This window comes from Microbulbifer mixtoriginis (SeqCode) (genome assembly GCF_052466765.1).
In genome coordinates, this window is the sequence record NZ_CP174289.1 from 2,175,686 (window position 1) to 2,233,356 (window position 57,671).

Consider the following 57,671-nt stretch of genomic DNA (forward strand, 5'->3'; position numbering starts at 1 on the left):
CCGGCAGATGGGATATTGGCAACCATACGCATGGAGGTGGTCAACTCCTCCATTTGTAACCAGGGCTTCAGGTAGGCAACAGCACTGTAGCACCCGGGTTGACCTGGAATTTCCTTCACTTCAACTCGAGCTTCTGAAAGCGGATACTTTGCCTTCATCTCTGGGCTTGCGTCCGGATTTGAGTTGGTGTATTGAGTAATCCACTTATTCAACCAACGTTCACAATCACTAGCCTCCATAAAGGAGCCTACTTTGTCACGCGCCATTACTTTCAGGTAATGGGCAATTCTAGAAGTAGCCATCAGATAGGGAAGACGTGCAGAAATCGCTGCATTCGCGGTAGCATCCGGGTCGTCATAGGCTTTTGGTTTTTGCGCACTTTGAGCACCAAAAAATACAGAGTAATCGGTATTCTTGTAGTGACATAACGGCAAGAATCCTTGAGCGCTCAATTCGGCTTCACGGCGATCAGTAATACCGATCTCTGTTGGACATTTCTGGTCCATATCGCCGTCATCACTCTTGAATATATGTGAGGGCAGACCTTCCACTTTACCACCACCCTCGGCACCACGAATGGCTGTACACCAGGAATTCTCAGCAAAGGCCTTGGTCATGGTGGTGCCCATTACATAAGAGGCATTCATCCAGCAGTACTGGTCGTGGTCCGCAGGGCGTGAAACTCCAGATTCATCAACTTCAAACTCTTCAAAGTCAAAAGCTTCGATTGGCTTGGTATTTGCGCCATAGGGAGTTCTGGCCAGAGTCCGTGGCATAACCAGAGTAACGAAACGAGAATCTTCACTATCTCGGAAACTACGCCACTTAATATATTCAGCTGACTCAAAGATTCCACCGAGGTCACGGGGTTTCGACAGTTCGGTAAAGTTATCAAATCCAAACATACCTGAACCGGCTGCAGCAATAAACGGACAGAAACCCGCTGCCGCAACATTGGACATTTTACTCAGAAGCTCGATATCTTCAGGGTGACTGGTGAATTCGAAATCACCTATCATGCACCCGTATGGCTCACCACCTGCAATACCAAATTCTTCTTCATAAATCTTTTTGAAGGTCTGGCTCTGATCAAATTCAACCGCTTTATCCAGGTCTCGGAACAATTCGCGCTTGCTCAAATTGAGCATGCGAATCTTCATGGTTGCACCGGTTTCAGAATTCATCACCAGATGATTCAGTCCGCGCCAGGAACCTTCAAGCTTCTGGAATTTTTCATCGTGCAGAATAGCGGCCATTTGCTTAGACATAGCCTGATCAATTGCACTGACTGCTTTTTTGATTGTCTGGGTAAGGTTACGATCCCAGGTTACGGTTCCTTTTAAAACCTGCTCTGTCAGGTTTGCGATCAGATCCTGGGCTTCCTGCGGTTCTGTTTGTTTGGTCGCGGCAATAGCCTGCTCCAGTAGGTTGACCGATTGTTCCTCAGCTTCACCTTCCGCAACATTTTCTACTTCTGTGCTCATTCTGAGTCCTCTCCTTTATCCTTGTTCAACCCCAACTGCTCGGAAATAGCACCGACATTTTCCGTACTTTTCAGGATGTCTTCTAAAACTTTTTCTAGTTCTTCAGAGCGGTCTGCCTTACTGAGAAGGTCACGTAATTTACTGCGTGCTTCCAAGAGTTGTTTCAGCGGCTCAACCTGATCGACGATTTTCTCTGGAGAAAAATCATCCATATGATTGAAATCGAGATCAATACCAATTTTGCTGCCATCACCAGATAAGGTATTTTCCACCTGAAGATTCAGTTTTGGATTAACCTTGGTCATTACATCGTTAAAATTATCGCGATCAATTTGAACAAACTTACGATCTTTCAATGCTTTGCGATTTTCGGTGTTATCCCCTGAGTAGTCGCCCATTACACCAGCAACAAAGGGAAGTTCCTTTTTAACTTCCGCACCATTGGTTTCAACATCATAAGTTATATGTACACGTGGTTTGCGCACACGCTTAAGTTTATTGTGGATACTCTCAGACATCTCAGGTCTCCTTCCTAGATTTAGGGACTGCTGTTCTTAATTAATTACCAACCCGAGCTGGCTTCTTCTTGTGCTTGCCCACCCCAGCTATCCTCAGCTGCAGATGCAGCTTCAGTGGCTGTTGATGCTGGCTCAGATGCAGCTGGAATTGGTGATGGGGTATTACTCGTTACCGGCGGAGCTACATAACGTTGGGTATCCGTTCCATCGAGACGAACACCTGTCAACTGGGAATATAGGGCTCGGGACTGCTCATCTGGTAGTAACTCAGTCATCAATTCAGAGACTGTCATACGACCCCAGCCTATTAATCGTTCCAACCCTGGAGCCAAAGGAGTATGTGGCTCGTAGGTACGGAAATATTTCGCGGCCTGTTCTAGTAATTTAAGAGCATCCTCTCGGGAGCTAACCGGTCCGGTGGGTGCAGCAATAGCATTCGCAACTATTGTTGATACCACATTGGGAACAGCTTCCTCTATGGGGGACTCACTCTGTGTGTCTTCAGCTACTTCCGGTGCCTCACTCTGTGCTAGCGCATCAAGCTGACTCTTATAAATGAATCTCGCTGTACGCAATACTTCATCCAGTAGAGAGGAAATATTAGTTGATGGCGGTGCATCGTGACCGCAACTAGAGCGCAAAGTATCATTGATATTTTTATAGCTGCTAATAGTAGCTTCTATAGTTTCTATCAGATTCTTAGCCCATTCATTAGTCGCGCTGTTCACACATTGATCTACATCTTCCAGGCTATATCCCAGAGTCTCAATGCGGGCCGCTTTAGCATCTTCATCTGCGATACGATCTGCATCCCGAGCTTGCTGATGCTGGAAAAAAGAGAAATCTCCGTAATCCCCCTCCGGGGTTACTGGTGCACTACGGATCGGCATCATTAGCGTACCGTCACCGCCATCACCATTAAGGCCCGTCAGTGGTGCAACCGTAGTTTCAATACCATCCTCATCAGGAACTGGGTATAGGCCATCCCAAAAATTGGTAACCAGATGCTCAATTAATAGAAAGCCATCTCTGAGACCACTAAAACCATGGAGACGAATTAGGGCCTCTGTATACCAGCTAGCCACTTCCAGATCTTTACTTTTCTTTGTCAGAATCTTTTCTGCGGCCTTTGCCACATCACGCCAAGGGGCCAGTAGATCAGAATCTGTGTCATCAAACATGGCCGAGCGCTCTGCGGCCCTAGCACTATTTCGTGCATCTTTGATGGAGTAGTAATCAGAGGTCGGTGATCGATCCTCCCGAATATCCTCACCGACAGGGCTCTCTGAAGAAACAGGAGCCGTGAGTTCTTCGATATTTATTGTATTTGGGAATGCCATGAAAAAAGTCCCTTCTACCCAATCAATTCCTTCAAGAAGATTTCCGAGAAGAGTACACGTTGTAAAGATCTAATCAAGGCAAATGACACAATGTAATCGCAATACCTTAAAAAAAGTGCACAGCGCACAATATTAAACAAATAATTTTTGTTATTTTTTTAGATTTTACAGCCGCTGACAAGCCAATTACACAGCAATTACAGCTGAGGCCTTACTTTCTGCGGTAGTCTCACTTTCCGGAAAGCATTGAAAACTAGCCACTACCTGAATAAATTCTGTTTTTGCTTGTGCAAAGCTTTGCAAAGAGGTCCATAGAAAAAGGGTATAGAAATTCTCTTTACCGCGAAAAAAAACAACCATATATTGAACCGAATCTTTGCCGACATTAGCACTCATCTCGTACAACAAACCCATTTGCCAATCGCGCTCTAGCACTTGTGGGCCACTTAGAAGGTTGCCATTAGATACTTTGCTCAAACACTGCTGCATCTGAGCCTCGGCATAGTCCGTGAGGCTTAGCTCTTCGGGAAGTTCAGTTCGCTTTTGCTCCAATACAATCAGGTATCGGTTTAATTCGGTATCACCAGCCTGAATTTCAGCGTTTGGATTCAAATTATTACAAACTACCCAATTACGCGGTGCGCACAGTTGCAGCTGCGAGCCTTCACAGTGGAGCTTTCTCATAACCACAGGTAAATGAGAAGCACCACGCTCAACGGATTCTTTAGTAGAGTGCAACAAGTCAGAGCCCAAAAATAATTTGGAGTGCCAACCGGCCATCCATAATTCCTGAACAAAACGACAGGCTTCTGCACGATCTGTAGTCTTTCTAAGCTGTGAGCGGCTGCTAGCCATAAGCGCTTTAATTTGTGTAAAACTAAATCCAAACTCGCTACCCAGGGCTGATATTGCCTTTCGCCGCTCAAAAAGTGCTCTAATCTCCCCAGTAAATACCACGATATATGACATACCTTAACCCTTGCTTCCTGCAGTTATAGATAGGTTGGCGGATATTTGGACAACCAAAGAGCCCTGTACACTGGTAGCTTTTTCCTAAATAGGCTACTCAATTAATTTCACTTATGCCATGAGCTTTAATGCACCTGGAGTAAGTTGCCATTGCTTCACCAAGCTCAAATGCTTTAAAAACAATAGGGTTTTTATTGTTTAGCCTTAACCCTCTAGTGAAGTAGCCTCACTTGATACTTTTTGAATAGCCGGCTTAAATTTGTTGACTGATGCAAAGACAGCATATGAGCGTATATTGGAGCTAAATAGCCACGCTCTTTTAAGCGTAAGAAGTCATTATCATCCAATGCATTCATACGCTCTGAAGTAACACAAAATACACCGGTTAATCGATGTTTGGTATTACCAGGTAAATCGACTACCACTACCTGCTCCTGAAAGAGTTCCATCTCAGTGAGGCAACGAATAAACTCTTTATTATTTGATTTCTGCTGATGAATTCCATTCAGTAAGTTTCTGGCCTGCAATAATGCATTTGTCGCTTGCCCCTCATCATCGAATAGCCTACTTCTATTTCCATCTAAGCTACCAAGTGAGAGAGAGGATGAATCCACACAAATTATTGGATTTGTTTCCAGTTGATCTTTGTAATGCAAGTAAAATGGATAAGCTCTCAATGTTGCCGGGATATAACCACCCAACCATTTATCCTGCTGAATAAAAAGATTCTGCCCCGGTTTTATACCTAATAAAGCACAACTTTCCAGGGCATTCTCTTCTTGAGACTTTAAAAATATGATCGGACATTCTCCAGCCAGAGCCGTGAACTCGGGTAGGTACACTTGACAGATATGTCGAGTTTCACTGTGTGAAATATCACCGGTTAACACACTATGCCGCCGATGCTTATTACTATTTAAAGCCACTATTATTTGCTTCACACTAGATATCCTTTACCTATTTATTCACTGTCTTTGCTGACTGGCACCCAACATAGAGCAGTAAAATTCAGGGCTGGGTAAAGAGGGGCAAAGCACGCTGGTTGGGGCTAGATGCTGTGATCCTTCGCAAGACCACAGACTGTAACTGGCGAACTGCTTACGACATACCTGTCCGAGCAACCCCGCGTAGCGCTTTTCGTTACCCGAGGCATCATTACTCGCGACAAAGAACTCACTCTGTGCTGCAGCTGTAGCCAGCTGCCCCAGTTCTACAGGCACCTCACTAAAGGCCTCGAACAACTGATCTGCATGGAGCATATTTTGCAGTGCGCTGACAGCCAATTCTGTAAGTTCCCGATACCACCTATCTGCATCTGGCATAAAGTTAATTATGTCCATAGAAGAAGGTAACGGTGCGGCGATAGTCAAAGGAAAATAACGCCCCACACTATCCACACTAGGCACTAGAACCCCTACCCAGGGGTTCTCATCAATGATTCCTTTACTGTGGGCAAAGCGCCAGACCGGACTGGTCAAATAATAGTCCAGCCAGTTTTCACCCATTATTTCTCGGGAGCCATGCACTGCACGCTGCAGCCATTCATCCCACACCCTGACGAAACTCGCTGGAAGCTGACGCTGGATAAAATCCCCATGCCCAGGAAGCTTGCCAAAAATACCTATGCTGCTTTGCAAGTTACTCACTCCCTACTACAGAGTCTCCGGGCACCGATAACCACGCAGTAAACTACGATCGAAAGGATTATTTACATTCGAAGCCACTAGTTTGAATTGTGCTTTCCGCCCTTCTTCAGAGAAGGTCACCAAACGCTCAGCATTGCTTCGCCCTGTCTCAAGATCTGAGCTTGCAAGAAGTCGATACCAAGCCCAATCTCCTTCGAAATGTTTACGGTGTACGGTTTCATTGAGATCTTCAAAGATAATCCGCACCCGATTACTCTCACCACCGCGCCATGTAAGTTTTTTACTGGTCTTGGGGCCATGCGAATAGGGAACACGCTGATCTCCCAGCTCAAGTTCAAACAGGCGCACACTGGAATCCAGCTTGGTTGGCTCTATACGGAAAGAATAAGCTGCGCTTTCTCCCGATTTAAAGAAGGTCTTACGAATCTTCTCCGCTCTACGCAGCTGGGACAGCGTTTCAGTTGAAAGGCTCATACCCTGCCCTTCCACATACTTCACTTTCCAATTTCTTGTATCGACGAAAGGCTTTAAGTATTCAGTAACAAACTTTTGCTCAATCCCCCCAGGCTTGAAGTATTGATTAAATTCAATAACTGGTACTTCCTGGTCCCGGTCACTGCGCAGCGGATAGCGATTTGCCAGGCTGCTGGCGTAGCTTTGATAAACTTGCTCACGCCATACCCGGTTTAGATGCCCCTTGGCTTTCGACATAACCAGAGCCCAAGTGCTGTCAGCAATTTCGGTCAGCCATTTATCAAAAGGCGCCGGCGCATTGGCCGCTTTGACTCTTAGCTGCTTAATCGCATCGCCGCCCCCAGCAAAACGGGCTTTGGCACTAGCGAACGCCGCTTCATTGGAGTCTGGAGCACTGTCAATTTCAGTCAGATATTCCTGAATCTTATTGATAGTCTGGAGATACTCCTGAACCCGTGCGGGTCTGCCTTTCTCGCTTTGTGTAATGCGCTGTATTTCCTCAAAGCGCACATCGACAATATTAGGCTTGTAGCGGTCCTTCAACGCCCCTGCCGCGCTATCCAGTGCCGCACCACCGAGTCGGCGAGTTGTACTGGATACCGGTAATGGCACCCCCTTGGCATCCACCGACAGCTCCGGTCGCAATGTCAGGCGTGTGTTATCCGAAGTAATTTCCGTGATTGCCAGTAATGGGGAATAAATGGGGTCTGACAGGGTTGAGAGAACCTCAAGCGCCTGGGAAGTGCTGTTGAATCTGCGAATGCTGAAACCGCCAAGGAAGGATTGCCAGTGCTGAAGATACTCCCCCAGATAAATACGCTTTACATCCTCGCCAAGTTTCGTCCGGTCAGCTTCGGTAAAGTCCTCACCACTGAGTTCCCCACCGTAGATCCAGCGCTCATCCGCCATAGTGGTCATCAACTGGGAATCTGCACCAAAGTCCACGTCCTTATAACCCGCCTTGGTATATAGGAAGGGGATACTAAAGCGTGAATCGCCAGCTCTCACACCAAACACCTGTTGGGTATCACCGCCGATTTCCTGATACAAGTCGACAGAGGTCTGCCCAAGATCGCTATTTTGTAATTGCGCAAACAGCCTTTGCGGCACAGGGATGCGTCGCAGCTGTTGGCGGGCGCGAGCCACTACACGCTCATTTTGTTGAACACTTTCAGGTATTGGGCGCGCCAACAATTGATCGAGGTGGTAGCGTAAATTATCTTGCTCCTGAGCTTCGCCGGGTAATTGGCGTTCCCAGCGGGCGCTGTAGTAGCCCTCAACGGTCGTGATGTCCAATTTGTCCGGGTTGAAGAACATTAGATAGGTTTTGAGGGTACTGACCAGTGCAGGGTCATCACTCCCCAAGCGGCTGAGGTTACTTTCAATATCTCGCAATAGCGCCGGTAAAAAGATCTCTTCAAGCTTTTGCCGGTAGAGGTTATCCAGCGTCTGATCTATACGGGTGTCATACAAGCCCAAATTGGAGATCCAGGGGTGCTCCTCGCGGTCATACACCGAAGTCGCCTGCCGCAAGGGTTCGAGCATCTGCAAAACATTCGCCGGTGTAGGCCTCTTGCCCTTAAGCTTTTCCTCGGCTTGCTCATAGGCCGCCAGGTGGTCATTGACTTCACCCATGGACAATTTGTTAGATGCGAGACTGCCACTCCAGAGAAAGATCGAACCCACAAATGCCGCAGCTAAAGTGACATATACCCCTCTGCGCAACCACAGGTTAGCGCTCTCTACCTTGCGATTGACCCCCACCAATTCAGCTTCGGGGAATACCACATCCTTGAGCAGGCGATTCAGGAAGAAACTTTTTCCAACCCCTTGGAATTTGGGCCCAACACTGCGCTCCAGGCCAAAATCCGCTGTTACCGAAGCCATCATACGGTCTACCGGGCTGCCCTCCTGGGTACCACTGGTAAAATATATACCGCGAACCATAGGCACAGTTTCATAGCGGTTTGGCTCGAAGGTCTGCTTGATAAAGTCCGCTAAAATATCTGACAAACTCTCCATGCGGGCGGGAAATCCCTGCAGCAGCGCGCGCTTCTCAACATTGCGCTCTTGGTGCACACGCCACAATACCCTCTGATTTAAGCGCTCAATCAGCTGGTTAAACTCGGCCCTGAAGTTATCCAACGGCGCGCCGACAGCGGCATTGGCTTCACGGGGAAAACTCATACCCCAGACCTGCTCGCGCTCCGCCTGTGAAAGGTTGTCAAAAAATTCACTAAAGCCCGCTACCAAATCACACTTGGTAAAGGTGAGGTAAATAGGGAAACGTATACCCAGCTCCTGCTGGAGTTCATTCACTCGCGAACGAATCGTCTTGGCCTGATGTTGGCGCTGTTCATCGGTCTGTACCATCAGGTCCTGCAAACTGATGGCAACCAGGGCACCATTAATCGGCCTGCGACGACGATAGCGTTTCAATAATCCGAGGAATGCTCGCCAGGCACTGTTGTCGTAAACCCGGTGGCTGTCCTGAGTGGTATAACGGCCGGCGGTATCGATCAAAACTGCATCGTTGGTAAACCACCAATCGCAATTTCTCGTGCCGCCAACTCCTCCCAGGGCTTCTTTACCGTGGCTTTGCGCCAGGGGAAATTCCAACCCTGAATTTACCAACGCAGTAGTTTTGCCGCAGCCGGGTGGACCAATAATGACGTACCAGGGCAGCTGGTACAGGGACACCTTGCCCTTCTCTGACTTAAAGCGAGCGTTGCGCAATACATCCATGGCCTCGCGGAAACGCCCCGATAAAGCCTCAAGCTCCTCGAGGGAATGCTCTTCATCCGGATCCTGGGTATCTTCCTGAGACTCTTCAATGCCCTTAATCAGAGCCTGGTTTTGGCGCCGTTCAACCAGCCACTGGCTCAGGTTCCACACCAACCAAATTGCGAAAATAAAAACGATGATGGTAATGCGAACTGTATGGGACAGTGTGGCGTTATCACTGCCAAACTTGATGTAGTCCGCCCCAAACCAAATCAGAACAGACAGGGCTGCGAGGCCGATAATGCCAAGCACCCATTTATTGGTAAAAAAGTCGCGCAAGCGTTTCATGAATAGCTCCATCTCCCGGGCTCAATCGGCACCGGATCAATTCGGTCCGAGTGTCACCCTTCCCCTTGCGGGGGCTCACTGTCACTGCCTGTTAATTCCACTACTCGGTCAGCCACAGGGGTAGTCGTTTCGTAAAGCCACCAGCGATAGCCGCTGTAGGTGGCAACCAACAACCCCAGTGCGACGCTCATAATCACCCACAAAGGCATGTAGTGAATCAGGCCTGACTTGCGCTCGACACAGCCCTGCCAGTGGGGAGATAGGTCGCGGTCCATTGCCGATTTGTGCTGCTCTATGGTCCGATAAAGCTCATCGCGAATCTGCTCAATCTGCTCGTGGCCCCGCTGCACCAAGCGATACTTGCCTTGAAAACCGAGACTGAGGCAAAGATAAAAGAGCTCTAACAACTCCAGGTGAGACGCAGGGGTTTCCAGCATACGCTGCAGAATGGAAAAACATTTCTCACCACCAAAAGTCTCCTTGTGGAACAGGCTGAGCAACGAGTGCTGACTCCAACCACTCGCCGTACCCCAGGGCGTAGTCAGCACCACTTCATCCACAACGGTACACAGCAGATAGCGCGCGGTAAGCACTGCCTCAGGGGCCAGACCCAGCTGTTTGGATTCCCGCTCAAATGCCTGAATTTCCTTGGTCAGCCGCTTGTGCAGATCCGGCACATTGGAGTGATTCATGGTTGTGCGCAGCTTGATAATCACCCCCAGCAGCTTGGAGGCTGCGGAGACCAGGGGATTCAAACTATTGCGAATCTGCATATCCGCTGAACTGCCGGGATTGGCAAAGAACTGCGGCTGTGCAGATGAACCAGACTGCACCGGAGCTGCGGCACCTGGAGTGGGAATCATTACGGTCCTGTCACCTGCATTAGGCGACGGTGGAGGGCTGAAGCTGTCGTTGCTCATATCAGTTATTCCTTATGGCCCAGAGCTCCATGGTCAGCCCCGGAAATTCCGCGCCGAGATGCACCGCAAAGCCCCCAGATCTCTGCATGGCCTGCCACAGCTCACCGCTGCGCTCCATTTCGAAATAGGTAAAACCCGCGTGATAGGGAATTTGTCTCGGCGCCACTGGCAAGGGGCGCAATGACAATCCCGGCAGCTGAGCGGAAATCAACTCACGGATAGCTTCCACTGGCGCCACTTTGGCCTGCGTGGGGAAACGACTGCGCAACAGGTCGCCGGGCATATCGGCTTTAGCAGCCATCACGAAGCTGGCCGTTTTCAGTAGCGAGGGATCGGAAACCGGGGCCACATAAATACCAAACTTTCTCTGCACCAATTCCATGGCAATAGCAGTCTGCTCCAGAACTGTAGAGAGCGACTGGCGCAGGGCTGAAAACAACCCAGCAAAGCTGAGTTGTAGGTTTTCGTGCGAGTAACTGGGGATTTCCGGCGGGCGCTTGGTCGATGAAGTAAATGTCGACAGCTCACCAGCCAATTGCAGCAACTCCACAAACAAACTGTGCGGGTGCAGGCGTGGCTGAGCAGTAATTTGTTTTAGCAGGGGTTCAAAACGATTAATAACCTGCAGCAACAGGTAATCGGCAATCTCTGCTGAGCCGCTGCGGCCACTATCACTCAGGCGGTGTCCCAGCGCGGAGCCGCGGTGATCCAACAGGCCTTTAACCTCTTCGATATAGGCTTTGATTACCGCTGAAGTCTCTGCATTCAATAGCGGTGGAATATAGTCAGAATCCAACTCGACCGGTTTCTCCGGCTGGCGCTCACGTATTCTGGCGATACCAATAGACGCGTACCCACTGAGATCATCGCTCTCAAGCTTGAGACACACTCGCAGTTTGCCCACCTGGATACGGGCAGACTCCCCAGAGGCTGCGGCACTATTGCGCGCATCGAAGTTTGCTGTCTGGTAGCGCGCCTGGGGAAAATCTTCCTGGTCACGGATGGATTCCTGGCTGCCGGGACGCTTCATCGGTACACATAGATAGACGATCTCATCGCGGGTGTTAACCGGCACATCCAGGACATCCGGTAGGATTTCATTTTCCGGTGCAAGAATTGGCGTACCATCGGGAAATATCGCACGTACACGGGATAGCGATATCTTCCCCATAGAGAGCGGTTCACTATCGATCGCCAGCTCCAGCACACCCCAGGTATAGGGCCCCAGCGAAGCTGTGCGAGCCTCAACTAACTGTTCGAGATAGCGGTCCTGCTGCTGGAAATGTTGAGGGCGTAAAAACATGCCCTCACTCCAGATCACCTTGTTGTTAACCGACATATGTCTTCCTTGTAAAACCCAATTCCACTTGAAGTGGGCTTAATTAAACCTGTGCTGAGCGACGCTCTATTTAGATTTTTCCGCTTCCTGAAGACGCTTCTTCATCAAGTCATAGTCTTCACTGGAAATTGTCACCGTGTCGCCCTTCTTCCCACTGGTATCGTTGCGAGATAGCGGTGAAACAATGCCTCGGCGTCGCTTGGCGATATTATCGAGTGTGCCGATACGCGTGTCGGCCAGGGCAATCTGATAACTATTCTTTTTGTGGTCGGTTATCGGCAGTACCATGAGTGCATCGGCTTTTTGATACTGCACAAATTCTGCCAATAAACCGATGTACTTCACTTCTGGAGTCAAAGGCAGCTCTTCCACACGCTGCTCACCAGGTGCGAACTCCTTCAGGATAACGGTATCAAGGAGATCCTTGCCGAGACGGGATTCCGCATTTTCATAAAGATTAAGGAAATCCTCTCGGGCAAACTGGCGGTCATCTGCCAGCATAAACACGCGCACTACCACCGGCGATGCACGACCATCATCATCCGGATTGACGTCACTGCGGATGTTGACCGAGAGCTCGACACTAGTATCCAGATTCAGGGTGCGCCTAGTTGTTTGGCACGCTGCCAGGCTAACTACCAGTATTCCGAGTAGGGTGAATTTCAGTAACTTTGTTATGGACACGACCAATTCCCTCTTCCGATCTATTAATTTTTCAGCTGTCTGGCATTCTTCAGCTCAGATAACTGGTTTTCATAAGTCACAGCAAACTCATCACCGAAAAGCTTGCGGTAACAAGCATCCGGATCGCCCACTAATTCCCGATACATCGTGCTGAAGCCCTCCCATTTCTTTGCATTCTTATTGCCGAATACACCAGAGGTATTCCCCAGGCGACGTTCAATATTGTCCGGGCTGAAATACTGCAGCATCGCACTGTAACCAGCGCGCATCCCCGCCAGCACCGCGACCTGGTGATCGGAGAGATCATCGAAACTATCCTGCACCGCCTCCTTGGGCTGTAAAAAAGCACCATTACCGGCGAACATCGCCTCCAGCGCATCTCTCTCCGTGGCACTGAATTTCAGTGGGTTATTCGCCTCTGTCTGGATCATAGTGCGCTGTACACGCAGCTCATTCTTGATACTGCTGCGCGCACGTAGGAGGTCGATCAGGCGGGAAACCGTTTCACGGACGATCTCCGCGGCCTGTTGATCGGCTATTTGTTGTTGCCCGGGATTCATATTCAGGCCCAGCGTTGCCGCCAGCACACTGGATACCGGAGGAACCGGGGCTGGCTGCACCGGCGCTACCGGTACTTCAGGCGCCGGGCTCTGCTGAACAGGAGTCGGTTGTTGCAATTGGGAAAAGCTCTGCCCCTGAGAGGCAAAACCCATAGGGCTTGCAGGAGGCGCCTGTGCAGTATCAAAGCCCGGTGCGCCCGCTACCTGTTGTCCCTGTATTGCCGCAAAAGAATCCGCAAAAGGATTATCCTGTGGAGCCTGCGGGGCTTGTGGCTGCATTTGTACCGGGGGTGGTGACACTGGCGCTGGGGCGAACTGGGGCTGCTGTTGGGCAACTGGCTGTGATGGGGGCGCAAGCGGAGGCTGAGGAGCTACCTGGGGTTGCGGAGCTGGCGCCTGGAAAGATTGCGGCTGAGGTGCTTGAGGCTGTGTGGAGGGAGGAGCCTCAAATGACTGGGCCGGAGTTTGTGGAGCAATTTGCACAGAGTGTTGATCTGCCGGCACATGGTCCTGGGCACTGCCATCTTTCCACCACTCATCATCGGACCATTGCCCTGGCGCCGCCTGCCCTTGGGGTTCGCTACCAAGTGAACCGAGTCCCTGCACATCTGACGCCCCGAAAGACTGAGGCTGCTCAAAAGCCGACATGGGGTCCAGTGGACCCGGATCTGCAGCCAGTAAATCATCCTGCGCGGGAGCACTCTGACTACTCTGTGGGACGTAACCCCATTCGCCAGACTGGGAAATATCGTTGCTACCACCGGGTTCCAACCAGTTATCCAGCTGCTTTGCCTCCGCTTGGCTCTGCATCTTGGCCATAGCACTGGCATTGAAGGTGGTGCGATCGGAAGTATCGAGAAAATCGGCACTGCCCAATCCCTTTGGCAGGTCACTTTCGGCCTGAGGCTGTCGCAACGTCACCTTGAGGCGATATTCACCCACATTGATGATATCCCCCTCGTTCAGAGGGAGTTTATTGCCTTTACCCAGCGGGTTATCGCCATCGTTATGATAGGTACCGTTAGTGCTGGTATCTGTCAGGAAAAATTGCCCATCACTGAAAGAAATTTGCGCGTGCTGAGATGAGACAACACGTTCGGGATCGGGTAGCACCCAGTAATTATCAGCAGAGCGCCCCAGACTACCCCCATCTTTAGTGAACAGCTTGGTGTGCTTGAGCATATTGGCCCCTGCGGGGTCGGCCAATACTGAGAGAATTAGATCCATGTCTTCCTGACTCACACAGTTGTTGTACTTCGCTCATCCGCTGGGACACAAACTACCAAAGAGAGCGAAAATGATTCGGGCACAATGGCCTTCCACACAAGAAATTCAAACCCGGCCTACAGAGAATGCCGTGACCGGGAAATACTTTTTAACTCCAGGGCCCTTTTAATTCTCCACCGGCGAGAGATCTCAAACTGGGGAGGACAATCTGATCGCGGCCCTGTACCGAGCGCATAGTACTCAGCCCCGCCTGACTAAACTCTGCTGCTGCACGATCGGTAAGCAACGCTTCAGCACAGGGGGTAATCCACTGTCCCTGGGGCAGTTTACGCAGATGCAAAGGCAGGCTTTCATAGGTTGCAGAGGTGGGAGCCTGGAATCTGCCGGTTGTGGAAAAACGCTGGCAGATAGCCAAGGCGAGCAGATAGGCACTATTACCCCACTGATAGTATTGGTGGCCCTGATCGGGGGTTAGTTCTTCAAAATCAAAATGCTCAGTGGTGGAGGTCTCACGGCCAAATGGCAGCCGTAACATAAAGCGGGGGGCTGCCAGTGCAACATACTCACTGGCGGAGTAATCCCGTACCGCCTGCCAGCTTTCGGCAAAGCGCTCACTCAAAGGATAATACCAATCATCTGGATCAACCGATCCTGCCAAGCTGGGACAGCCGGCCAGTTTGGTGTCCCCTCCGAGAAACAGAGTACTTCCAGCCGCTTCCGCAATAGTGGAGAGATCGATCAATAGATGCAGATCCCTCTCCTCGTCCGTAATAAAAAAGTCACCCAACACGAGGTTGTAGGGACGATCACCAGCGACTGTTTCACGCTCAACCAGTAATTTAAAAACCTGAGACTTTTCCAGATCGCTCTCAGCACTGGCAAAATCGGCAAGCAGCTCTTCCTTGCTGACATCAATCAGGTGCAGCTGCAAATTTGGATGTTCGTCTAGTCGCCTCATTAAGAAATGCAGACTGAGCCAGCTCGCCTCCAACTGGCGGAAATCACTATGATGCATCACCTTGCGCATAGTGTAAGAGGTCGCCTCGGCCAAGGCGTTTAAATACTCCCCTTGCATGGGATCCACGCTTTTTTGTACATAGGGGGCAACAATGTCCCTAATCAGTTGATCCACCTGGAAAGCACTGCCATTTTCCCTAGCCAGGCGCTCGCGACCCGCCGCGAGAATCTCATCAAGGATTGACTGCTCAGATGAATAATCCGCAGCCTCTTGCCCGGTTTCAGTCAGCTCCGGTTTCCACTGACGAATCTCCTCTGCGGCTTGCTGGAATTGGCCAGGATCACGCAGGCGTTGACCGAGCGCTATAAAATGTTTGAAAAGCGGTAGGCGGCTGTAGAGGTAATCTGGGTGTAAATCATCAAAACAAGGTAATTGCAGCGGCTCATCCATCACCGGCAACTGCAGGCTCACCCTAAGATCACTGAATACTCCTTCAAAAGTATCCCGGTTCAGCACATATACCCTGCGCTGAGCAATAGTCTCAGGCTCGCACTGACGACGGCTGGAGCGACCACTAAAATCGCCCAAGATTGCGACTTTTAGAATATCACTGCCATGGTCCATGGTTTCTTCCTTTTTATTTTTATCGCCGTGGATTTGAAATCCGGCAGCTATAGTGGCTTTGCTCACAGTTAATTATCCACAGGTAAAAAAAATACGCAGCACAACGAAACCCCTTGTACTCATCATGCGTTTTTATCTATTTGGTTTCCACTACTTGTTTTTCGATTTTATTCGATTTTCTTGGCCGTCCTCTTTTCAGCGGACGAACCCTCTGATTGGCGATTTGCTCAATCTTATCTTTAAAAGCATCTCCACCCAGAACATGTCCCAACTTAATGGTTTCAGCGATGTAATCCAGTAGCCGGCTATCAAAGCTATAGCGAAAAAGCTGGCGATAAGCCTGTGCACGTTGCCCAGCATTTTCACCCAAGTCGGTATATAAACGATGATCTTTAATCAAATTATCATGCTTAGTGTTTACATGATGATTGAAACTTGACCACTGATAATTTCCCAGTGAATCAGCAAGTCCCAAATAAAGAGGGCGCAGTTCCACATAGCGGTAGCAGGTCAGCAGGTAGGCATCGGAGTCAATCAAGCTGGATTTATAACGCCCTCGCCAAATGGTGCCGGAACGCTTGTAACGGTGATTGACAAACTGTACGTAACGACGCCCTAGAGATTGCATCATTGAAGGTATGCCATCCGGAACCCTCGGGGTGGCAATAACCTGAATCATATTGGGCAGCAGGACGTATGCATGCACATCCACATGGTACTGATCAGCAGCATTGCGCAAACTAATCAAATAATATTGATAATCCTCCTCATCAAAGAAGCACGGCAAATTATTGTGACCAACTTGCACAATATGCTGAGGGATATCTATTAGATTGAGCCTGGGCAAACGAGGCATTTTGCCAGCAAATCCTTTTTTATAAGGCGCAATGCCTTTCTAGTGATGAATAAAGGTTTTATTATCGCAAATCAGGGAAAAAAATTTCAAACTTAGTCTACTGCCAAGTTAACATGAACTCTGGTTAGTGGTTGTAATCATGTTACGCTGCATTTTGTTGCTATTTAAATAAAGGGGAGTTGCACCAGACATGGATCAGATAAGTCTGGCGGTCAACGGACGCACTGACATTGGTCAAGTTCGCGAGGAAAACGAGGATAGTATTCGCTGGTATGCCAGCGCCGACCAACCTTTCGCCTATATCGTGATAGCGGATGGTATGGGAGGATACACAGGCGGGGCCACAGCTAGCAAAATAGCGGCAGAAACCGTTCAATTCCATTTAGAAGATCTTTTAAAACATACCTTTCTCTCCTGCACACCCGAGCAACAACAATTGATTTTACGCGCGACTTTGATCGACGCTATCAACAGTGCCAACAACGCCCTCCTAAACACAAAAAATACCAACCCTCATTTTGCAAAAATGGGAACAACAATTGTTGTCGCTGTTATGTGGCACGATTTCCTGATCGTCGCGCATATTGGTGATTCTCGCGCTTATCTATGGAATAACTTCGGCTTACAGCGCCTTACGCGCGATCACAGTGTTGTTCAAGAAATGATAGACAGTGGTCAAATAAGCGAGGAGCAGGCACAGCAATCCAGTGTGCGAAATCACATAACCCGCGCTTTGGGCGTTTCCAATTCTGTAGAAGCAGAAATTAATAGCTGGAAATTAACAGAGAACGCTTTGCTATTACTCTGCACTGATGGCTTAACTGAATATCTGGACGATCATGCGATTGAGCGAGTGCTTGCCACTCACCGCCCTGCTCTGGAGTGTGTTTATCGCTTTATTGATGATGCCAACAGAATGGGAGGACGCGACAATATCAGTGCGGGTATTCTTGAATACTCCTCCCAACCCGCAGCGCAGATACTCGCACAAGAGCAGAGCGCAACCCAAAGACCAAAATCACCAGATGTAACTATCAGAAAAGCGCAACGATAAAACTGTTTGCCGGAAGCTGAAGAATGACACCGGAACGTCTCACCCAGCTGGTCCCCAACCTGCTCAAAGTCTTAAGCCCCTCCACAGCCACCTTCCCCCAGGGAAATCCTGCGGCAGCCTATCGCTGGGTGGAGGCTATTGAAGAACTTCCCGAGGCCCAAATTACTGACGGCCACCACCGACCTCTGTGGCCAGAACCACCTACTGTCGAGGTCAACACCTATACAATTTCAGCTGCACCTGAAGTCGAGCTGTTACCCGGAGTCAATGAGGGCCCAGTTCAATTTATTAATACTCCCGGTACCAACCCACTAGGGACTCATGTCCCCGCTCTTAGCCGGTGCCGTCGGGTACACGAACAGGTAATCATTGCAACCGGCGAACTGAACTTCGAATGTGTGGACCTCACAATACCGGGGCCACTGCCATTTTCTTGGAAACGATACTATCGCTCTAGTATCGATGAAGACAGTGGAATTGGAGCTGGCTGGCGTCATTCGCTGAGCGAACAGTTACTGGTGCAGGATAACCAAGTAGAACTGTTTAATGCCGAAGGCCGCAAGATTCAATTCCAATTACCCGCGATTGGGCACGGCTGTTATAACCGCTTCGAACGACTGCTGCTATTCCGGCAGAGTCTGCACAGCTATCGACTCTCCACCTTTAATGAGCCCGATAAAATTTTTCGCGCAGATGGAGTCAACAGTGCACTCCCGCTTACCGAGATTCGAGATCAGTTCGGCAATTCCCTAACCATTGATTACAGCGAGGGGTTACCCAGAAAAATTGTCTGCTCCTGGGGGCGGGTACTCGACTTCGAAAGCCGCGGCGGGCGCCTTACCAAACTGCTGAATAACCACGCTCCCGATGATCAGCGCAATCTGTGCAGCTATGAATTCCAGGGCGGTCTACTAACCGAAGTCCACAGTAACCACGATCTGGAGAGCTATCACTATCACGATTTATTGCTTGTGCAAGCGCACAGCGGTGTGAGTGGCAAGCGTCAATTTGAATACGACCTGCAAGGGCACTGCCACAGGCTGATACAAGAGGAATCGGAAACATTATTAACCTGGCAACACAACCGTGGGAATTGCCAGGTAGAAAATACTGAGCGAACTCCACAACAGCTGCACTTCAACCAGTTCGGCCAGCTCACCAAAGAGCGTCAAGGGCAGCGGCAAAAAAGCTGGCTCTACGACTGCTACGGGAATCTATGCCAGCAGATTAATGCCGATGGACAGCATACCTTCTTCCGCTACGATGAATTTGGCCGCTTACGGCGCATCACCGAAGGGAGCAACAGCAAGCGTTATTTATACAGTGAAGACGGCTACCCACAGGCAGTACAGTTAAGTGAACAACAATCATGGCTGTTCACTTACAGCGACAAGGGACGGCCACAGGCAATTATCGACCCAGAACAGCAAGAGTGGAAATTGCTCTATAGCGATCGCGGTTTGCTCTCGCAAATTACAGATCCCGAGGGCGGCTGCATTGAGTTTACCTGGGATGGCCAGGGGCAGTTACAAACGGTGCGCCGAGGGGAAAAGCAGTGGGGTTTCGAATACGATCACTGGCAGCGCATGACCACGCTGGTCGTCAATGGGGAAACTTGGCGTGAGTGGCGCTATGGCCCCACCGGCGAATTACGCGAGTCCCACATAGGCAGCTACCAATATGGAATCGATTACTGCGAGCGTGGCCAACCCCACGCCATCCATGCCAGTAGCAGCCAAAGCTTGCAGTGGGACTACGATAGCTGCGGCCGTATTTGCCAGATACATTTCGCCGATGGCAACCAATGGGCTTTACACCACAATACCCAGGGCCAGTTGACCCAGCTGCAAACCCCCACCGGAGATTACTATTGGCAATATGATGGACTCGGCCAACTGATCAGCCACCGCACCCCGGACGAGCGCCAACTCACTTGGAACTACAGCGTTGATGGCAGCCTAAGTGAATACTGTGATAACGACTGCCGTTGGTACTTCCACTATTACGACAGAGGCACCCTCGCCAGCATACGCAATAATAATGGCCAAATTAATGAGTTCCATTACGATACTGAAAAACGCCTGATTCAAGCTAACAATTTACATTCATCTGTCCGTTTTAAATACGACCGACGCAACCGGGTTATCGCCGAGAACCACGACAGCAGTGACGTGCGCGATTTCAGTCTGAGGTATCAGTACGATTCACGCGGCTGGTTGAGAAGCGCCAGCTCCGACAACCTCGACTTGGCCTACACGCTCACACCCTGTGGCGCGCTTTACGGTGTGGATGCCAATGGCGAGCCGGTGCTACGCAGTGAGTTCAAAGAGCAAAACACTATTCATATTCAGGGAGAAGTGCGCAGTACAATCAAACATCGGTTTGGAAGCCCTTTTAGTCTGGAAAGTGGACTCGCCCTCGCTTGGCAATTCGATAAGTGCCCCCCGCTACAGCTCACTACTCCAATACGCCAGACCGGGTTTCCCCAGGCACAAATCGACAGGGATAAGCGCGGCAACGTGGTCGCCGAGCGGCAAATTCCCGGGCGCAGAGATTATCAATACCAGTACGACGGTTGGGGGCTGATGAGCACCGCAGAATGCGGCGATTTTAAAACTCATTTCCGCTATGACCCGTTCGGGCGCCGTCTGAGTAAAACCTGCACCCATCGCAAATCGTCACGCCAGCGCCGGGTCACTAGCAGTTGGAGTGGCCTGGGCATCTGGGCTGAAGCACACCAGATCGATGGTAAATCCCGCGGCATTGGCCATTGGATAACACACCCCTTAAACGGATCCGTACTCTGCCACTGGAGCTCCGGCCGCTGTGAGTACTATCACACTGACTCACAGGGAAAACCGCTGGCTATTTTCGACGCACAGGGCACGGTGCAATGGTCTCAGGGAAAAGATGCCGAGGACAGAAATGGCCGAGCTTTTGGACAAACTCCTGGCCCCTGGCGCGGTATCGGCTTGATCGCCGATATTGAGACTGGCCTGTGGTACACCACTTCCGGATATTGGAATCCCGCCCTGCAAATGTGGCTGAACGGCTCAAGGATTTTCTCTCACACTACGTCCAATATGCCGCTAATCAGGCTCTAAAATCCTACTGGCGCCCCTCATCGGGGCCCACCCTGGCCTGCTCTATTCCCTAAACTTAGAGCTCTCAATTGCGAACGTAACCATGCAAGAATCCCCGAACTTTGAAATTGGCGGTATCGCAGTGGCCAAGGGGGAATCCCGCCATATAGACCTGCCTGTAGTCAGCCTCTACACCAATACAGAAATGGCCATACCCGTTTATGTACAGCGCGGTAAACGGGAGGGTCCCACGATTTTTGTCTGTGCGGCCGTGCACGGCGATGAGCTGAACGGCATCGAAATCATCAGCCGTTTGATTCAGAGCCGCAGTCTAAAATCCCTTCGCGGTAACCTGATTGCCGTACCTATGGTCAATGTCTACGGTGTGCTCCAGCACACCCGCTACCTACCCGATCGCCGCGACCTCAATCGCAGCTTTCCCGGTTCTGCCAAAGGCTCCCTGGCTGCGCGTATGGCCCATGTGTTTCTGCGTGAGATAGTGGCCAAATGCGATTACGGCATCGATCTACATACCGGGGCCGCCCACCGCAGTAACCTTCCCCAGGTACGCGCCAATCTCGACGACGATGTGACCCGTGCCATGGCCAAGGCTTTCGGTGTACCGGTATTGCTGAATGCATCGATTCGCGATGGCTCCCTACGCCAGGCGGCCGCAGATCGGGGAGTGAGAATCCTACTGTATGAGGCAGGAGAAGCCCTGCGCTTTGATGAGTTGTGCATTCGCGCTGGGCTGAAAGGAGTGACTAACGTTCTCAGGCATCTGGGTATGCTCCCGGTAAGGCGTAGACGCAGCTTGATAGAGCCCTTTATCGCTCGTAGCAGTGGTTGGCTAAGAGCCGGCGACAGCGGCATAGCCACCCACCTTAAAGCGCTTGGTGATCAAGTGTACGCAGGTGACCTGCTCGCCACTGTTGCCGACCCCTATGGCAATGAACTAGACCAGGTACGCAGTAATGGCGAGGGAATCATAATCGGCAAGCAGAACATCCCACTGGTGCAGGAGGGCGAGGCGATGTATCACATCGCCTATTTCCACGAACCCCAGGAGGTAGTTGAAAACCTCGAGTTATTGCAGGACAGCCTACTACCGGATGAGAACTTCTAGAGGCGCCCTACTGTTTCTGAAGCAACTCCAATACCTCTTTACTGGGAAAGCCCTTCTCCTCCACACCGGCGCTCTTCTCGAAAGCCTTTATCGCTTTTCGTGTTCCTGGACCAGCTTTACCATCAATCTCACCACTGTAGAAACCCTTCTGCTTCAGCAGTTTTTGCAACTGTTCAACTTGACTGCCGTCGAGCGGAGTAAATGGGCGGTTCCAGTCTTTCACCAGCGGCGCGCCGCCGCCAATACGATCCGAAAGTAAACCAATGGCTATAGCATAACGATCGGAGTTGTTGTAACGCTTGAGTACAAAGAAATTCTTAAATACTAGAAAAGCCGGACCATTGCGCCCATCAGGCAACTTCAGCTCCGCCACCGCTTTCTTACTTGGAAAGGGCTCACCATTGGCGCGCTTGACTCCGAGCTTCTCCCACTCCGCAACTGTCAATTTGCCGCCCGGCATTTTCTTGGCGGGAATGGTGACCTCATAGCCCCAGGGCTTACCTTTCTGCCAGCCATTACTGGAAAGTAAATTGGCAGCGGTAGCCAGTGCATCCGGCACCGAATTCCAGATATCACGCTTGCCGTCGCCGTCGATGTCTACAGCATAAGCTTGGTAGCTGGTGGGGATAAACTGCGTGTGCCCCATAGCTCCTGCCCAAGATCCAAGCAGGTGTTGACCTTCAACATCACCGGCCTGCAGGATTTTCAGTGCCGCCAACAACTGCTGCCGACCAAACTTCTTGCGCTGGGGATCTGCATAGGCCAGGGTCGCGAGAGAGCGGATTACACTGCGCATTACCGTCTCATTGCCAAGAATGCCTCCGAAGCTCGATTCCACCGACCAGATTGCCAGTAGGATATTGGGGTCCACACCGAAGCGCTTCTCGATTTTATCGAGCCAGGGCTGCATCTTCTCTTTTTCCCGCTTGCCCCGCTCGATAGCGCGCTTTTGCACACGGTTGTCGAAGTACTGCCACACCGGCGCCTTGAATTCCGGCTGGTAACTGGCTCTATCCAGCACCCACTGGTCAGGAGAGGTAATGCCTTTAAAGGCCTGGTCGTAAACCTGAGGGGAAATCCCATTCTTAATGGCCGTTTGGCGGAACTCCTTTACCCACTTTTCAAAAGCCGGGTCCGGCTTATCGGCTGCCTGAGCCTGTAGAGTGAATAACGTCAAACAGAGGGTAAGAACATAGAGCAGTGCGGGGAACCGTTGCAATTTGGGCATGGGAGTACCTTTGACACGACATTTCGCTCGCACAAGGTTAGAACGAGCCTCTCTCTTCCGGAAGGCGGATTTCTCCAATGGTGTCATCCGCTTGATCCGTCATTAATGGGGACAGTGGAGTCGAAAGGAAGTTCTGGTGATGGCGAGGCCCTGTGACCAGGGCCACAAAATCAGGGAATGACGTAAAAGAGTACGGCGAAGAAATGCAAAATACCGCCAGCCAGCACAAATAGGTGCCAAATAGCATGGTGAAAACGCAGGCTGCGCCACAAATAAAAAGCAATACCGCCGGTATAACAGAGCCCCCCCAGCACCAACAGCCATAGACCACCGGTCTCAAGACTATTCGCCAGGGGCTTGATTGCAGCGATAACCACCCAGCCCATCAGGGCGCTGAGGGTGATCGACAGTGCACGGATCTTTTTCAAGGGAGTGAACTGGATAATCAGGCCCAGCAGTGCCAAGCCCCAGATAATGCCAAACAACCACCAGCCCCAGGGCCCGCGCAGGGTCACTAGGGTAAAGGGCGTATAAGTACCGGCAATCAGCAGAAAAATCGAGGAGTGATCCAGAGTTCGCAATATCGCCTTGGCGCCTATATGGCTGACGGCGTGATAAAGAGTCGAGGCGAGGAAACAAAGAATCAGGGTGGAGGCATAGACACTGGAGCTGACGATATGCCAGGCATCCCCGCGCAGTGCGGCGAAACCAGTGAGAACACCCAAACCAGCAATAGCCAGAACGGCTCCGATACCGTGGGTTACGCTATTGGCAATCTCTTCAGCAAAGCTATAGCGGCTGGCAACGGAAACGGAAGAGGTCATAAATTGGCCCGATTGAATTCTGGTAGCGAGTGGCTTCAAAACCACTCGACCGATAACTTGAATCAGGTCTAATGATCAAAGGCCTCACTAAAAATAGCAAGGCCAGGATTTGACCATAGATTCACAAACAGGCTTTAGAGGCTTATACGCTCGCGTTATGGATTCCCATTTCACAAAGAGCGGAAGAGGCGCGAACGATCGTCTCGTTGCGGTCGGGACCTGTAGAAACAATATCTACCGGCGCACCCACCAGCTCTTCGATACGGGCGATATAAGCCTTGGCATTGGCCGGCAGGTCCGCCTCACGACGTACACCGAAGGTATTCTCTGTCCAGCCAGGCATGCTTTCGTATTCAGGCTCTACACCCTCCCAACCGGCAGCGTCGAAAGGTACCGGTACTTCTTCTCCGGCACTGTTGCGGTAACCGACACAGATCTTCACTTCCTCGAGACCATCGAGCACATCCAGCTTGGTCAGACACAAGCCGGAGATACTGTTAATACGAATAGCATGACGTACGGCAACCGCATCGAACCAGCCGGTGCGACGCTGGCGCCCGGTAGTGGCACCGAATTCATGTCCCTTCTCACCTAGGTGACGCCCTACTTCACAGTCGAGTTCGGTGGGGAAAGGGCCACTACCAACGCGGGTGGTGTAGGCCTTGGTGATACCCAGTACGTAGTCCAGGTAGAGAGGGCCAAAACCAGAACCAGTGGCGGTGCCGCCAGCAGTGGTATTGGAGGAGGTCACAAACGGATAGGTACCGTGGTCAATATCCAGCAGGGAACCCTGGGCCCCCTCGAATAGGATGTGCTCACCCTGTTCGCGGGCCTTATGCAGCTGGTCGGCCACATCGATGATCATCGGCACCAGTTGCTCACGCCAGATCTTAGCCTGCTCGAGAGTGTCCTCGTAGCTCACCGGATCGACTTTGTAGTATTCGGTCAGGGCAAAATTGTGGTAGTCAATCAGCTCCTTGAGCTGATTGCAGAAGTTCTCCCAGTTACACAGGTCACCGAGGCGCAGACCGCGGCGGGCAACTTTGTCTTCATAGGCGGGACCGATGCCGCGACCGGTGGTACCGATTGCTTTGGCACCGCGCGCCTTTTCACGGGCCTGATCCAGTGCCACATGCACCGGTAGAATCAGAGGACAGGCCGGGGACAGGCGCAAGCGCTTGCGCACTGGAACACCGCGCTCTTCCAACTCAGACATTTCCTTGAGTAATGCTTCCGGTGACAGCACCACACCGTTGCCGATCAGGCAGGTTACGCTGGGGCGCAGGATACCGGAGGGGATCAGGTGCAGTACGGTTTTCTCACCGTCGATCACCAGGGTATGGCCGGCGTTATGTCCGCCCTGAAAGCGCACCACCAGGGAGACCTGTTCTGTCAGCAAATCGACAATTTTACCCTTGCCTTCATCGCCCCACTGGGTACCCAGCACTACTACATTCTTGCCCATCTGTATCAATCTCTAACTCAGGTTTCGTTCTGCAGGAGGCCGAGAGGCCCCTACATCAATGAATCTTGCGGGGTTCACCGCACCAATATAGGCACATTATTGGCACATCCGCTGCGCCCGCCTTTGTTCAATCCCGGGGCTTTACCACCCAGGAGTCGCCCTCGAATACCAGCTCGCGATCACAGCGCGAATGAAGATCGCTCTCTGCACTATCGGAAAGAGTGGCAATGACCACCTCTCCCCGCCCGCGCAGCTCATCTATTGCGCGCCACAGCCCGGCGCCCTGGGGACCACTTACCTCCGGCACGAGTATGGCGCCCTCAGCGGGTGTCGCGCTGGTACCCAGCGTGTTGAGAGCCACTAAATCACTACTAAAGCCTGTTGCCGGGCGGTCCCGGCCAAATACTGCACCGATACCGTTGTAGCGGCCGCCATTGGCGAGTGCCTGCCCGTGGCCCGGTGTGTAAGCGGCGAATACCAAGCCGGTTTCATAGTCGTATCCACGCACTTCACTCAAATCGAAGAACAGGGTCACCGCCGGGTAGCGCTGCCCCAGAGCCTCGGCGACCTGCTGCAGATCAGACAAAGCATCCAACAGAGCCTGCGGCGCTCCCGCCAACTGAGTGGCGGCTCGTTCCAGGCAGTCGAGCCCGCCGGCAAGACTGGGGAGAGCTTGCAGCCAGCCCGATACCTGTGAATCACTAATATTCTCAGACACCCAGCTGTAAACATCGGCACTGGCCTTGTTCTGCAGCAGCGCGGAAAGTTCTTCACGCTCACTGTCACCGAGCCCGGCTGCCTCGGCGAGACTTCGGTAAATCGCTACGTGGCCGAGGTCCAAATAAATATCTTCTACCCCGGCAACCTGCAGGCTCTCCAGCATCAGGGAGATCACTTCGATATCTCCGCTGAGGCTGTCCACGCCAAACAATTCCGCACCTATCTGGATCGGCGCACGCGAGCCCATCGCGGTACGTGGCCGGGTGTGCAGGACCTGGCCCGCGTAGCACAGGCGGTTAGCCCCCGCACGAGGAAAACTATGCGCATCGATACGCGCGGTCTGCGGGGTAATATCGGCGCGAATACCGAGTGTGCGGCCGGAAATCTGGTCTGTGACCTTGAAGGTGCTCAGGTCGAGATCACGCCCCATACCAACCAGCAGGGACTCGGTGAATTCCAACATTGGCGGTATCACCAACTCGTACCCCCAGCAATGGTAGAGGTCCAACAGTCGGCGGCGCAGGGTTTCAACTTGAACAGCTCCCGCGGGCAAAATCTCCGCGATGCCATCCGGCAGCATCCAACGATCGGCTTGAGTCATGGTGAAACGGACTTTTCAGAGTTAATGAGGCGCGTCGGCTTCCACAAAAAAACCGGGCGAGGCCCGGTTTGCGTGATTTTAGCACCAACTGCCGGCAGGAAGGTAGGGCTGTCGCAAGGACAGCCACGACCTCGGGCAAACAGCTGGGGGTTAGGGATAATTCGCTGCCATTTGCCCCGCAAGTTGGTTTATTGCCCTTTAGGGTCCTTCAGGTAGCGGAAAAACTCACTATCCGGATCCACCAGCAACATATCGGATTTGCTGCGGAAAGATTCCCTATAAGCCTGCAAGCTGCGCGTGAAGCGGTAGAACTCGGGGTTCTTGGTATAGGCTGCGGCATAAATCGATGCCGCCTCCGCATCCCCTGCACCACGCAGTTCTTCGGCCTGGCGGTAGGCCTCGGACTCAATCACCACCTTTTGGCGATCGGCATTGGCTTTGATCCGCTCACTGGCCTCCTGCCCTTTGGCTCGGTGATCCCTTGCCTCCAGCTCACGGCCTGCACGCATACGCTGGAACACTGACTCGGAGACTTCTGGTGGCAGGTCGATGCGCTTGACGCGCACATCGATCACCTCCACACCCAAGTCGCCCTGAGCAACCTTATTCAGGTTTTTGGTGATCTCCGCCATCAGCTCATCGCGCTCACCACTGACTACCTCATGCAGGTCACGCACACCGAACTGGTTACGCAGCTGATCGTTGATCCGCTCAGACAGTAGACGCACCGCATTGCGCTCATCGCCACGGGTAGCGATGTAGAACTTACTCACATCCGAGATACGGTATTTAGCGTACGAGTCCACCATCATGAACTTGTTTTCGCTATTGAGCATACGTACCGGGCTTGAATCCACAGTTTGGATACGAGCATCAAACTTGCGCAGCTTCTCCGCAAACGGAATCTTGAAGTAGAGACCCGGCTCGGTATAGGTGCGCACCAGCTCACCAAAGCGCAGCAACACGGCCTTTTCCGTTTCCTTCACCACGAAGGCGCTGGAGGAAACCAACAGGACGACAAGCAGCAGTGCAACAATAATTCCCAAAGATTTGTTGTTCATTCCATCACCTCCTAGCGAACAGTCTGGCTGCGGCGGCTGCTGGCGGCATCCTGGCGCAGGCGCTCGACGATACGCTGGTAGACCTCTTCGATTACGATCGGGGAGGTGTCTTTACGTTGGACAGCCTGGGATGTGCTCTCCTGCGTCAGCTTATCCAGCGGTAGGTACATCATGTTGTTGCCACCCTCGACATCAACCATCACCTTAGAGGTGTTAGACATCACATCCTGCACCGCATCCAGGTATAGGCGTTCGCGGGTCACTTCCGGCGCGCGCTCGTATTCGGACAGCAGTTTCTCGAAGCGCACCGCCTCACCGCGGGCACTCTCTACAACGCGTGCCTTGTAGCCCTCGGCCTCTTCGATAATTCGCTGTGCCTGACCGCGGGCAACCGGAATCACTTGGTTGGCGTAGGCCTGGGCTTCATTTTGCAGACGCACCTCATCCTCGCGAGCCTTGGTTACATCGTCAAAGGCATCCTGCACTTCGCGGGGCGCCTTGGCGTCAGTCAAGTTCACCACATCAATGCGGATACCCGTTTGGTACAAATCCAGGTACTCCTGCAGGCGCTGTTGGGTGTCGGTGGATACCTGGGTCCGGTTTTGCGAAATCACACCGTTCAGAGTGAGAGAGCCCACTACGTGGCGCAGGGCACTGTCAGTGGCCTCCTGTAGACTCTTCACCGGCTCGCGTACACGCAGTACAAAAGACTCCGCATCACTTACCTGCCATTGCACGGTCAATACCACTTCAACGATATTGGCATCTTCGGTCAGCATCTGTCCGGTGGTGCGCTCGGTACGCACCTCAGTCATATTGACCTTGGTTACACTATCTATCAGTGGTGGGTTCCAGTGCAGGCCGGCCGATTCGGTCGAGTGGTATTTACCAAGGCGCAATACCACCGCCTGTTCGTTGGCGTTGACCTGATAAATACCAAGCCCTGCATAAATCAATACGGCAACAACAATCACCAGCATCCATGGGAACTTACCCGTTCCGGTGCTTGGGCTACCGCCAAACAATCCGCCGAGTTTCTGCTGGACTTTGCGGAACAGCTCGTCGAGATCCGGTGGGCCATCGTTATTGCGGTTACCACCGCCGCCACCCCAAGGGTCTTTGCCGTTGTTACCACCCGGTTCATTCCAGGCCATCTAAATTACTCCAACTCTGATCATTTAAGCTTTGACTCCGGCGGATTCTAGCATTCCCCGCCGGCAAAATATTGCCGCCAGACCTCTGCTGAAGGCAAGTTTGTCGAAATTGGGGCCGCATCGGCCACACGAAAATGTGCTGGCGCTAGTGTTCTTGCGCCTCATTATCATCGGGAAGTGCCTCTTTTGGCAGCCACTCCGGCTCTTCACCACCATCTGTAAATGGGGCCAGTAAACGCTGGAAATCACTGCGCGGAAGCAATAACTGCAATTCGCAATCGCCATTATCCCGATAGTGTTCGCTCTGCACCGCGTTGATCTGGTAGAGCTGTGCGCGCAAGCGGGATTGCTGTGGTTTTACCACCAGCAGCCCCTGTACCATCTGCTCTCCCAGGCGCTCTGCAATCGCCTCCACCAGCAGGTCACAACCAGCACCGGTCACCGCAGAGAGCCAAACCGCACGCGGTACTCCCTCTTCATCACGGTCAATGCGGGGCTCACTGTCGGCGAGCAGGTCGATTTTGTTGTACACCAGCAGCTGCGGGATATCCGCAGCACCAATTTCTTCCAGTACGGTCTGAACCTCTTCCATCAGGTGCAGACGATCTTCCGCGGCGGCATCCACCACATGTAGAAGCAGCGTTGCCTGCGCAGCCTCTTCCAGGGTCGCGCGGAACGCCTCCACCAGTTTGTGTGGCAGGTGCGAAACAAAACCTACCGTATCAGCAAGGATCATGGCGCCGACATTGGGTAATTCAACCCTTCGCATAGTAGGGTCTAGGGTTGCAAACAGTTGATCGCGCACATACACGTCGGCATCAGTGAGCCTGTTAAACAAAGTCGACTTGCCGGCGTTCGTGTAACCCACCAGGGAAACCGTAGCCACTTCGGCACGGGAGCGCGCACGCCGGCCCTGCTCTCGCTGGCGGCGAACTTTTTCCAGGCGCTTCTCAATGGAATCGATACGCGCACGCAATAAACGCCGATCCGTTTCCAGCTGGGTCTCGCCCGGTCCGCGTAAACCGATACCGCCTTTCTGCCGTTCCAGATGGGTCCATCCTCGCACCAGGCGGGTGGTCATATGGCGCAATTGCGCCAGCTCCACCTGCAACTTACCTTCATGGGTGCGCGCACGCTGGGCGAAGATATCCAGAATCAGGCCGGTGCGATCCAGCACCCGGCACTTGAGTTCACGCTCAATATTGCGCTCTTGGCTGGGTGAGAGGGTGTGATCAAAGATCACCAGCTCGGCACCCTGCTCTTTCACTTCCTGGCGAATCTCTTCCAGCTTACCTCGACCAACAAAGGTTTTAGGGTCTGGTGTGGCACGTTGTCCAAAAATAAAACTGACCGGATCGGCTCCGGCAGAGAGGGCCAGCTCCTCAAATTCGCGAGGATCATCGGGGCTGTCTATAGCGGAGAGTTCAAGGTGTACCAGTACTGCCAGTTCACCAGATTCCGGTCGATCGAAAAACAATGGGAAATCTCTATATGAGGAAATGGGCGCCTATCTGGCTCCCTAGATTGAAATGGCAGCCGCAAGTCCAACTCCGGATTCACTCGGCTGCTTGCGCCCCGGTAACGGGGCGCGAGTCTCGTTAAGCGCAACTCAATCAGCTGAAAGATTCGCGCTCACCGCCTTCACCATTGCCCTCGCCGCCATGCTGTGCGGCTGGGTTCAACAGGGGAACGCGCACTGCGCGGGACGGTACAACAGTGGAAATAGCGTGCTTGTAAACCATTTGGCTGACGGTATTTTTCAGCAACACCACAAACTGGTCGAAAGATTCAATTTGCCCTTGGAGCTTGATGCCGTTTACCAGATAGATAGAAACCGGGATACGCTCTTTGCGCAATACGTTGAGGTAAGGGTCTTGTAAGCTGTGCCCTTTTGACATCTTTTTTCTCCTTGTCAAAAAGCTGAATGCGGTATGCAGGCCGCAATCGTATCCGCGAAGTGCGCGGATCAAAAAACGACTGAGGTCGAATACGCGTAATAAGTAGTGTAGTTGCGAGCCGGAAAAGGCCGACCCTGTGAAAACTGACTGACTGAGCTTGTCGTTTTATAGCCCAACCACGTTATGGATGCTCAAGCGAGAAATTTCAAGGCTTCGGCCAATATTTCATCATTCTCACGCACCCTGCCCTCGCTGTCCTGAGTGTACAAAATTTCCAACTCGGGCCAGCGCCGCAACCACGTCAGCTGTCGCTTGGCCAACTGGCGGGTGGCCGCAATTCCCGCAGCAACCATCTCATCATAATCGCAGTGCCCTTCCAGATACTGCCACATTTGACGATAGCCCACCGCACGAATCGCCGGTAGATCCTCATGCAGATCGCCGCGATCAAATAAACCGCGCACTTCCTGCACAAACCCAGCTTCGAGCATCCGCTTAAAGCGCAGTTCGATACGCCGATGTAACAGCGACCTGTCCCGGGGCATAATCGCCAGCTGAGTCAAGTGGTAGCGTTCCTGTACCCCGCCACCAGATTGTTCTCGACGCAACTGGGAAAGAGGCACACCGGTGATCCGATAAACCTCCAGCCCCCGCTCTATACGTACCGAGTGATTAGGATGCAGTTCCGCCGCTAATTGCGGATCGACTTGTGCGAGTTCCGCATGCAGCGCCGGCCAGCCTTCACGTGCGGCACGCGCTTCAATCTCGGCGCGCAGCTGCAGATCGGCCTCTGGCAACTTTGCCATTCCTTCCAGGAGAGCACGGAAATACAACATAGTTCCGCCAACCAGTAAAGGGATCTTACCGGCTGCGCTGATTTCGTCCATAGCTTCGAGAGCATCTTTGCGAAATCGGCCGGCAGAAAAAGACTCGCTGGGATCACAGATATCGATCAAGCGATGGGGATAGCGGGCCAGCTCCTCCGCGCTGGGCTTGGCCGAGCCCACGTCGAGGCCCCGATAAACGAGAGCCGAATCCACACTAATTAATTCCACCGGCAGGCGATCGGCCAAAGCCATGGCCAAATCCGTCTTGCCCGATGCCGTGGGACCCATCAAAAAAATTGCGCGGGGTTTATCGTCCAGAGTGCGCTCGCTCAAATCACCACCTACTTCCAAAACGCGATTATTGACCGCGCATAAACCACTTATCCATATCCGCCAGTTTAACCTGGGTCCAGGTCGGACGGCCGTGATTGCACTGGCCGCTGCGTTCAGTGCGCTCCATATCCCGCAGCAGCGCGTTCATTTCCGGAATCGTCAAGCGGCGGTTGGCGCGCACAGAACCGTGACAGGCCATAGTGGCGAGCACTTCATTGATTTGCTCGCCTATGCGCTCGCTGTCACCCTGCCCAAGTAAATCTGATAATACATCGCGCACCAGCTGCTCCACCTGAGCACCGTGCAACATGGTCGGCACCTGCCGTACCAGTAGAGTTTCCGGGCCTGCGCGCTGTAGCACGAAACCGAGAGCCGTAAACACTTCGCTGCGCTCCTCGAAGCAATCCGCCTCACGCTGGCTTACCGCCAGGCTCACTGGTACCAGCAATGGCTGTGCCTGAATACCGCCCGCAGCATGAGCCACTTTCATCTGTTCATAGACAATACGCTCGTGGGCGGCATGCATGTCCACCACGATCATGCCCTGCTCGTTCTGCGCGAGGATATATATGCCATGCAGCTGAGCGATGGCAAAACCCAACGGCGGAACATCTTCTCCATTAGCACTCCCGTTAATCGTGGGTGCCTGCGCAGCCATTGGTGCAACAGGAGCGCCAGCCGGAGGCGCATCTGGAGAAGGTACCGCAGGCTCAGCAACAGCCGCCGACTCCCGATAGGGTTGATGCAAGGCACCGTAGGCATTCATTTGCTGCTGTAAGCTCGCCGGTGAGGGGCGATTGGAGAGTGGCATTTTTTGTTGGCCGGAAAACTCTCCTGCCTGAATACCACTGATTCTTTCAGCAGCGCCATTCTCTTGCCCATCAGCCTCTTCAGCTTGCTCATCTTTCTGCCCTGGGCGCACATCCGCCAGAGCCCGATGCAAACTGCCAAACAAAAAGTCGTGTACCAAGCGACCATCGCGGAAACGCACCTCGTGCTTGGTCGGGTGTACATTTACATCTACCGATGCCGGGTCCAGCTCCAGATAGAGTACAAACGCCGGATGACGGCCGTGATAGAGCACATCCGCAAAGGCACGGCGCACCGCGTGACTCACCACCTTATCGCGGATAGCACGCCCATTGACGTAGAAGAATTGCAGATCGGCCTGGGAGCGGGAGAAAGCCGGCTCGGCCACCCAACCCCATAGGCGCAAACCACTGCGCTCCACATCGATATGCAGGGCGTTCTGCATAAAAGCCGGACCGCATACCTGCGCCACACGGCGCTCCATCTCCACGCGGCCGCTGCCGGCACGCAGGTTGTGCACGCCCTTGCCGTTGTGGCGCAGAGTGATAGACACATCGAAGCGGGACAGAGCAAGGCGCTTGATGGTGTCGTCGATACGGTTAAATTCAGTCTTCTCGGTGCGCAGAAACTTACGCCTCGCCGGCGTATTGAAAAATAGATCACGCACATCCACGGTGGTGCCGCGGGGGTGGGCCGCTGGGGCCAGCTGCGCCTGCATATCACGGCCCTCGGCACTCACTTGCCAGCCCTTGCCGCTCTCATCGCGGCTACTGATCAGATTCAATCGCGCGACAGAGGAAATACTGGCCAGAGCCTCACCACGGAACCCCAGGGTGGCCACCGCTTCCAGATCTTCCAGTACATGGATTTTCGATGTGGCATGACGTGCCAACGCCATGGGCAAATCCTCCTTCTCGATACCCTTGCCGTTATCCCGCACTTTCATGCGCTTGATACCGCCATTATCGATATCCACTTCCAGCCGCGTAGCGCCGGCATCCAAACTGTTTTCCAGCAGCTCCTTAATTACAGAGGCGGGGCGTTCGACCACCTCACCGGCAGCGATCTGGTTGGCGAGACGCGGAGATAATTGCTGGATACGTTCGTGCATAACTCTGTCTTGTTAACGCTAATTTGAAGGGCCGATAAGGCGGTAACTTTGCGGCTAACCCGAGGGGATACTCAGAGTCTGCCCCACGCGGATCACTGAGCTTTTAATACCGTTGGCTTTCTTCAGGGAGGCCACGGAAATCCGGTAACGCGCGGCAATTCCGGACAGTGTCTCGCCGCGGCTAATCACGTGGCGGCGCGACTTGGCAGGCTTGTTGCCAGCCAGCCAGGTACCCGCCGGAGGGTTAGCGCGAAAGTAAGCCACTATACCCTCACTGAGCTTTTCTGCCATACGCTGCTGAAACTTGGGATCACTCAATCGCCGTGACTCGTAGGGATTAGTGATAAAGCCCGTTTCCACCAAAATTGAGGGTACATCCGGGTTGCGCAACTCCGAAAAATTCGCCTGCTCCACTTTCTTTTTGTGCAAGTGTGTAAAGCTGGCCAGTGAATTCAGTACATTGGCGCCAATATCCAGGCTGGCATTCATGGTGGCGGTCATCGACAAATCCAGTAATACCCCAGCCAGGGTGTCATCCTTGTCATCCAGGCTCAAGTCACCGGCACCGCCTATCAGATCGGATTCATTTTCCCGCTGGGCCAGGAAACGTGCAGTCTCACTGGTAGCGCCACGCGAGGAAACGGCATAGACACCGGCACCACGGGCCTCCTTGCGGGTAAAGGCATCGGCGTGAATCGAAATGTACAGATCAGCGCGCATTTTGCGCCCCTTCTTCACCCTCTGACGCAAGGGAATAAAGTAATCGCCGGTTCTGACCAATTTCGCGCTGAAACCCCGCTCACGATCGAGTTCTTTGTGTAGTTTTCGCGCAATAGCCAGCACCACATCCTTCTCGCGCAGACCTCTGGGACCCAGTGCACCCGGGTCCTCACCGCCGTGACCAGCATTCACGGCAATAACGATGTCGCGTTCAGTGCTTACCTGCTGCAGGGTCTTCTCTTGATTTTCCACTTTGTCGTAAAGATCAAGCACCAGGCGATCCGGTAGTAATTCATGACGGCGCAGGGAAAAACTGCGCGGATTGATCTGCTGCTTCAGATCGAGGACAACGCGCAGGTCTTTCTTGTTGTGGTGGGCGTGGCGTACTTGGGCGATGGGAGTACCCTTCAGGTCCAGAGTATCTAACTGCGCCTTCAATTGGGTATCGGCAATATCCACCACAACACGGTGCGGCCCGCTCAAGGTGAACAACTTGTGCTCCGCCGGGCCGCTCAAGTCGAAGACCAGGCGCGTGTGGTCCGGCGCCCGCCACAGGCGCACGCCCTCTACTTCAGCCGCCATCAGCGGCAGTGCAATTACCAGCCCAGTTACCAGGGCCACCAGCGAGCGCCACATCCTACTCATTACTTCCCAACCCTTTCACTTATTGTTTTTACACGTCCCTGAATTCAGGCCAATTCCTATTTATGTAGCATCTTTGCCAGGGTATCGAGTACCGCTTCTCCCTGTTTGGAGTGGGTATTCAACAGCAGCTGGCGGCCGCTGTCCGGCACTTGCAGAGTCAACTCCAAGTCCGGTTCGGGTAAAACGCCAGCGCCACGTTCCGGCCACTCCACCAGGCTCAGGCTATGCGCGGCGAAATAGTCCCGCACCCCCATAAACTCCAACTCCTCGGCATCTCCCAGGCGATATAGGTCGAAGTGATATACCCGCTGGGGTCCAAATTCGTAGGGTTCAAGCAGGGTGTAAGTGGGGCTCTTCACCGCACCCTGATGCCCAAAGGCTCTAAGCACACCGCGACAAAAGGTGGTCTTGCCGGCACCCAATTGGCCATTCAGGTACAGAGTGAGCCCCTGCTGAAGGCCACTGGCTAGGCAGGCGCGGCCCAGCGCTTCACCACCGGCTACGGTTGCCTCTTCGTCCGCTAAATGCAATTTCAGTTCACTCACTATCAGTCCACCAACCGTCGAATCCAAGGCAATAAATCTGTGGCCAACAAGCCGCGTTGACCATCCTCCGCGGCGCGGTTACCCGCTTCGCCATGCAGCCAAACTGCCAGGCGCGCCGCATCTACCAAAGGCAAATGCTGACCGATCAAGGCCGCCACTATTCCGGTGAGCAGGTCACCCATGCCTCCCGAGGCCATACCCGGATTACCGCTGTTGAGCAGGTCGACACCGCCTTCGTGGGCAATCAGAGTGCCGGCGCCTTTTAGTATCACCACACCACTGAATTTCTGCTGAACTGCCACCGCCGCCGCGCGGGGGTCCGCCAGTACCTCGGCGGTATCGCAGCCGAGCAGGCGCGCCGCCTCGCCGACATGGGGCGTCAGCACCCAATCATCGCGTTTTACACCAGCGAGTACCCGCCCGGCGGCGAGGATATTCAGTGCATCCGCATCCACCACCAGCGGCACATGAGCGCGGCCGGCGCGAGCCAGCAGCTGTTCGCTCCAGGGAGAGCGGCCAAGTCCCGGGCCCACTGCGATGACATCGGGCCCCTCTAAAAGTGGCTCCAGTTCCTGGCCAGAAATAACCGGATGGGCCATGACCTCGGGGCAACGGGTCAAAGCGGCAGTTAAGTGTTCCGGGCGGGTTGCCAGGGAGATCAGACCAGCACCACTGCGTGCAGAGGACTGCGCCGCCATCAGCGCTGCGCCACCGAAACCGCTGTCGCCACCGACTATCAAAATATGGCCAAACATATTTTTGTAGCTGTCCGCAGCACGCTCGGGCAGGCGTTTCAGGCTGGAGCGCTCAAACCGTTGCGCCAGGGGCTCTACTGCTTGATAAATCGGTGCGGGGGCACCCAGATCGGCAAAGATCACCTCGCCACAAAGCGCCGGGCCACGCCCACAGTAGAGGCCCAGCTTGCGACCGATAAAGGTCACAGTCATATTGGCCTGAACGGCCAGATCGGCGCTGCCACTATCGGCACTCAGGCCCGAGGGAATATCCACGGAAAAAACCGGACCGGGACTCTTGCGAATTCGCTCTATGGCATGAGCAACATCCTGACGCAATTCACCGCTAAACCCTGTCCCCAGCAGTGCATCCACGATCAGGGTGTTACCATCGGCACTGTCCAGCTCGGTCAGCGAGGTCAGCACCTGAACGCCTTCGCGAACGGCGTAGGCATAGGCCTCGCGGGCATCGCCCTTCAAGAGTTCGGGGTCAGTACAGGCAAACACCGTCACCGGTATCTTCTTCTGCGCGGCCAGAGCCGCAATCACATAGCCATCACCGCCGTTGTTGCCACCGCCACAAAATACCTGGATGCGGCCGATATCTGCCCAGCGGGCGCGTAAATGGATGAAAGCAGCGCGGGCCGCGCGCTTCATCAGCTGTATCGAAGGAATTTCCAGCGCGGCGATTGTTTGTCGGTCGAGTTCCCGTACCGATTCGGCACTGTACAAAGGTTGTGGCGTATCCATGCGGCTCCCGCAATGTGGTGAAGATGTCATCTGTGGCAAAATGGGCGATTGTATCGCTGCCACTTGCACTGACAGCAAAGTATACCGCCCCGGCCAGTCATTGTGCTTGCATGGGATATCGAGCCGCTTTATCTATGACCGAATCACTGCTCGCCGAATTAGCCGACCTGATCAAACTCTGGGGACGGGAGCTGGGCTTCCAGCAGGTTGGTATCACCGACTGCCAGCTGGAGGAGGACGGTGAGCGCCTGCGCGCTTGGATCGATAAGGGCTACCACGCGGATATGGAGTGGATGGGCGCACACGGGGAAAAGCGCTGGCGCCCGGCACTACTGGAAGTGGGAACCGTGCGCGCCATCAGTGTGCGCCTGGACTACCTGCCACCGGATACCCAGCCGATCAAAGTGCTCAAGGATTCCAGTAAGGCCTATGTCTCCCGTTACGCCAATGGTCGCGACTACCACAAGCTGATTCGCAAGCGCCTGGCCAGCCTGGCCAAGAAGATCGATGCCTTCTGTGCCGAACAGGGTATCGATTCCAAGGGTCGCGCCTTTACCGACAGCGCACCGGTAATGGAACGCGCTCTGGCGCGCAAGGCCGGCCTCGGCTGGGTCGGCAAGAACTGCCTGCTGATCAATTCCAAAGCTGGCTCTTTTTTCTTCCTCGGCGAGATCTATACCAATCTGCCCTTGCCTGTCGATGAGGGAGATTTTGCCGACGAGTGCGGCGATTGCGTGGCCTGCCTTAAAGTCTGCCCAACCGATGCCTTTATCGGCCCGCGCACCTTAGATGCCGGGCGCTGTATCTCTTACCTAACCATCGAAAACAAGGGGCCGATTCCGGAGGAATTCCGCGAGCCCATCGGCAATCGAGTTTTCGGCTGCGACGATTGCCAGACAATCTGCCCCTGGAACAAGTTCGCCAAACCCACCGCAGAGCAGGACTTCCACCCGCGCCACGGCCTCGACAACGGCGAGCTATTAGCGCTGTTCAACTGGAGCGAGGAGGAGTTTTTGCGCAAGACCGAGGGCTCGCCAATCCGCCGTATCGGCTACGAGCGCTGGCAGCGCAACCTGGCGGTGGCGCTCGGCAACGGCGCGGCCAGCGAGGAGGTATTCGAAAGCCTGGAACAATCGCGGCAAACGGCCACGCCTCTGGTGCTGGAGCATATCGATTGGGCCCTGGCGCGGCTACGCAGTGGACGCAAACGCAAACGCAAGATCAAACGCGTAACCTGAGCCCCTGAACGAGGCACAGAAAAGAGTCGGGGCAGCAGAAAAGAGGCTCTAATCGGCCGAGTGCTCCGCTAAGTCGGAAGCTTAACTAAGGCGAAAGAAGGTCTCGCGGTAGTGGCGCAACTCTTCGATAGAATCGCGAATGTCGTCTAGAGCCAAATGGCTACTGTGTTTTTTCACCCCATTCAACACATCCGGACGCCAGCGCCTGGCCAGCTCTTTCACCGAGCTCACATCCAGATTACGGTAGTGGAAGTAAGATTCCAGCTGCGGCATATATTTGACCAAGAAGCGACGGTCCTGGCCGATAGAGTTACCGCACATGGGCGAGGCACCCTCCGGGACCCAGTGGCGCAAGAACTCCAGGGTCTCTCGCTCCGCTTCCCGCTCGGATATATTCGACTCCTTTACCTTTGCCACCAAACCAGAACCGCCGTGCTGCTCGGTGTTCCAGTCGTCCATGGCATCCAGCAGGGCATTACTCTGGTGAATCACCATCGCCGGGCCTTCGGCGAGCACATTCAGCCGCGAATCGGTCACAATGGTGGCGATTTCGATAATGCGCTCTTTTTCCGGATCGAGGCCGGTCATCTCCAGATCTATCCAGATCAGGTTGTTCTGATCCACAGCGGGTCTCCTCAAACTTTCCGCGCAAGTTACCGCAACTACCCGGCAATGGCTATAATCCGCCGCTAATCTCCAGGTGCCAGTGCATGAGTAAACGCAAATTAAACCGCCGCCAACAGTGGCGCGTCGCCAAGATCCAGCAGGAACGCGAGGCCCGCGCGCGCAAGCGCGAAGAGTCCGCAGAGCAGGCCCTGGACGACGGTCAGCTGGGCCAGGAACAGACCGGTCTTGTCATCGCCAACTATGGCACCCAAATTTTGGTGGAAAGTGAGAGCGATACTTCCCTGCGCCAGCGCTGCCACATGCGAGCCAATATCGATACCCTGGTAACCGGCGATCGCGTCGCCTGGCGTCCCGCCACTAGTGATAGCGATGGCGGCTATGGAGTTGTGGGTGCGCGGTTGCCGCGCAACTCAGAGCTGCAGCGCCCTGACCGCTACGGCGACCTGAAAACCGTAGCAGCCAATATCGATCGCATTGTGATAGTTATAGCCCCCTACCCGGAGCCCTTCGCTAATGCCATCGACCGCTACCTGGTCGCCGCAGAGACCACCGGTATAGCGCCAATCCTGCTGCTGAACAAGATCGACCTGATCGACGATGGCAACCGCCAGGCACTGGATACCCTACTGGCCCCCTACCCCGACCTCGGCTACCCAGTACTGCGCCTTTCCACTAAAACCGGCGAGGGCCTGCCACACCTACTCGAGACCCTGGCCAAGGGCAGCAGCGTCTTTGTCGGGCAGTCCGGCGTGGGCAAATCTTCACTGGTCAACGCCCTGCTACCGAGTGCCGGCGCCCGTACCGGCGCCCTGTCCGAGGCAACCCTGAAGGGCACCCACACCACCACCGCAGCGGAACTGTTTCACCTGCCCAGCGGAGGCGATCTGATAGACTCTCCCGGCATCCGCGAGTTTGGCCTCTGGCATATGGAGGAGGCCGCGCTTCTGGAAGGGTTTGTGGAATTCCGCCCCTTTATCGGCCACTGCCGCTTTCGCGACTGCAGCCATCAGGGCGAACCCGGCTGTGCCATTCACGAGGCACTGGCCAGCGGCGACATCAGTGAGCGCCGTATGAACAGCTTTTTACACCTGCGCAACAGCCTGGAATCGGAGAATAAATTTTGAACCTGATTATTGAGGCGGAAGAGCTCGCCGCCGAGCTGGAGCATGAAGAGCTATTGGTTGTCGACCTCAGCTCCCTACAAAATTATTTGAACGGACACATCCCCGGCGCCCTGCACCTACCATTTCAGGCACTGATGGCGGGTACTGCCCCTGCACCGGGTAAACTCCCCAGCGCCGAGCAGCTGACCCGAGTTTTTCGCGCTATTGGCCTGCGCCCGGAAACCCATGTAGTGGCCTGTGATGATGAAGGCGGCGGCTGGGCCGGACGCCTCCTGTGGACCCTGGAGAGTATTGGCCACCGCAATTACAGCTACTTAAACGGTGGTATGCACGCTTGGCGCGGTGCCGGGTTACCACTGACCACTGAAGAACCACAGGTTACCCCAAGCGATATCGAAGTCTCGATCGATACCGATGCTGCCATGAGTGCCCGGGAAATCCAGGAGCATCTTGGCAACCCCGACTTCCTCGTTTGGGATGCCCGTTCCCCCCAGGAGTACAGTGGAGAAAGGGTCTTGGCTACCAAGGGCGGTCATATTCCCGGCGCGATCAACTGCGAGTGGACCCAGCTGATGGACCCTCAGCGCGACCTGCGTATCCGCACCGATGCGCGCGAGCTACTCGCCAAGCTCGGCATCAATGAAGAACATAAAATCGTCACCCACTGCCAAAGTCATCATCGCTCTGGTTTTACCTGGTTGGTGGGTAAGTCCCTGGGTTTTGATATTCGCGCCTACCCAGGCTCCTGGAGTGAGTGGGGCAACCTGCCCAATACGCCCGTCGAACAGTAAGTATTACCGGAAAACGTTGTACCCGTATGAATCCAAAACTCTTTACCACCCTGCAATACCTGACTCCGCAACACGCTCTTTCCCGCGCTGCGGGCTGGCTGGCGAACACCGAAATCAAGTCGATCAAAGACCCTTTCACCCGCTGGTTTGTCGAAAAGTACGGTGTCGATATGCAGGAGGCCAAAGAGACCGATTGCACCGCCTATCGTACCTTCAACGACTTTTTTACCCGTGAACTCAAAGAGGGCGCACGGCCGATTGTCAGTAGCGAGGGTAGCCTGGCCTGTCCCGCAGATGGCGCCATCAGTCAGCTCGGTGCTATCCACAATGGCCGTGTGTTCCAGGCCAAGGGGCACGACTACAGCTTGCTGGAATTGGTGGGTGGTGATCCGGAATTGGCGGCCCAGTTTGACGATGGCCACTTCGCCACCGTGTACCTGTCACCCAAGGATTACCACCGGGTACATATGCCTATCGACGGCACCCTGCGCAGCATGACTTATGTGCCGGGCCAGCTATTCTCGGTCAACACCGTAACCGCCGAAAACGTACCGCGCCTGTTCGCCCGCAACGAGCGCCTGGTGTGTGTATTCGATACTGAAGCCGGACCCATGGCCATGATTTTGGTTGGTGCCATGATCGTTGCCGGAATCGAGACTGTTTGGGCGGGCCAGGTGGCGCCCCATACCCGCGATGTGCGCACCACCAACTATCTTGAGAATGCACCGATTCACCTGCGAAAAGGCGAGGAGATGGGGCGCTTTAAATTGGGCTCCACAGTCGTCATGTTGTTTGGGGCGGATCAAGTGCGCTGGCTGGACAGCCTTGAGGCGGAAACCCCTGTGCGTATGGGTGAGTATTTCGGCAGCATGATAGCTGACGCCGGCTGATTCTTCGGGAGAGCGGTAAGTTACACCGCTCTCAAGGCTTCCCCCGGGAATAAACTATCTCGCCAGGCGCGAGAAAAAGCGGGACAGCTGTCCACCACTATTGAAAAGGTAATCGTCCCGCACCGCCAAGGTATTCACCTCCGGATAAGCCCCTGGCTCTATATCCCGCACTATGCTGATCTTTTCCTCCGGGCGCATCTTGCCACGCTCAATCAGCTTTTCTGCACGATCCTCGGCAGCCGCCAGGTCAAACAGGCGCGGTTTACTCAGCTGGCGCTTGTGCGCATCCAGCACAATCATCACCTTGGGGCGCAAACGCCGGTCATAGGTCTGCTCCACCACTACACCCACTTCGCCACTGGAGAGCTCTACCTGGGTACCGGTGGGGTAGAGTCCTATCGCCTGAATAAATTCAACGACCAGCTGTTCCTGGTAGGCGATGCCACGCAGATCATAGAGCTCGGCCACGGCCTTTGAGGGCGCTATGGGCTGGCTGGCGCCACGGGGGTTCGTCGCTTCATCGTAAAAAGTAACGATGCCGCACATGCGCGCCAATACGGGAATCTTGTCACCGCGCAAGCCACCTGGATAACCACCGCCATCGTGGCGCTCGCGATGACCGCGCACAATATCAATCACCTGGGGGTCGACCTGGGCATCCGCCGATAGCATCTGCACGCTGTGCTGCACAAATTTGCGATACTCCAGTTCACTGCGCGGATCGCGCTTGGGCATCTGCAGCACTTCTGAGGGAATCGATAACTTGCCCACATCCTTTAACAGGGTGGCCACCCCCAGCTGCACCAACTCATGTCGCGCCAAGCCGATATGCCGGCCAAACAGCACCGCCCAAATACTGGCGCGTACCGAGTGACTGTAAGTATGTTCATCCCTGTCTCGCACTCGCGCCAACCAGGCGAAAGCATCCGGGCTGCGCAGCACACTCTCAACCAGATCCTCTACCACCCGGTTCATCTGTGGCACCGGCAGTGGTCGATTGCTCGCTACCAACCCCATAACTTCACCCATGCCGCGCAATATCTGGCCGTGCAACTTGCGCGCATTGCCTGCCTCGCGCTGGGCGGGCTGAGGGGGGGGGTAAGTCTTGTGAGAGACCGCAACGGGGCGGCAGGGAATGGTGACGCGCACGGCGGCTCGGCCATGCCCTTTAGCATTTGCACCACTAGCGCCGATCAAACGGCGCAAGGTAACACCGGCACTGCCTACGGTCTTGTGCACATCGACATAAACAAATCGGCAGTACTTCTGTAGTTGGCGAATCTCCTCCAAATCGCGGATATAAAAGCCCTGCAGGGCGAATGGAGTCTGTGTCCAGGGTTTGTCTAGCCTGGACACAAACATGCCGCGCTGGAGATCACCGACGGGAATTTTTGCCTGTTCGAGTGCCACTTGGGGAGGTACCGACCACTGTAGTAAATGCTTGGAGACCGCCCTCAGCAAGGGCCCCGTTTCTAAATCCGGGCCCCCTCGGGCAAGCGCACATTTATATCACGGACAGATATTGGCGAGCACCTATACAAAGTGAGACTGTATTCACAGACTCAGACACTAGTTGCCACAGTTAGACGTGATATTTTGCGGAAAGCTCTACCACTGCCTCGATCATGGCGCCGGCATGGGCCGGATCTACTTTCGGAGTAATACCGTGGCCAAGGTTGAAAACATGGCCACTACCCTGGCCGTAGGACTGCAGCACAGCTTCCACTTCTTGGCGGATGCGCTCTGGACTGGCGTAGAGTACGGAAGGATCCAGATTACCCTGCAGGGCAACGCGATCCCCAACACGGGCACGGGCACTGCCGATATCAGTGGTCCAATCGAGCCCGAGAGCATCAGCACCGGTATCCGCCATCGCTTCCAACCACTGACCACCCCCTTTGGTGAACAGGATAGCGGGCACCCGGCGGCCATCGGCTTCTTTGATCAGACCGCTGAGAATACGCTGCATATATTGCAGGGAGAACTCGCGATAGGCGCTGTGACTTAAGGCGCCGCCCCAGGTATCAAAAATTTGTACCGCCTGGGCACCGGCGCGAATCTGTGCATTCAGGTAGTCTGTCACCGAATCGGCGAGTACGGTCAGCAGCTGGTGCATCAGCTCGGGGCGGTTGTAGAGCATTTCCTTGCTGCGGGCAAAGTCCTTGCTGGAGCCGCCCTCAATCATGTAAGTGGCCAGAGTCCAGGGGCTGCCGGAAAAACCGATCAACGGCACACGACCATTTAGCTCGCGGCGAATGGTGGACACAGCGTTCATCACATAGTCCAAATCCCGTTCGCTGTTCACCACTTCCAATGCCTCAATATCAGCGACAGTGCGCAGCGGCTTATGGAATTTGGGGCCCTCGCCCTCGGCAAAATAGAGCCCAAGGCCCATAGCATCTGGGATGGTGAGGATATCGGAGAATAAAATCGCCGCATCGAGTGGGTAGCGTTCCAACGGCTGCAGAGTGACCTCGCACGCCAATTCGGTATTACGGCATAGATCCATAAAGCTACCAGCTTCGGCGCGGCTGGCGCGGTACTCGGGTAGGTAGCGCCCCGCCTGGCGCATCATCCACACTGGTGTTCGATCCACGGGCTGGCGCAGCAGAGCGCGGAGAAAGCGGTCGTTTTTCAATTCGGACGGTTTGGTATCAGACATAGGTACACCGAGCGGGCTAAAAAAACGGCCATTGTACAGGGGGCGGGGCCACTAGATACAGCGTGGCAAAAATATCACCCAGGCAGGTTGATGGCTGGTGCCGACCTACAAAGATATAAAAATGGGAGGCTTAAAGCCTCCCATCAGCAACCGGGGAAATCAGATGTCCAGATAATCGAGAATACCCTCACCGGCCTGGCGCCCTTCCCAAATAGCTGTTACCACCAGGTCGGAACCGCGCACCATATCGCCACCGGCAAAGACCTTCTCGTTGGAGGTCTGGAACTTGTATCTCTGTTCTTCTGGGGCAACGACCCCCCCCCAGTCCGCTACTTCAATGCTGTGCTCGGCAAACCACTCCGCCGGACTTGGGCGGAAACCGAAGGCGACCAGCACGATATCTGCCGGGATAATCTCTTCGGAACCGGGCACTACCTGCGGACGGCGACGTCCATTTTCATCGGGCTCACCCAACTCGGTAGTGACTACTTTCACTCCAGAGACCTTGCCGTCGCCAACAATTTCTACCGGCTGGCGGTTAAACAGGAACTGCACCCCTTCTTCTCTGGCATTGACCACTTCGCGGCGGGAGCCCGGCATATTTTCCTCATCGCGACGATAGGCACAGGTCACGCTCCTGGCCCCCAACCGAATAGAGCTGCGGTTACAGTCCATGGCGGTATCACCGCCACCAAGCACCACTACACGCTTGCCCTCCACCGAGACAAATTCCGCAGGGTCCTTCTCCCAACCCATATTGCGATTGACGTTGGCCACTAAGAACGGCAAAGCATCGTGCACGCCGGGCAAGTCCTCACCAGGGAAGCCGCCCTTCATGTAGTTGTAGGTACCCATCCCCAGGAATACGGCATCATAGTCATTGAGCAACTGCTCGAAACTGATGTCCTTGCCCACCTCGGTATTGAGACAGAACTCCACCCCCATCTCAACAAACACCTCGCGGCGCTTTTCCATCACCGATTTTTCCAACTTGAATTCCGGAATACCGAAAGTGATCAGGCCGCCGATCTCCGGATGCTTGTCGAAGACCACCGGCTGTACGCCGTTGCGTATCAGGATATCGGCGCAGCCCAGTCCGGCTGGGCCCGCGCCCACAATCGCGACTTTTTTACCGGTCTTTTCCACATGGCTGAGATCCGGACGCCAACCCAGGGCAAAGGCGGTATCGGTGATGTACTTTTCAGCATTGCCGATGGTCACAGCGCCGAAACCGTCGTTGAGGGTACAGGCGCCCTCGCACAGGCGGTCCTGGGGACAAACGCGCCCGCAAACTTCCGGCAGGGTGTTGGTCTCGTGGCAGAGTTCCGCCGCCTCGATCACATTCCCCTCGCTGATCAATTTCAGCCAGTTGGGAATATAGTTGTGCACCGGGCACTTCCACTCACAGTAGGGGTTGCCGCAGTCCAGGCAGCGGTGTGCTTGGCTCGCCACCTGGTTTTCACTGGATGGCTGGTAAATCTCCACAAATTCACTGGTACGCGCGATGATATCTTTCTTCGGCGGATCTATACGGGCCACGTCGATAAACTGGAAATCGTTGTTCAGTCTGTCTTTCATACTGTCTCTCCACCCCAGCCTTATTCGCCGCGCTTGCGCACATCAGAAAGAAGATCCGCAAGGCTGGCTGCCTTGGGTTTCACCAGCCAGAATCGGCTCAGGTAATCGTCGAAGTTATCCAGCAGCTCTTCACCCCAGGCGCTGCCGGTCTCCGCGACATAGGTTTCGATCACCTCGCGCAGGTGACTCTGGTGCGGCTCGAGAATTTCACTACTGATACGGCGCAGCTCGATCAACTCATGATTGCAGCGGTCGAAGAAATCGCGCTCCAGATCCAGCACATAGGCAAAACCGCCGGTCATACCGGCACCAAAGTTGTAGCCGGTGCGCCCTAGCACCGCGACCATTCCACCGGTCATGTATTCACAGCAATGATCGCCGGCGCCTTCCACTACGGCGAAGGCGCCGGAATTGCGCACAGCAAAGCGCTCACCGGCACGGCCAGCGGCAAATAACTTACCTCCAGTAGCACCGTACAGGCAGGTATTACCGACGATGCTGGTGTCTTGGGAAGCAAACTCACTACCCTCAGGCGGTCGAATAACCAGCTTACCGCCGGCCATGCCCTTACCGACATAATCGTTGGCATCCCCTTCGAGATACATCTCCAGCCCTCCGGCGTTCCATACGCCGAAAGACTGCCCGGCAACTCCATTGAGGTTGAGTTTTATTGGCGCCTCCACCATGCCCTGGTTGCCGTGGCGCTTGGCGATCTCGCCAGAAAGACGCGCCCCCAGAGAGCGATCGCAGTTGGTCACCTCGAAGCTGAATTCACCACCAGTCAGGTTCTCAATGGCGGGTAGAATTTCTTCCACCATGCGCTCGGCCAACTCGCCCTTATCCCAGGGCTCATTTGTGGCCTGCTGGCAGGTTTGCGGTTTGCTGTCGAGTAGTGCATCGGTATGCAACAGCGGCGACAGATCCAGTTTCTTCTGCTTGTCGGTTTCTCCCTCGAGGATACGAAGCAGGTCTACACGGCCGACCAGCTCTTCCATGGTGCGCACACCAATGCTCGCCATCCATTCGCGGGTTTCCTCGGCAACAAAGCGGAAGAAATTCATCGCCATTTCTGCGGTGCCGATATAGTGCGCATCGCGCAAGTTCTTGCGCTGGGTCGCGATACCCGTGGCACAGTTATTCAGGTGACAGATACGCAGGTATTTACAGCCAATCGCCACCATTGGCGCAGTACCAAAGCCGAAGCTCTCCGCACCGAGAATCGCCGCCTTGACTACATCCAAGCCAGTTTTAAGGCCCCCATCCGTCTGCACCCGAACTTTGCCACGCAAGTCATTGGCTCTCAGGGTCTGGTGTGTTTCCGCCAGGCCCAATTCCCAAGGTGAACCAGCGTAGCGAATAGAGGTGATCGGGCTCGCTGCAGTACCGCCGTCATAGCCGGAAATGGTAATTAAATCCGCATAAGCCTTGGCCACGCCGGCGGCGATAGTGCCAACTCCTGGACGGGACACCAGCTTCACGGATACCAGTGCATCCGGGTTAACCTGTTTTAGGTCGTAGATCAGCTGGGCCAGATCCTCGATGGAGTAGATATCGTGATGCGGTGGCGGTGAAATCAGGGTGACACCGGGCACCGAGTAGCGCAGCCGAGCAATCAGGTCATTCACCTTGCCGCCGGGCAACTGACCACCCTCACCGGGCTTAGCGCCCTGAGCCACCTTGATCTGCAGCACTTCGGCATTGACCAGATAGTGCGGCGTCACGCCGAAACGGCCGGAGGCGATCTGTTTGATTTTGGAGACTTTGTCGGTGCCAAAACGGGCCGGATCTTCACCGCCCTCTCCGCTGTTGGAGCGTCCACCCAGGCGGTTCATGGCCTGAGCCAGAGATTCGTGTGCCTCGGGAGACAGAGCTCCCAGGGACATAGCTGCGGAGTCAAAGCGACGCACAATCTGCTCGGCCGGCTCCACTTCCTCCAATGGCACAGGCTCGAGGTTTTCCTTGAAAGCCAGCATATCCCGCAAGGTTGCCACCGGGCGCTGGTTGACCAGTTCGGAGTAATCACGCCAAGCGGAGTAATCCCCTGTACTGGCCGCTCGGCGCAGGGCCGTCACCACATCCGGGTTGAAGGTATGGTATTCGGTGCCATGCACATATTTGTGCAGGCCGCCGGGGGACACCGGCTTACGCGCTTTCCAGGCGATATCCGCGCGCGCGGCCATATCTGCCTGCAACTCGGCAAAGCCGGCGCCTTCGATACGAGTGGGTGCACCGGGGAAACACAGGTCCACCACCTCTTTGGAAAGACCGACCAACTCAAACAACAGCGCACCGCGGTAAGAGGCTACCGTAGAGATACCCATTTTTGACAGGATTTTTAACAGGCCCTTGATGATGCCGTTGCGGTAATTCTTCTGCGCTTCTGCCGCATCCAGCAGCAGCTCCCCCCTGTCGATTAGGTGATTAATAATGCTGTAGGAGAAATAGGGATGTACTGCCGTCGCTCCCACACCCACCAAGCAGGCGAGCTGGTGCGCATCCCGTGCACTGGCGGTATCCACCACCACATTGGAATCACAGCGCAGGCCCGCATGCACCAAATGATGGTGCACGGCACCGGTGGCGAGCAGCGCATCTATGGGCAGATGGCCCTGGCGAATATCGCGGTCGGACAGCACCACAATCACGGTGCCGGCACGAACAGAAGCCTCTACCTTGGCACACAGACGTTCAATTGCACTATGAAGATCCAGATTTGCCGGATCGTAGTTCAGGTCGAAAATCTCCGCGTCGAAGCCGGGGCGATCCAGCGACAGTAACGCGGTGTATTTCATATGGGAGAGCACCGGCGAGGACAGAATCACGCGGTCGGCGTGCTCTGGCGTCTCCTCAAACACGGATTTTTCACGGCCCAAGCAGGTTTCCAGGGACATCACCACCGTTTCCCGCAGCGGGTCTATAGGCGGATTGGTCACTTGGGCAAACTGCTGGCGGAAGTAATCGTAGAGCGAGCGGTTGTAGCGGGACAGCACCGCCATCGGCGTATCGTCGCCCATGGAACCCACCGCTTCCTGGCCGGCTTCCGCCATCGGACGCACTACCTTATCGCGCTCCTCCAGAGAGGAACTGAACAGTTTCTGGTAGACCTTAAACTGTTGGTGGGAAAAATTATTGTCAACCGGCGCAGTCACTAAGGTGGAGCGAATACGGCGCGCCTTCTCTTTCAGCCAGCGTTTATAAGGCTGGGCGCGCTTGAGCATATTGTCGATATCGGCAGTGTGGTACAGCTTGCCTTCCTGGGTATCCACAGAAAGCATCTGCCCGGGCCCGAGACGCCCTTTAGCTACTACATCTTCCGGTGCATAGTTATAAACACCGACTTCCGAAGCCACGGTAATAATATCGTCTTTGGTAATCACCCAGCGGGACGGGCGCAGGCCGTTGCGGTCGAGAGTACATACCGCGTGACGGCCATCGGTCATCACCAAGCCGGCGGGGCCATCCCAGGGCTCCATATGCATGGAGATGTATTCATAGAAAGCGCGCAGGTCTGCATCCATGCCCTCAACATTTTGCCAGGCCGGCGGCACCAGCATACGCACCGCACGGTGTAGCTCCATACCACCCGCCAACAGCATCTCCAGCATATTATCCAAACTGGAGGAGTCGGAGCCCTCGCGGTTCACCAGCGGTACCAGCGCATTCAGCTCGGGAATCAGCTCGGTAACAAATTTGTTGGTGCGCGCCACCGACCAATTGCGGTTGCCGGTAATGGTATTAATTTCACCATTGTGCGCCAGCAGGCGGAAAGGCTGGGCCAGAGGCCAGCGCGGCATGGTATTGGTAGAGAAGCGCTGGTGGAAAACACAGATAGCGGTTTCCAGGCGCGGATCCGCCAACTCAGGGAAGAATTTTGGCAGATCCGCCGGGATCATCAGTCCTTTGTAGGAGAGCACACTAGTAGATAGGCTGGCGATATAAACATCACCACTCAGCTGCAACTCGGCCTTACGCCGGGCCACATACAGCCGAGCATTAAAACGGGCTTCACCCAGTGGCTCTTCGGCATCATTAATCAGCAGTTGTTCGAAGCGAGGTTGGCAGTCCCTGGCGATGGGGCCAAGACACTCGGGGTTAGTGGGCACTGTGCGCCAACCAACAATCCGCATTCCTTGCGCCTGCAGCTCAGACTCAAAGATTTGGCGAGCGCTCTGCGCCTCACCGTCATCCAGAGGCAACATCACCGAACCTACGGCATAGGTCTCAGTGAGCTCCAGACCGAACAACTTTAGCGCTTTCTCACGCAGGAATTTATCGGGCTTCTGCAGCAGTAAGCCACAGCCATCGCCAGTTTTACCATCGGCGGCAATACCGCCGCGGTGAGTCATACAGGTGAGGGACTCAATGGCCGTCTGTACTAACTTATGGCTCGCCACACCCTGTAAATGAGCGATCAGACCAAAACCACAGTTGTCCTTAAACTCATCCAACTGATACAGACTGCTACCCATAGAATTCCTCGTCACTATCGATTGGGGGACCACAGGCACTGCCGATAGCGGCCTGATATGGGCAAAAATGGCTTAACGCTCGCGCTACGCTCTCCTGCGGTCCCTAAGTAAAAGATCCCGAGATAAAAAAAGCCCTCTAATGGGGCTTTCTTTATTGTTCTTATTGGCGGTTATTTTGCCCCGCCATTATTTCCGGGGGGCGCGCAATATTACTTGCTCACCACTACATTTTCAATAATTCACAGTTTTTTTAACTGCCAAACAAAAATAAGACAGATTTATTTCCTGTCAACTTGGTTTTATGTGATCGTACTCTCTAATAAGCGCAGTTCGCGAATCCCCTGTCACCTGGCACCACAGTTCCTTAGCGCATCTATAACTTTTTCCTGAGGCGTATCATCGACAACTTTTGCGTCCCCCAAAGATCTCAGCAATACTAAACGCAACTTGCCATCCAGCACTTTCTTATCTAACTGCATAGCTTGCAGAAAATCATCGACACTCATATCCGCGGGAGACTGCTGCGGCAACTGGGCTTTTTGCAGCAACTGACGAACACGCTGTACCAATTCACCGTCCACGTCTCCCAGTAAATGCGAGAGCTCCAGGGCCATCACCATTCCTGCGGCCACCGCCTCACCATGCAACCAACGCCCGTAGCCCTGCACAGTCTCAATTGCATGTCCAAAGGTATGACCAAAGTTTAATATGGCACGGCGGCCTGCCTCACGCTCATCACTAGCCACAACCTCTGCCTTATCACGACAGCAACGATCCACGGCATAAGCCAAAGCCTTGGGATCTCGCGATAAGAGTGCATCGATATTGGTCTCTATCCAGTGGAAAAATGGTGCATCACAGATCAGGCCATACTTGATTACTTCAGCTATGCCTGCTGAGAATTCACGATCTGGCAGGGTCGTCAATGTATCCATATCGGCAAGTACTAGCCGGGGCTGGTAAAAAGCCCCAATCATGTTTTTACCTAGCGGGTGATTGACGCCAGTCTTACCTCCCACAGAGGAGTCCACCTGGGCAAGGAGTGTAGTGGGCACCTGAATAAAATCGACGCCGCGCTGATAACAGGCAGCGGCAAATCCACACATATCTCCCACAACACCACCCCCTAGGGCAATTAGCGTAGTCGTGCGGTTGTGACGCTGTTCCAATAGAGCGTCAAAAATTCGATTGACGGTATCCAGAGTCTTGAAGGCTTCCCCGTCGGGTAGTTCGACAACATCAACCTTATCGAAATCAGAGAGCCCATCCACTAAGCGGGACAAATACAGGGGAGCCACTGTCTCATTTGTAACCACACAGATCTGGCGCCCACGTAAATAGGGCAGTAAATATTGTGAGTCGGCTAATAACTTGGACCCAATGACAATGGGGTAACTGCGCTCCCCCAGTTCCACATTAAAACAGTGCACAATGCTCTCCTTCCCACTAGCGCCAATATGTAGCGCATTGAGTTAATGAGACGCACTTTAGCACAGAGTGAAAAAGGGGTTATTGGGAGAGGCTTTCCATAAGGCGCTCAGCTACCAGGGCTGATGCTTGCTTGGGGGTCAGGTCATCAGTGTCGCAGATAACATCCGCAACTTCGCGATAAAGAGGGGCGCGTTCTTGTAAAATTTCTTCAATACGCGCGCGTGGATTGGGCACTCGTAAAAGAGGGCGGTTACTGTTCTTGGAAGTGCGTTCCAGCAACTGCTCTACCCCGGCCTGTAAATAAATCACATGACCAAACTTTTGCAGCAACCGCCGGTTTTCCTCCAGTAGAACGATGCCACCACCGGTGCCGATAACTTGGTGGGGACCCAGACAAAGTTCTTCGAGCACTTCACTCTCGCGTCGACGAAAGCCGGCTTCGCCTTCTACATCAAATATCCAGGGGATATCTGCCCCTGTGCGCTCTTCCAGGACTTTATCGGTATCAGCAAAAGGCAGCTGCAATTGTGCCGCTAACAACCTGCCAATCGTGGATTTGCCGGCCCCCATGGGGCCGACTAAAAAGATGGAGCGGTTAATCACTTAGATAAAAAAGTCTCACTTTCGATAATACGCGGGGTGATAAACATCAATATCTCACGTTTATCATCTGTGCGTACAGTTTTCTTAAACAAGTTACCTATGTACGGAATGTCTCCAAGTAAGGGTACCTTAGTCTCCCCCTCAAGAACATTGCTCTCAAACACACCGCCTAAAACAATTGTTTCGCCATTACTGACTAGTACTTTTGTCGCTAGGGTGTTCACATTAATTGTAGGAACAGCCGTATTAGCACTAACACTAAACAAATCCCCAACACTATTCTGCTCGATATTAAGCGTCATTATTATGTTGTTATCTGGAGTTATCTGAGGTGTTACATTTAACTCAAGAACGGCTTCTCGAAATGTCACAGAAGCTGCACCAGAAGAGGTAGCCTCCAAGTAAGGTATTTCCACTCCCGATTGGATATTCGCCTCTTGTTTATCACCAGTTACTACTTTGGGCTGGGATACAATCTCAAGCATGCCCACATCTTCCATCGCAGACAGCTCCAAACCCAAATAAAAATTGTCCTTTAATATCGCATAAGCTAGTTGCCCAGCAGGTGTTCCAACACCTAAGTCCACCAGCAAAGGATCATGGGTGCTGGCCGGTGAAGAGACACTGGGTCCAAATCCAGATCCACCAACACTAGCGCTATTTTGCCCTCCAGAACCAATGACTACAGAGTCATCGTTAATATCATGAGTACCTGTATAGTTCCACTGGACACCGAGCTCGCGCTCGAACTCACTATTTGCAGTGACGATCCTGGCCTCAATCATCACCTGACGAATAGGCACATCTATAACTTCTATCAGTTCCCGAAACTGTGCGATTTTTTCTTCTGTATCTGTAAGGATAATTGTATTGGTTCGCTCATCTACAATTGCACTACCACGGGCTGACAAAATACTTGCTTGATTAGCGTCTTGTTTACCCCCAGCAAAATTGCCCTTTCCTTGATCATCCGTCTGCTGACCAGAAAATAATGTAAACAGCTCTCCGGCATCAGCATAGCGCACACTAATATATTCAGTTCTTAGTGGAGCCAGCTCCTGCAATTGCCTACGGCTCTCCAATTCCTGGCGCTCTCTTTCTGCAATCTCAGCAGCTGGAGCTACCATAATGACGCTACCTTCCTGGCGCTTATCCAAGCCCTTGGCCTTAAGAATCAAATTCAAGGCCTGATCCCAAGGCACTCCATCAAGCCGTAATGTGATTCGCCCCTGTACGGTGTCACTTGCCACCAGATTGAGATCAGTAAAGTCAGCAATAATTTGGAGCACGGAACGAACTTCAATATCTTGGAAGTTTAACGAAAGCTTTTTCCCTGTGAATTGAAACTCTTTCTCCTTCTCGCGAATTTCCGCTGCGGACAGAGGTTTTACGCTCAACACGTACTGATTATCGGCTTGATAAGCGAGATAATCATAATCTGCATCTGTCGGATCCACAGCTATTACGGTATTGCGGCCATCAGAGTCTACCGTAATGGCATTCACAGGGGTTGCAAAGTCAGTTACGTCAAGCTTCTGGCGAAGAGATTCGGGCAATTCTGCGCCCAGAAAAGTCAAATAGATTTTGCCTTTGGTGCGTTCCACATCAATATTTACTGCCGGATCAGAAAGGCTAACAATGACTTTACCTTCGCCCTCTTCACCGCGCCGGAAGTCAACCCCGTTAACAGCAATAGCACCCAAGGCATTGAACTGCTTGTTTCCACCAAGATTAAGGCCGCTGTCATGGGTGGGGGATTGTGGAGATGAAGCCGTCGCAACTACAGATTCACCAATCTCCATCACGAGCTGGCTACCATGGCGTTCACTGGTGTATACCGGCAGTTGATCCAGATTAACAATTAGGCGAGTTCTCCCCTCACTGGAAACTACCACAGCGCTGCGAGCGGCACCTATTCCCAGTGAATATTTCTTTTGTGGTAGCACACTTTCAACACCGGCAAAATCCATCACAATCCGAGCCGGTTGCTCAATTGTGTATCCAGTGGGCTCTGGAGGCTCCTCAGTGAAAGTTAAACGCAGCTGAACCCGGCCACCGGGAAGCTCTGAAAACTGTATATCGTTCAGTTGATTCACCTGCGCTTGTAACGCCGCAGGAACCATCAATACAGCGAGCAGTAAAATCTGAAACGGTGCCAAACACTTAGCAAACTGCTTATTAATCATTATCCGTTGTCCTTCTCTTCCAGCGCGAGTGCACGTGGCCTCTCAATCCAGCCCCCGGTACCATCCGGTATAATTTCCAACACATCGAGTTGCGTGGGTGTAGCGCTCACAACTCGCCCGTGATTTTTCCCCAAGTAGTTCCCCACAGTTACTCTGTGAATTCCACCATTGCCATCATCAATCAGGGCCCATAACTGGCCATCACGGGAAATTGTGCCCACCATTGCCAAAGCATCAAAGTTAATACTTTCAAGCAACTCTCTACGCCTACTTAGATCAGGTGCTATTTCAAGTCTTCTACCAACTAATCGCTGATCAGACTCCAAAACAGGGCGAGTAAATGGACTCCTTTGAGCAGCGGCACTATAAATATATGGGCTATATGGCGTAAACGTTGGGATAGGCTCAATTTGACCTTTAGGCCTCCGCTCAACCTCGGCCATTCTTTGATGTAAATCATTTTGATCTACATTCATACTGCAAGCAGAAACCGCTAAAAGTGTAGCTACGATGGCTGTTTTTTTTGTCACTCCTCATCCTCCTGATCTTTATAGCGGTAGGTTTTTGCATTGATAACCATATCAAGCAGCCCACCACTATCTCGGTTGGTTGAGATAGTAAAATCATGAAGAGTTACAATCCTAGGCATTCCAGCAATACCACTCACGAAAGAACCAAATTCATGGTACCCCCCTTGAACCTCTATACGAATTGGCAGCTCAACATAAAACTCTCCAACCAACTCACTTTCCAGAGCAACTTTTTCGATCGTTAGGCCGCTACCTCTTCCATACTCATCAATATCCTCTAACAATCCTGGAACTTCTGTATCTTTTGGTAGTTGCTTTAGCAGTGCGCCAAAGGTGCCCTCCATCTCCCTTAGTTGCTCACGATACGCATCAAGATTTGCAGCCTCAAATTGCTTGTTTTCAAACTGCAAAAACAGCTCTTTCTCTTTATTCTGCGCACGTTCCAGGCTGTTATAAAGATCACCTATCCAGAGGTAATACCCAATAAAAACCAAAACTGCTGAAACAATGATTAAGAGAGTAATACGACCAGCTATCGGCCAGACCCCAACTCTTGAAAAGTCGATGTCATTAATATCTACATCTTGGAGTTGCTTAAGAGTTTCTGCGAATGCCATTATATAATTCCTTTACTCAACGCCAGTGGTAGTTAAATCACTATCGTTAGCATCGTCACTCTTACGACCACTCAAATTTACTGTTAACTGAAAAGCACTCGCTTGTTCCCCATACTCAGGGCTAGCAGTAACATCCGTTAAGTTTGGAGATTCATACCAGTCGGACTGGTCCAAATTGCGCATAAAAGATGATACACGGTTGTTGGATTCTGCTATTCCTGACAACTCCAATTGAGAACCTTTGCGGGTAAGTTCAAGGAGCCAAAGCCCCTCAGGAGTTGCCTGTACCAGCTCATCAAAATAACGAACAGCTAGAGGACGGTTCCCCTGGAGCTCCTGAATCACCCGCATTCGATCAATCAGTTCCTGGCGGCGCTTTTTCAGGTCCTTAATCTCACTTACCTGTTTATCTAGAGCATTAATCTTGACCTGCAGTATCTGATTGCGCTCATTCTGGGTAGCGACTTGCCGATCAACCGTTTTCATCCAAAGAAAAACCGACGCCGCAGCAGCAATAATCACCAACACTAATACTTGCTGAAACTCTTTCTGCTTTTGTGCGCGATATTCCTGGCGCCAGGGGAGTAGATTAATCTTGGCCATCTCAGTACTCCTTCTCCCGCATGGCGAGCCCTGCCGCGATCATCAGCCCTGGAGCCTCTTTGGCTAATATCTGTTGGTTTACCCGAGAAGAGGTAGCCATTTTGTAAAAAGGATTGGCAATCACTGTGGGTTTGCCCAGTTTTTCACCGACCAAATCAGACAAACCTTCCATTGCGGCAACACCACCACTGAGCAATATGTAATCCACATCGCTATAGGAAGTCGAAGAGTAAAAGAACTGCAGCGCGCGGGTGACTTGCTGAATCACCGCATCCCGAAACGGCTCCAGAACCTCGGCATAATAGTCATCGGGCAATCCGCTGCCACCCTGGTGCTTCGCCAGGGAGGCCTCTTCGGCGGAGAGGCCGTAGCGCCGCTGAATCTCATCGGTGAGCTGGCGGCCACCGAATAGCTGCTCCCGTGTATAAACTGTCTTGCCATCAACCAGTACAGACAGTGCACTCATAGTCGCACCGATATCCACTACCGCAACAACCAACTGCTCTTGGGGAGGAAACTGATCTTCCAGTAGAGTGTAAGTGCGCTCAATAGCGTAAGCTTCCACATCCACGACACCCGCCTCCAACTCAGCCTCACCGAGGGCGGAAACCCGCTGTTCGATATTTTCGCTGCGGCATGCTGCCAGTAACACTTCCACCTGGTCATCCCCTCTTTCAGATGGCCCCTGTACCTCAAAATCGAGACTAACTTCTTCGAGGGGATAGGGAATGTACTGATCTGCTTCCAAGGCAATACGCGCTTCCAGATCCTCATCGGAGAGATCAGCGGGCATTTCCAGGGTCTTAGTGATCACTGCGGAGCCGGATACGGCGACAGCCGCACGGCGCAGTCGGGTTTTGGAACGGCGCACTACCTTGCGGATAGCTTCCGCCGTGGCGCCAACATCATTGATGTTCTTATCCACTACCGCATTCGGCGGCAGGGGTTCCACGGCGTAACTT

Annotated in this window: 45 protein-coding genes (2 of these 45 running past the window's edge); 7 read left to right on the forward strand and 38 right to left on the reverse strand. The window is 53.5% G+C overall.

Going from position 1 to position 57,671, the window contains the following annotated elements; genetic code table 11:
- The 13 genes from tssC to ACJJIV_RS09640 form a co-directional block, all read right to left on the reverse strand.
- On the reverse strand, positions 1-1,484 hold the 5' portion of the coding sequence (gene tssC / locus ACJJIV_RS09580) for a type VI secretion system contractile sheath large subunit (RefSeq protein WP_252084228.1). 4 nt of this gene lie to the left of the window's left edge; 1,484 of the gene's 1,488 nt are visible here — the first part of the coding sequence; it begins with the start codon at positions 1,482-1,484; its stop codon lies off the left edge, out of view.
- A complete protein-coding gene (tssB, locus tag ACJJIV_RS09585) occupies positions 1,481-2,002 on the reverse strand; it encodes a type VI secretion system contractile sheath small subunit (protein ID WP_252084227.1) in 522 nt (173 codons plus the stop codon). The genes tssC and tssB overlap by 4 nt, the downstream gene beginning before the upstream one ends.
- A gap of 44 nt (positions 2,003-2,046) precedes the next feature.
- Positions 2,047-3,342, reverse strand: a complete 1,296-nt coding sequence (tssA, locus tag ACJJIV_RS09590) for a type VI secretion system protein TssA (protein WP_444891542.1) — start codon at positions 3,340-3,342, stop codon at positions 2,047-2,049.
- A gap of 186 nt (positions 3,343-3,528) precedes the next feature.
- Positions 3,529-4,311 carry a hypothetical protein gene (locus ACJJIV_RS09595; protein WP_444891543.1) on the reverse strand — a complete coding sequence of 261 codons (783 nt, stop codon included), beginning with the start codon at positions 4,309-4,311 and terminating at the stop codon, positions 3,529-3,531.
- A gap of 212 nt (positions 4,312-4,523) precedes the next feature.
- Positions 4,524-5,252 carry a SapC family protein gene (locus ACJJIV_RS09600; RefSeq protein ID WP_444891544.1) on the reverse strand — a complete coding sequence of 243 codons (729 nt, stop codon included), beginning with the start codon at positions 5,250-5,252 and terminating at the stop codon, positions 4,524-4,526.
- A gap of 24 nt (positions 5,253-5,276) precedes the next feature.
- Positions 5,277-5,948: a type VI secretion system-associated protein TagF gene (gene tagF / locus ACJJIV_RS09605; protein ID WP_444891545.1), complete on the reverse strand. Its 672-nt coding sequence runs from the start codon at positions 5,946-5,948 to the stop codon at positions 5,277-5,279.
- A gap of 15 nt (positions 5,949-5,963) precedes the next feature.
- Positions 5,964-9,503, reverse strand: a complete 3,540-nt coding sequence (gene tssM / locus ACJJIV_RS09610) for a type VI secretion system membrane subunit TssM (RefSeq protein WP_444887807.1) — start codon at positions 9,501-9,503, stop codon at positions 5,964-5,966.
- A 53-nt stretch (positions 9,504-9,556) separates the two neighbouring features.
- Entirely contained in the window at positions 9,557-10,423 is an 867-nt protein-coding gene (icmH, locus tag ACJJIV_RS09615; protein ID WP_444891546.1) for a type IVB secretion system protein IcmH/DotU, read from the reverse strand.
- A 1-nt stretch (position 10,424) separates the two neighbouring features.
- Positions 10,425-11,762: a type VI secretion system baseplate subunit TssK gene (gene tssK / locus ACJJIV_RS09620; protein ID WP_444883473.1), complete on the reverse strand. Its 1,338-nt coding sequence runs from the start codon at positions 11,760-11,762 to the stop codon at positions 10,425-10,427.
- Between the two features lie 66 nt (positions 11,763-11,828).
- Complete coding sequence (tssJ, locus tag ACJJIV_RS09625; RefSeq protein ID WP_444891547.1) at positions 11,829-12,446, reverse strand: type VI secretion system lipoprotein TssJ; 618 nt, start codon at positions 12,444-12,446, stop codon at positions 11,829-11,831.
- Positions 12,447-12,469: 23 nt separating this feature from the next.
- The gene (gene tagH, locus ACJJIV_RS09630) at positions 12,470-14,248 is read right to left on the reverse strand and encodes a type VI secretion system-associated FHA domain protein TagH (RefSeq protein WP_444891548.1); all 1,779 of its coding nucleotides are present in this window, start codon (positions 14,246-14,248) and stop codon (positions 12,470-12,472) included.
- A 133-nt stretch (positions 14,249-14,381) separates the two neighbouring features.
- The gene (locus ACJJIV_RS09635) at positions 14,382-15,881 is read right to left on the reverse strand and encodes a type VI secretion system contractile sheath domain-containing protein (RefSeq protein ID WP_444891549.1); all 1,500 of its coding nucleotides are present in this window, start codon (positions 15,879-15,881) and stop codon (positions 14,382-14,384) included.
- Between the two features lie 70 nt (positions 15,882-15,951).
- Entirely contained in the window at positions 15,952-16,671 is a 720-nt protein-coding gene (locus ACJJIV_RS09640; RefSeq protein WP_444891550.1) for a transposase, read from the reverse strand.
- A 190-nt stretch (positions 16,672-16,861) separates the two neighbouring features.
- Here ACJJIV_RS09640 and ACJJIV_RS09645 point away from each other — a divergent pair, with 190 nt between their 5' ends.
- From ACJJIV_RS09645 to ACJJIV_RS09655, 3 genes are all read left to right on the forward strand, one after another.
- Positions 16,862-17,725: a Stp1/IreP family PP2C-type Ser/Thr phosphatase gene (locus ACJJIV_RS09645; RefSeq protein ID WP_252084215.1), complete on the forward strand. Its 864-nt coding sequence runs from the start codon at positions 16,862-16,864 to the stop codon at positions 17,723-17,725.
- A gap of 23 nt (positions 17,726-17,748) precedes the next feature.
- Complete coding sequence (locus ACJJIV_RS09650) at positions 17,749-20,829, forward strand: DUF6531 domain-containing protein (RefSeq protein ID WP_444891551.1); 3,081 nt, start codon at positions 17,749-17,751, stop codon at positions 20,827-20,829.
- Positions 20,830-20,911: 82 nt separating this feature from the next.
- A complete protein-coding gene (locus ACJJIV_RS09655) occupies positions 20,912-21,934 on the forward strand; it encodes a succinylglutamate desuccinylase/aspartoacylase family protein (protein ID WP_444891552.1) in 1,023 nt (340 codons plus the stop codon).
- Between the two features lie 7 nt (positions 21,935-21,941).
- On the opposite strand, the gene ACJJIV_RS09660 is transcribed toward ACJJIV_RS09655, so the two are convergent.
- From ACJJIV_RS09660 to ACJJIV_RS09720, 13 genes are all read right to left on the reverse strand, one after another.
- Positions 21,942-23,162, reverse strand: a complete 1,221-nt coding sequence (locus ACJJIV_RS09660; RefSeq protein ID WP_444891553.1) for a lytic murein transglycosylase — start codon at positions 23,160-23,162, stop codon at positions 21,942-21,944.
- A gap of 170 nt (positions 23,163-23,332) precedes the next feature.
- Positions 23,333-23,986, reverse strand: coding sequence for a PAQR family membrane homeostasis protein TrhA (gene trhA, locus ACJJIV_RS09665; RefSeq protein ID WP_252084211.1), 654 nt, complete (start codon positions 23,984-23,986; stop codon positions 23,333-23,335).
- A gap of 142 nt (positions 23,987-24,128) precedes the next feature.
- Positions 24,129-25,451, reverse strand: coding sequence for an adenylosuccinate synthase (locus ACJJIV_RS09670; protein WP_444891554.1), 1,323 nt, complete (start codon positions 25,449-25,451; stop codon positions 24,129-24,131).
- Positions 25,452-25,578: 127 nt separating this feature from the next.
- Entirely contained in the window at positions 25,579-26,772 is a 1,194-nt protein-coding gene (locus ACJJIV_RS09675) for an ATP phosphoribosyltransferase regulatory subunit (RefSeq protein WP_444891555.1), read from the reverse strand.
- A gap of 188 nt (positions 26,773-26,960) precedes the next feature.
- Positions 26,961-27,833 carry a protease modulator HflC gene (hflC, locus tag ACJJIV_RS09680; protein WP_252084208.1) on the reverse strand — a complete coding sequence of 291 codons (873 nt, stop codon included), beginning with the start codon at positions 27,831-27,833 and terminating at the stop codon, positions 26,961-26,963.
- A gap of 11 nt (positions 27,834-27,844) precedes the next feature.
- A complete protein-coding gene (gene hflK, locus ACJJIV_RS09685; protein ID WP_444891556.1) occupies positions 27,845-28,987 on the reverse strand; it encodes an FtsH protease activity modulator HflK in 1,143 nt (380 codons plus the stop codon).
- Between the two features lie 145 nt (positions 28,988-29,132).
- Positions 29,133-30,464 carry a ribosome rescue GTPase HflX gene (gene hflX / locus ACJJIV_RS09690; RefSeq protein WP_252084206.1) on the reverse strand — a complete coding sequence of 444 codons (1,332 nt, stop codon included), beginning with the start codon at positions 30,462-30,464 and terminating at the stop codon, positions 29,133-29,135.
- Between the two features lie 136 nt (positions 30,465-30,600).
- Positions 30,601-30,885: an RNA chaperone Hfq gene (gene hfq, locus ACJJIV_RS09695; RefSeq protein WP_020413623.1), complete on the reverse strand. Its 285-nt coding sequence runs from the start codon at positions 30,883-30,885 to the stop codon at positions 30,601-30,603.
- Between the two features lie 191 nt (positions 30,886-31,076).
- Entirely contained in the window at positions 31,077-32,000 is a 924-nt protein-coding gene (gene miaA / locus ACJJIV_RS09700; protein ID WP_444891710.1) for a tRNA (adenosine(37)-N6)-dimethylallyltransferase MiaA, read from the reverse strand.
- Between the two features lie 70 nt (positions 32,001-32,070).
- Positions 32,071-33,966 (reverse strand): DNA mismatch repair endonuclease MutL, encoded by a 1,896-nt coding sequence (gene mutL, locus ACJJIV_RS09705; RefSeq protein ID WP_444891557.1) that lies wholly within the window; start codon positions 33,964-33,966, stop codon positions 32,071-32,073.
- Positions 33,967-34,020: 54 nt separating this feature from the next.
- Positions 34,021-35,331, reverse strand: coding sequence for an N-acetylmuramoyl-L-alanine amidase (locus tag ACJJIV_RS09710; RefSeq protein ID WP_444891558.1), 1,311 nt, complete (start codon positions 35,329-35,331; stop codon positions 34,021-34,023).
- A 56-nt stretch (positions 35,332-35,387) separates the two neighbouring features.
- Positions 35,388-35,876 carry a tRNA (adenosine(37)-N6)-threonylcarbamoyltransferase complex ATPase subunit type 1 TsaE gene (gene tsaE / locus ACJJIV_RS09715; protein ID WP_444891559.1) on the reverse strand — a complete coding sequence of 163 codons (489 nt, stop codon included), beginning with the start codon at positions 35,874-35,876 and terminating at the stop codon, positions 35,388-35,390.
- A 2-nt stretch (positions 35,877-35,878) separates the two neighbouring features.
- Positions 35,879-37,360: an NAD(P)H-hydrate dehydratase gene (locus ACJJIV_RS09720; RefSeq protein WP_444891560.1), complete on the reverse strand. Its 1,482-nt coding sequence runs from the start codon at positions 37,358-37,360 to the stop codon at positions 35,879-35,881.
- A gap of 134 nt (positions 37,361-37,494) precedes the next feature.
- Here ACJJIV_RS09720 and queG point away from each other — a divergent pair, with 134 nt between their 5' ends.
- A complete protein-coding gene (gene queG / locus ACJJIV_RS09725) occupies positions 37,495-38,598 on the forward strand; it encodes a tRNA epoxyqueuosine(34) reductase QueG (RefSeq protein WP_444891561.1) in 1,104 nt (367 codons plus the stop codon).
- 81 nt (positions 38,599-38,679) lie between these two features.
- Here the strand turns inward: queG and orn are convergent, their stop codons facing one another.
- Positions 38,680-39,222, reverse strand: a complete 543-nt coding sequence (orn, locus tag ACJJIV_RS09730) for an oligoribonuclease (protein ID WP_252084200.1) — start codon at positions 39,220-39,222, stop codon at positions 38,680-38,682.
- 86 nt (positions 39,223-39,308) lie between these two features.
- On the opposite strand from orn, the gene rsgA reads away from it, so the two are divergent.
- Genes rsgA through asd form a run of 3 tightly spaced genes read left to right on the forward strand, consistent with a single transcriptional unit; the run spans position 39,309 to position 42,030 of the window.
- Positions 39,309-40,349: a small ribosomal subunit biogenesis GTPase RsgA gene (gene rsgA / locus ACJJIV_RS09735; protein ID WP_444891562.1), complete on the forward strand. Its 1,041-nt coding sequence runs from the start codon at positions 39,309-39,311 to the stop codon at positions 40,347-40,349.
- Positions 40,346-41,140 carry a sulfurtransferase gene (locus ACJJIV_RS09740; RefSeq protein ID WP_444891563.1) on the forward strand — a complete coding sequence of 265 codons (795 nt, stop codon included), beginning with the start codon at positions 40,346-40,348 and terminating at the stop codon, positions 41,138-41,140. Before rsgA ends, ACJJIV_RS09740 begins: the two co-directional genes overlap by 4 nt.
- 26 nt (positions 41,141-41,166) lie before the next feature.
- Positions 41,167-42,030: an archaetidylserine decarboxylase gene (asd, locus tag ACJJIV_RS09745; RefSeq protein ID WP_252084197.1), complete on the forward strand. Its 864-nt coding sequence runs from the start codon at positions 41,167-41,169 to the stop codon at positions 42,028-42,030.
- Between the two features lie 54 nt (positions 42,031-42,084).
- Here asd and ACJJIV_RS09750 read toward each other — a convergent pair whose 3' ends face one another.
- From ACJJIV_RS09750 to ACJJIV_RS09800, 11 genes are all read right to left on the reverse strand, one after another.
- Positions 42,085-43,440 carry a cyclic di-GMP phosphodiesterase gene (locus ACJJIV_RS09750; RefSeq protein ID WP_444891564.1) on the reverse strand — a complete coding sequence of 452 codons (1,356 nt, stop codon included), beginning with the start codon at positions 43,438-43,440 and terminating at the stop codon, positions 42,085-42,087.
- Positions 43,441-43,612: 172 nt separating this feature from the next.
- Positions 43,613-44,692 carry a uroporphyrinogen decarboxylase gene (hemE, locus tag ACJJIV_RS09755; RefSeq protein WP_444891565.1) on the reverse strand — a complete coding sequence of 360 codons (1,080 nt, stop codon included), beginning with the start codon at positions 44,690-44,692 and terminating at the stop codon, positions 43,613-43,615.
- Positions 44,693-44,851: 159 nt separating this feature from the next.
- The gene (locus ACJJIV_RS09760; RefSeq protein ID WP_444891566.1) at positions 44,852-46,270 is read right to left on the reverse strand and encodes a glutamate synthase small subunit GltD family protein; all 1,419 of its coding nucleotides are present in this window, start codon (positions 46,268-46,270) and stop codon (positions 44,852-44,854) included.
- A 20-nt stretch (positions 46,271-46,290) separates the two neighbouring features.
- Positions 46,291-50,739 carry a glutamate synthase large subunit gene (gltB, locus tag ACJJIV_RS09765; RefSeq protein ID WP_444891567.1) on the reverse strand — a complete coding sequence of 1,483 codons (4,449 nt, stop codon included), beginning with the start codon at positions 50,737-50,739 and terminating at the stop codon, positions 46,291-46,293.
- Positions 50,740-51,083: 344 nt separating this feature from the next.
- Positions 51,084-52,169 (reverse strand): 3-dehydroquinate synthase, encoded by a 1,086-nt coding sequence (aroB, locus tag ACJJIV_RS09770; protein ID WP_444891568.1) that lies wholly within the window; start codon positions 52,167-52,169, stop codon positions 51,084-51,086.
- A 79-nt stretch (positions 52,170-52,248) separates the two neighbouring features.
- Complete coding sequence (aroK, locus tag ACJJIV_RS09775; RefSeq protein WP_252085944.1) at positions 52,249-52,770, reverse strand: shikimate kinase AroK; 522 nt, start codon at positions 52,768-52,770, stop codon at positions 52,249-52,251.
- Positions 52,770-54,959, reverse strand: coding sequence for a type IV pilus secretin PilQ (locus ACJJIV_RS09780; protein WP_252084191.1), 2,190 nt, complete (start codon positions 54,957-54,959; stop codon positions 52,770-52,772). The genes aroK and ACJJIV_RS09780 overlap by 1 nt, the downstream gene beginning before the upstream one ends.
- Positions 54,959-55,435 (reverse strand): pilus assembly protein PilP, encoded by a 477-nt coding sequence (locus tag ACJJIV_RS09785; RefSeq protein ID WP_286037014.1) that lies wholly within the window; start codon positions 55,433-55,435, stop codon positions 54,959-54,961. The genes ACJJIV_RS09780 and ACJJIV_RS09785 overlap by 1 nt, the downstream gene beginning before the upstream one ends.
- Before the next feature lie 50 nt (positions 55,436-55,485).
- The gene (locus tag ACJJIV_RS09790) at positions 55,486-56,106 is read right to left on the reverse strand and encodes a type IV pilus inner membrane component PilO (protein ID WP_252084190.1); all 621 of its coding nucleotides are present in this window, start codon (positions 56,104-56,106) and stop codon (positions 55,486-55,488) included.
- A gap of 12 nt (positions 56,107-56,118) precedes the next feature.
- Positions 56,119-56,709 (reverse strand): PilN domain-containing protein, encoded by a 591-nt coding sequence (locus tag ACJJIV_RS09795; protein ID WP_252084189.1) that lies wholly within the window; start codon positions 56,707-56,709, stop codon positions 56,119-56,121.
- 1 nt (position 56,710) lies between these two features.
- A protein-coding gene (locus ACJJIV_RS09800; protein WP_252084188.1) for a pilus assembly protein PilM crosses the window boundary here: on the reverse strand, positions 56,711-57,671 show its 3' portion. 116 nt of this gene lie beyond the right edge of the window; 961 of the gene's 1,077 nt are visible here — the last part of the coding sequence; its start codon lies off the right edge, out of view — the gene reads right to left on this strand; it ends in the stop codon at positions 56,711-56,713.

Excerpts from the sequence above, each read along its gene's own strand:
- tssB (WP_252084227.1), bottom strand. The coding sequence starts at position 2,002 with ATGTCTGAGAGTATCCACAATAAACTTAAGCGTGTGCGCAAACCACGT.
- tssA (WP_444891542.1), bottom strand. The coding sequence starts at position 3,342 with ATGGCATTCCCAAATACAATAAATATCGAAGAACTCACGGCTCCTGTT.
- ACJJIV_RS09595 (WP_444891543.1), bottom strand. The coding sequence starts at position 4,311 with ATGTCATATATCGTGGTATTTACTGGGGAGATTAGAGCACTTTTTGAG.
- tssM (WP_444887807.1), bottom strand. The coding sequence starts at position 9,503 with ATGAAACGCTTGCGCGACTTTTTTACCAATAAATGGGTGCTTGGCATT.
- icmH (WP_444891546.1), bottom strand. The coding sequence starts at position 10,423 with ATGAGCAACGACAGCTTCAGCCCTCCACCGTCGCCTAATGCAGGTGAC.
- tssK (WP_444883473.1), bottom strand. The coding sequence starts at position 11,762 with ATGTCGGTTAACAACAAGGTGATCTGGAGTGAGGGCATGTTTTTACGC.
- ACJJIV_RS09640 (WP_444891550.1), bottom strand. The coding sequence starts at position 16,671 with ATGCCTCGTTTGCCCAGGCTCAATCTAATAGATATCCCTCAGCATATT.
- ACJJIV_RS09645 (WP_252084215.1), top strand. The coding sequence starts at position 16,862 with ATGGATCAGATAAGTCTGGCGGTCAACGGACGCACTGACATTGGTCAA.
- ACJJIV_RS09650 (WP_444891551.1), top strand. The coding sequence starts at position 17,749 with ATGACACCGGAACGTCTCACCCAGCTGGTCCCCAACCTGCTCAAAGTC.
- ACJJIV_RS09655 (WP_444891552.1), top strand. The coding sequence starts at position 20,912 with ATGCAAGAATCCCCGAACTTTGAAATTGGCGGTATCGCAGTGGCCAAG.
- ACJJIV_RS09660 (WP_444891553.1), bottom strand. The coding sequence starts at position 23,162 with ATGCCCAAATTGCAACGGTTCCCCGCACTGCTCTATGTTCTTACCCTC.
- trhA (WP_252084211.1), bottom strand. The coding sequence starts at position 23,986 with ATGACCTCTTCCGTTTCCGTTGCCAGCCGCTATAGCTTTGCTGAAGAG.
- ACJJIV_RS09670 (WP_444891554.1), bottom strand. The coding sequence starts at position 25,451 with ATGGGCAAGAATGTAGTAGTGCTGGGTACCCAGTGGGGCGATGAAGGC.
- ACJJIV_RS09675 (WP_444891555.1), bottom strand. The coding sequence starts at position 26,772 with ATGACTCAAGCCGATCGTTGGATGCTGCCGGATGGCATCGCGGAGATT.
- hflC (WP_252084208.1), bottom strand. The coding sequence starts at position 27,833 with ATGAACAACAAATCTTTGGGAATTATTGTTGCACTGCTGCTTGTCGTC.
- hflK (WP_444891556.1), bottom strand. The coding sequence starts at position 28,987 with ATGGCCTGGAATGAACCGGGTGGTAACAACGGCAAAGACCCTTGGGGT.
- hfq (WP_020413623.1), bottom strand. The coding sequence starts at position 30,885 with ATGTCAAAAGGGCACAGCTTACAAGACCCTTACCTCAACGTATTGCGC.
- miaA (WP_444891710.1), bottom strand. The coding sequence starts at position 32,000 with ATGGGTCCCACGGCATCGGGCAAGACGGATTTGGCCATGGCTTTGGCC.
- mutL (WP_444891557.1), bottom strand. The coding sequence starts at position 33,966 with ATGCACGAACGTATCCAGCAATTATCTCCGCGTCTCGCCAACCAGATC.
- ACJJIV_RS09710 (WP_444891558.1), bottom strand. The coding sequence starts at position 35,331 with ATGAGTAGGATGTGGCGCTCGCTGGTGGCCCTGGTAACTGGGCTGGTA.
- ACJJIV_RS09720 (WP_444891560.1), bottom strand. The coding sequence starts at position 37,360 with ATGGATACGCCACAACCTTTGTACAGTGCCGAATCGGTACGGGAACTC.
- queG (WP_444891561.1), top strand. The coding sequence starts at position 37,495 with ATGACCGAATCACTGCTCGCCGAATTAGCCGACCTGATCAAACTCTGG.
- rsgA (WP_444891562.1), top strand. The coding sequence starts at position 39,309 with ATGAGTAAACGCAAATTAAACCGCCGCCAACAGTGGCGCGTCGCCAAG.
- asd (WP_252084197.1), top strand. The coding sequence starts at position 41,167 with ATGAATCCAAAACTCTTTACCACCCTGCAATACCTGACTCCGCAACAC.
- hemE (WP_444891565.1), bottom strand. The coding sequence starts at position 44,692 with ATGTCTGATACCAAACCGTCCGAATTGAAAAACGACCGCTTTCTCCGC.
- ACJJIV_RS09760 (WP_444891566.1), bottom strand. The coding sequence starts at position 46,270 with ATGAAAGACAGACTGAACAACGATTTCCAGTTTATCGACGTGGCCCGT.
- gltB (WP_444891567.1), bottom strand. The coding sequence starts at position 50,739 with ATGGGTAGCAGTCTGTATCAGTTGGATGAGTTTAAGGACAACTGTGGT.
- ACJJIV_RS09780 (WP_252084191.1), bottom strand. The coding sequence starts at position 54,959 with ATGATTAATAAGCAGTTTGCTAAGTGTTTGGCACCGTTTCAGATTTTA.
- ACJJIV_RS09785 (WP_286037014.1), bottom strand. The coding sequence starts at position 55,435 with ATGAATGTAGATCAAAATGATTTACATCAAAGAATGGCCGAGGTTGAG.
- ACJJIV_RS09790 (WP_252084190.1), bottom strand. The coding sequence starts at position 56,106 with ATGGCATTCGCAGAAACTCTTAAGCAACTCCAAGATGTAGATATTAAT.
- ACJJIV_RS09795 (WP_252084189.1), bottom strand. The coding sequence starts at position 56,709 with ATGGCCAAGATTAATCTACTCCCCTGGCGCCAGGAATATCGCGCACAA.